Consider the following 57,671-nt stretch of genomic DNA (forward strand, 5'->3'; position numbering starts at 1 on the left):
AGAAATCTGCGCCAGGTCCGCGGGACGGCCAGTTGGCGCAAAAGGCTGATCTGACGCGGGTTTGCCGGCGACGTGGCGTAAATCTGCAGATATGTCGTATGTCTCCCGGCGGGAAATTGGTTAAAAATCGGCGGGCGGGGCTTTCGCTTGGACATCTTTGCCGAAGACCAAAATGGCCGCCGGCTTGATTTGGAGATGCAGGTCATCAACCACCACGACCTGCTAAAGCGGGCGGCCTGCTACCAGGCGATGATGATTGACGAACAGCTCGAGGAAGGTGATTTTTACCAGCGGCTACGGCCGGTCTACGTGATCTTTATTACCATGTTTGATCCCTTCGGCGGCCACCACCAGGTCGATCACCACCGGCTGTACTCCGAGCATGCCGACCAGCAGCGCCTGCCGTCCCTGGTCAACTACCTCTTTATCAATGCCGCCAGCGATGAGGAGACAACTGCCCCGGCCCTCCGCCGCTTGTGCGCCTTTATTCGGGACGGCACAGTTGATCCCAGTGACCCACTTATTTTAAAATTAGAGCAGGTACAACGAAAAGCGAAACAAAATAAGAAATGGAGGCGGGAAGCCATGCGTTACAATTTAGCTGCGCAAGACGCCAAGTGGGCGGAATTACAGGCGAAAGAACAAGGGATGGACCAAGCCATGTCGGCGATGATCGAAACTTTGGCCGAACAAGGCATGCCGAAAGAGCAAATCATCACCACCATTGCAAAAGCCCGGAAGCTGTCCCTGTTAGCAGCCCGGCAGTACTATAATCAATTGATGCTGTCCAAGTAATACCGCCCTCCGCCCCGCACTTACCCCGCGGCGGGGGGATTTTTTCTACCCCTTGGCACATCTTTTTTGAAGGCGCCCGCAAATTAAAAAGTTAAGAATTCTCCCTTTTGACGTATATATAAAGTAGAGGGGTAACACTCCTCGAAAAATCGACAGGAGGCGAACATGATGCCAGAGAATTTAGCCCAGGAACGCGCAGCCCTGCGCGCCGAGTGGCAACGCAAAACGATCAAAGACGACCCGATCTTTGGAACGGTGATGACCAATCCGACTTTGTGCGCCGAACTGCTCCGGCGGGCACTACCGGAATTGACGATCCAGTGGGTCAAAGACGCCGATCCTCAGCATACGATCCAGTCGACCCCGACGGCCAAGGGAATTCGGATTGATGTGTATGCGCGGGATGATCAGAACAGGACTTATACCGTGGAAAAGGAGCAAGACAGAAATCGTGATTGCACAGCAATCGATTTCGTCGTCTTGCCCTCGCGAGGCTGACTAGGGTTCTGCCGGCACGGCAGGTTCCAGTCAGCTACCGCCGCAAATGGTCAACGAGCATAACCTGCCCTTCCGGATACGCGAGTACCAAGAGCTGATGGACCAGGAAATTTTGAATATTGGCGATGATTACGACAAGTTGGCCAACTACCCGACTTACGTAATCTTTTTCTGCAACTTTGACTACTACCTACCAACGGGGCTTGGCCCGCTATCAATTTGAATTCCGCGAAAAGTGGCACCCCGAAATTACCGCCGGAGATTTAAGGACGATGGTCGTCTTTAATACCAAAGCGCAAGATTACGAACATGCCACTGAGATCCGCCCTTTTCTTGACATGATCTGCGGGACCGTTGATACTAAAGATAAGTTTATTGCCGCGGTAGACGCGGAGGTCCAAGATATCCGCGCCGATAAACAACGGGAGGCGAGGTTTATGAAGGAAGAGATTGAACGGCGCCGGGAGTTGCGCAAGAACCGAGAAGAAGAACGTCGCAACACAATCCTTGATATGATTAAGGCACTGGAAAGTCAAGGGATGGCGGAAACACAGGTAGTACAAACCATTGCCACCATGCAAGCTATTTCCCAAGCTGAAGCCCAGAAATACTATGACCAGCTAGTCGTTGCCAGTTAAGTCACGTGCCCCAAGCCACCTACTTCCGATCGTGGCTTGGGGCACATTTATTAAGCGTATCCGACTCAATTGACATGACCCGGGGAACCGTTGATACTAAAGATAAGTTTATTGCCGCAGTAGACGCGGAAGTGCAAGAGATCCGCGCCGATAAACAACGGGAGGCGAGGTTTATGAAAGAACAAATCGAACGGCGCCGGGAGTTGCGCAAGAACCGGGAAGCAGAACGGAATAAAAACACATTAGGGCTGATTAAAGCGTTAGAAAAACGTGGAATGCCTGCCCCAGAGATTGTCGCCATGATCGCCGATGCGCAGTCCATTTCCCAGGCTGAAGCCCAGAAATATTATGAGCAGCTAGTCGTTGCCAGACCCTATTAACACCAGCGCCCCAAGCGAGCATTGAATCCTCGCTTGGGGCGCTTTTCGGTTACAACTAGTTCCCCCATACTCTGTAACTAACCATGGTTGTAGCTAACCTCATTGTCATTTTTACTTACTTATTTTCAGTATAACTAGTTTTAGTATAATACGATTTAGTAAAACTAAACTTACTAAAAGCGTTTTCATTAACAAGCAACTTCATACACGAAAAAAACGACCAGCCTCTGCTGATCGCTTCAATGAGTTGGGCTAGCTGGATTCGAACCAGCGCATGACGGTACCAAAAACCGTTGCCTTACCGCTTGGCCATAGCCCAATTTGTAAGTCATCATTTGACGACTTCATTAGTATAGCAAATCCAGCGGTAATTGCAAGGGTTCATCCCAACTTTTTTAACATTTTTGGTCTAGGCGGCCCGGTGACGGCGGACCCACCAGGTAATCCCGGCCAGTAGCACGGTCCAAGCCAGCCCGAACAGGCTGATAAGGGCCCCCACCTTTAAGCCCGGGACGTGGTAGGTCAATTTGATCCGGTGTTCCCCCGCCGGCAGGGCCAAGCCGACAAAGGCGGTATTGGTTCGCAAGACCTGGGCCGGGTGCCCATCAACCGTCGCCGTCCAGCCCTTGGAATACGGAATCGAGGAAGTCAAGACCCCGTAACGATCGGTCGTCAACCGCCCGCTGACCGTATTCGGCGCAAAGTGCAGCTTTTTCAGGCCGTGAGCGCGGATTTGGTTTACCTCAGCCTGGTACTTGGCCCCCAGCCGCTCAGCCACCACCTGGTACTTCAAGTGGTAGGTCCCGAGCTTAGTCGGCTTAAAGGTCAACTCAGATGGTAAGTGCTTGGCAAAGTAGCCAACGTTCATCGTCCCGTTTTTGACGACCTTAAAGAAGGACAGGACGCTTTGCTTGGGCTGGCTGATCTTTTCGGTCCCGTACTTGCTGGTCAGCTGCAGGGTATAGCTGATGTCGGGCGAACCATTGATGAGGTGGTAGCGCCAGTACTTGTACCAGACCGATTTTTCGTTGAGCGCCGCGCCGGGATTAAAATTGGCGGTTTGCTTAGCATGGGCCATTTCCGCGGCTAATTGCTGCTTGAGGGTCAGTGGCTGATACTTAATCGTCTGAAATTCGACGTGGAGCTCACTTTCCTTAAGTCGCTTGGCGAATTGTTTGTTGGTCAATTGTGGTAAGACCAGCTGATAGGTCTCCTCGGCGTCGCGGTAGTGCAAGTTCGCCGGGTTGACCTGGTTAAAGCGGTTGGAAATCAGCTGACTCTTGAGCTTGACGACGTTACCCGTTAAATCCGCCGGCGTCAGCTTTTGAGCCACGTGGTCTGCAACGACCACCCCACTGGCCAGTGCCCGCTCCTTAGCCGTCGGCCCCAACTGGCGGTATTGAGCCGGGGTGATGGCGGTGCTTTGCCAATACAGGAGCGGGAAGTTTTGCTGACTCTTGAGCCGGACGGTTTGGATCGGCGGCAGATCCTCCTTCTTGGTCGCCCCCGCTGGTTGCTTGGCATTGTAATCGTACTGGGGCGCTGTCGCTTGATCCAAGAAATACCCCTGCGGCCACTTGGTTGCGTTAGCGCCGTTGGTTTGGACAAAGAGATACTTGACCCCTAAAAAGTTCAGCCAGACGCTCCGGTCATCGACCTGCCGCAGCGGGACGTTGGCCTGGTACTGGGTGTTTTGCAAGTCCTGGCTGAACTGACCGAGGTACTGATTTTGCAGCGAGTAGTAGGAATCGATATTGTGCATGCCAGTCGTCAAGTCATTATCATTCAAGACGTCGCTGACAATGTCATTTTGGCTGAGCGTCGAAACCCGGTAGGTCGGCTGCTTACTCAGCCCCTTTTCCAAGCCCCCGTAACGCTGGGTGGTCAAACGCTGGTAAGCGCCGCGCGGCAGCATCGCGCTGGCGAAGTCCCCGTTGTACGGAAAGGCGGCGTAAATGGCGTTAAAGCCGGCGTTGGCCAAGATCAAGGCCAGTAGCCACCGCCCCGGGTGGGCCACCACCCCCGCGTGAATCAGCCACAACAACAGCAGGCCACCCAACAGGCAGGTCAACGGTACAAAGAGGGCCGCATCGTTTTTAAGGAAGTACGTGGCCAAGACGACCAGCAGGTAGACCGCGGTCGCCCACGACATTACCAGCAGCTGGTGGCGGGTCAATTCACCGACGTGCTGGAGAAGGAAGCAGACCGCCATGGCAATCGGCAAATAAATCAGCAAGGTCCAGCGGTTCGAGGCCGCCATCAGCCCATTGAAAAAGGCGCCAACCGCCGGAATCAAAAGCATTACCAAGGCGAGGGCCAAGCTGAGCGCCAACAACGGATAACGTTTGGGCTGCAAGTAAACGTAGACCAGGGCCAAGAAGCCAAAGGAAACAATCCCTAGCGCCGCCCAGAACATAAAAGACCACTGGCCGCCGTTAATCAAGGCCTTGGGCAAAAAGAGGTAGTAATACGCCGGGTAGGTCGTCAGCCCATTGGCAAAGGTCGAACCGGCCCGGGTGGAATTCATGACGGTCAAAACTTCTGGTACTAACAAGACCGCGCTTAGCAGCAGACTAGTCGCCGTTGCCAAGCCCAGCTTCAAAATGGTAACCCCGTAGTCCAAGCGCCCCCGGTAATGGGTCAGCGCCCGCAAGACCAAAAACAAGAAGGTGCCAATCCCCAGCACGTAGGCCAGGTAGTAATTATTGACCAGCATCCAGACAAAGGCTCCGGCCAGTGGCCACCACGAGCCCCCCTGCAGGATTCGTTCGACCTGCACGACTAGAAGCGGGAACAGGATGAAAGTGGTAGTAAAAAAGGGCTGGGCTAAGCTGGCGTAGAGCAGGTAAGAATTAACCAGGTAGACGACCGCCCCGGCCACGATCACCCAGTCGGCCAGCTTAAAGTGGCGGGCAAACCAGACAAAGGCCAGCCCGGCACAGTACAGGCGCAGCACCACCATCACCTGGTAGGCCAAGACCATTTTGCCAGCCGGAAACAACAGGGCCAGGTAGGCAAAGACGTCCCCGATCGTGTAATAGGAAAAGATCGCAAAGGTATCCGACCCCAGCCCCATCCGCCAGGACCACCACTGGTGCGGGCCCAACGGGTGGGTCAAAAAGTGTAAGACGGCCTTGCGATATTCAATCAAGAGCGGGACGTGCTGATTGAGCGGATCCTTATTCCAAATCAAGCTGTTGCCCGTCACCAGGTAGGTGCCGTACATACAAGCCGCAATTAAAATAAAGACCAGGCTATACAGCAGATAGACCCGGCGCTGCTTAGGCTGGGCAAATGAAAATTCCATCGTAATTCCCCTTGGTAAAAAATTAACGGCCGTGGTAATTGCTTACCACGGCCGTTGATGAATCGGGAAAACAGGATTCGAACCTGCGACCCCCTGGTCCCAAACCAGGTGCTCTACCAAGCTGAGCTATTTCCCGAAATGAAGTCCTTGTCATTACCTGACAACAGTTAAATATATTACCGGTCACCAGGGTAAATGTCAACCACTTTTGTTAATTTTTTTAAGCTCGCTTCCCCACCGCAAAATTTACCCCAGCAGGGCCGTCGTTTCCGCTGGAACACTGGTAGGCGCAGCGTGCCGGTGACAGGGGACGGACTGCCCCCCGCCCCCGAAAGCTCACCGGCTCTATTATACCAGACCGCTGGGCGGGGGCTGGTTAAATTTTGGCAAAGTCCCGCGACAATTCAAAACGCCCATCTCTTCTGCTGAGCTGGGCGTCTAAATGCGCTTAAGCCGTGATAACAAGTACCCCGAATTGGATTAACTACCTAAACTTCCCAAACCCGCAATTCCACCACCACCGCTAAAAGGGCTTCAAAATCACTTCGATCAAAGCCCAAGCGTACCATCTGTTGTTGTAATTGCTTTTCGGTGGCCAAACTGGCCCCAGGCTGACTGGCCAACTGCAACCAATGGGTAAATTCCTGCATGTCATTTCCTCCCAACGAAAAAAGTAGGTCCCCTTTTAAAGGCCCTACTTTATATATACGCGGTTTCGGCTGATTTTTAACTTTTAATTTTGGCATAATTGGCAAATTGACGCGTCGCTTTGGCCACATCATGGGCCCCCAGCACCAACGAAATCACCGCCGTCCCGGCCACCCCGGTGGTCCAGACAGTGGCTAAATTGGTTGCGTTAAGTCCCCCGATCGCCACGACCGGATGGTAACTTTGGGCTACCAACGCCGCTAGCCCCGCAACCCCTAGGGCCGGATCGGCATCCGCCTTCGAAACCGTCGGAAAGACTGGTCCACTGCCTACATAGGCCACCCCAGCTAATTGATTGGCCCGCGCCACTTGGGCCGCCGTCGCACAAGAATAGCCGACAAAGAGCCCCGCGGCTTGGGCGGCCGCGAGCACCGTTTCAATTCCCTGGTCGCGTTGGCCGACGTGAATCCCGTCCGCCCCCAGCTCGCGGGCCAGGGCGAGGTCGTCATCGACCACGAAGGGACAATCGTACTGGCGACATAGAGCGCGCAACCGATGTCCCAACTGGATCCGAGCTCCCCCGGTCAAAGCGCCAGGTCCCTTTTCCCGGTACTGAAACATGGTAATGCCGTTTTGCAAGGCGACTTCAACTTTGGCTAACAGCTGAGCGGGCTGCCCCTGGGTATCCTGGCTCCCGCCCACCAAGTAGGCCTTTAACATCGTGGTTTCAAATCTCATTTTTACTACACCGCCCAATGATTTAAGGGGCCGTGACCGTGCCCGATTTGAATGCCTTCCCGAATCGTCGCCGTGACGTAGGCCTTGGCCACCCGGATCGCCGTTGCCAAGTCGACCCCCTTGGCTAATTCCGCCGTTATGCAAGCAGAGATCGTATCGCCAGTGCCGTGGGTATTAGCGGTCGCCACCCGCGGACTGGTCAGCCAAAAGTCCCGTCCGTTTGCCAGTAAGACGTAATCCACCGCCGCTTGGTCTGCGCCCAAGTGACCACCCTTGACCAAGACATTGGCCGCTCCCAGGGCCTGCAAGTGTTCAGCCGCCTGGCGCATCTGGGCTTCCGTCCGGATCTTTTGGCCGGTTAAAACCTCGGCCTCGGGCAAATTTGGCGTGACTAAAGTGGCCAGCGGCAAGAGCTGGTCGCGGACGGTGGCCACGGCCTCATCAGCCAAGAGCGGCGCCCCACCCTTGGCAATCATCACCGGATCAACGGTTAGCGGACCAAAGTCGTAGCGCTGCAGGTTTTGGACCACCGTTTGGACCGTCTGGGAATCAGCCAACATCCCGGTTTTGACTGCTTTAATTTGGAGGTCCTCCGCCAAAGCAGCAAACTGAGCATCAATCATGGCCGGGGGTAGGACCTGGGCCCTTTGGACGCCGCGGGTATTTTGGGCCGTGATTGCTACCAAGACAGTGGTCGCAAAGACGTGGCGCATTTGCATCGTCTTCAAATCCGCCTGCATCCCGGCCCCACCACCGGAATCAGAACCCGCGATTGAGAGGGCCTGGGGAAATTGTGGCTTAGTCATTAGTCTGCACCGCCTTTCCAAAGTCGTGTGGGGCTTGAGCGAGCACCGTCAGAAAATTGCTCAGCCAGTGCCCAAGTTGCCCGTCATCCGCCTGGGCGCCGGCCTGACCAAAGTAGGCCGTCCCTAATTCGGCCGCCGTCAAGGGGGCCATTGGCAAGGTCAAGCAACCGGCTAAAAAGGCCGATAACATATCCCCGGTCCCAACCACTTTGGGCATCAGCGGACTGCCGCCAGGCAGCGCCTTGGTATGCTGGCCATCACTGACGTAATCGACCGGGCCCGACAAAACGACCAGACAAGCGTGGCGCTTGGCACAGGCCGCTGCCACCTGGGCCAAGTTGGACTCGGTCCCCGCGTCAATCCCGTGACCATGGCTGGTCGCCCCCGCCAAAACCGCAATCTCGCTGGCGTTGCCCCGAATCAGGGTTACCGGGCCGGCTAAAAGCTCGGTGATTAGCTGCCGGCGCGCCTGGCTGGCCCCGACCGCCACGGGATCCAGGACCAACGGCTTCTTGAGTTGGCGCGCGGCGGTAACAACGGCCCGTAAGAGGGCCGCTTGTTCGGCCCCAACCGAGCCGATATTGACGACCACGGCATCCGCCAAGGCCACCAATTCCGCGGCTTCGGCCGGGTCGCTCGGCATCAAGGGCGACATTCCTGCCGCACTGAGGCAATTAGCGACGGCCCCGGCGGTGATAAAATTCGTGACCGCTAACACTAGCGGTCGCCGCTGCTGCAGACTAGTAATTAATTGAACTTCCATTTGCCATTTCCTTTCCGGAACGGCCAGGCCGGGAAACGAAAAAACGCGTTGCGATGAGTCAACTCACCCGCAACGCGCGATCACTACTTGATCGGCTTGGTAACGTCCCTTCGCGAGTCTTAACTCCCAGGTTCAATGGATCCGTACGTTTGCGTACATCTCAGCCCGGACCACGGGCACTCCAGTTACTTAAATTGGTTTAATTATAACCCTTTTTTCACATCACGGCAACTGCGCCGGGCCCGGCGCACTGGGTTAGTCGTCCGGCCTGATCAATCACGATCGCCCGGACTTGGGGCAATTGGGCCACCGTTTGTTCAATCGTCGCCCGGTCCTGGCCAAAGAGCATCGTTGTCCAAATTTCCCCATCAACCGAGCGGGGCGAGATGATCGACAGACTGGTAATCTGGGCCGGGGTTGGGTAGCCAGTGTGCTTATCAAAAATATGGTGGTAAAAATGATTGTGCGCCTTTAAATTCCGTTGGTAGATCCCGGAGGTCACGATCGATTGGTCGCGCAAATTCAAGACCCGCCGGTAAGTCCCCAGCGGCTGGGCTGGATCTTGTAGGCCAACGTGCCAATTACCATCGGCATTGGTCCGCTTGCCGCCGATCACCACAACGTTGCCGCCCAGGTTCAGCAAGGCTGACTTAACCCCCGCGGCGCGCAAAAAATCGGTCAGCAAATCGGCAATGTAGCCCTTGGCCAGCGCGCCGAGATCAAGCTCCATCCCCGGTTGGGTCAAGTAGACCGTTTGCCGCTGAGCATCCAATTCAATCTGGTGCGGGTCCGTCAGGGCCAGGCGGGCCTGGATCTGTTCATCACTAGGTTTATGGGCATCGGCAAAGCCAATGTGCCAGAGTTTAACCAGCGGACCGAGGGCAATATTGAGATTGCCGTCCGGCCTTAAACTGTACTTTTTGCCCAGGGCAATCAAGTCAAATAATTCTGGGGCCACTGCAACGGGGGCCACGCCGGCCTGGTGGTTGACCTGCATTAATTCGGCCGCCTCATCATTGGCCGAGAAGCGGTGTTCGTATAGTTTCAGCCGCGCGACCACCGAATCGGCCAGCGCCTCCCCCTTAGGATCATCAATTTGTACGTCAATTACGGTCCCCATCAAGTGGACCCGGCGGGTTGCCATCATTTGCCGTCCTTCCTTTCTTTTGGTAAGTCGTTGTTTCCAGTGTACCCCAGGCCAGCCCGCTTGCAAAGCATTAAAAAAGGCGGGCCGCACCCGCCCCGCCGAATAACACTAACCGAAGAAACCAATCACCGTCTTGACACTGGCAAAGGCCATGAAAGCGACCACGATCCAGCCGGTGATCGCTAACCAGAGCGGATGGCGGTAAGCCGCGCCCATGATCTTTTGGCGACCAGATGCCACCAGCAAGATTGCCAGGGCAATCGGCAGGATAAAGCCGTTCAAGGCCCCCACCACGACCAGCACCTTAGCCGGTTGGCCGATAAAGACAAAGACCACCGTCGCAAAGGCGATAAAGCCAATCGTCAAAGCATCACGGTACTTGACCGACCGCCCGCTAACCGCGTAATCCAAGAAGGAGGTCGACGTAAAGGTCGAGCCGATAATCGACGACATCCCGGCCGCAAACAGCAAGAGGCCGAAGAACTTGTAGCCAAAGGCCCCCGCCGCGGTCTTAAAGATCGAGGCCGCGGGGTTGGTTGGATCTAAAGTCGTGCCGGCCACGACGACCGCCAGCCCAACCAAAAACAGCATCACCCGGATGACGGAAGCCAGCCCGATCCCGGTCAAGGCCCCCAAGTTGACGTACTTCAAATCAGCTTGGCCCTTAGCGCCACCTTCAAGGAGCCGGTGGCCCCCCGCAAAGGAGATGTAGCCCCCGACGGTCCCACCGACAATCGTCAGGATCGAGTAGAAGTCAATCTTAGTTGGCGCAACGGTGTGAACCGCCGCCGTCGCGTACGGAATCTTAGTCACGCACAACATGTAGACCAAGACCAGCACCGCAATCACCGCTAGGGCTTGGACCGTCCAGTCGACGACCTTCAAGGCGTTGCGCACGATCAAAATCACGATGGCAATTACCGCCGAGATAATCGCCCCGGCCGCGACGGGAATGCCAAACAACACGTTCAACCCTAAACCGGCCCCGGCAACGTTCCCAATGTTAAAGAAGAGGCCCCCTAGGGCCACGAGGGCGGACAGCAGGTAGCCCAAGCCCGGGACCACGTCATTGGCAATCATTTGGGCCCGCTTGCCGGCCACGACGATCACCCGCCAGATGTTTAACTGAACAATAATATCAACCAGAATACAAATTAAAATCGCAAAGCCGAAGTTGGCCCCTTCGGCCTGGGTAAAGGTCGCCGTTTGGGTCAAAAAGCCCGGGCCGACCGCTGACATCGCCATCAAAAAGGCGCCCCCGATCGCCGCCTTCTTGACGGCGGCGTGGCGGCTAGCCGCCGATAAATCACGTCCGTTTTGCATTGTATCACCTCTGTTCTTTCTTATACCAACTGCATTAAGCTAAATTTAACCCGCGCTGATTTCAATCCCTTGGGCCAGCATCGCCGCCCGCAGTTCTTTAACCAGGGCCAGGGCGGCTTCGTTATCGCCATGGACACAAATCGTATCGACTTGCAACGGGACCGTTTCCCCGGTAATGGCGGTCACGGCTTGGTTTTCCACCATCGCCACGGTCCGGGCCGCCACCTGCTGGGCGTCCGTCAGTACGGCGCCGGCCTGGCCGCGCGGCACCAAGGAACCATCCGCCTGGTAGGCCCGGTCGGCAAAGACTTCCGAACGCGCCGGCAGCCCAACTTCGGCCGCTGCTTGAAGCAAGGCCGAGCCCGCCAGCCCGTACAGGGGCAGGCCGGGATCAAACTGCTTGACCCCCCGGCAAATCGCCAGGGCTAAATCGTAATCCTTGGCCGCCGCGTTGTACAAGGCGCCGTGGGGCTTAACGTGGTGAAGGCGGTGACCCTTGGTAAAGCCCGCCAAGGCCGCGACCTGGTAGGTTACCAGGTGTTCAACTTCCAGCGGGGCCATTGCCAAATAGCGCCGACCAAAGCCCTGCCGGTCTGGAAAACCGGGGTGGGCCCCAATCGCGACCCCGCGCTGGGCCGCGACCGCCACGGTCTGGGCCATCACGTCGGGATCCCCAGCGTGTACCCCGCAGGCAACGTTGGCCGAGGTGATCAAGCCCATTACCGCTTCATCGTTACCGACGGTGTAGCGGCCAAAGCTTTCCCCTAAATCACTGTTTAAATCGATTGCGACCATCTTTACTCCCCCTTTGAGCGATTATCCAGCCAGTTGACGTCAGTCGCCAAGCGTTGGAAATCCGGTTCCTGTAGAATTTGTTCCAATAAATCCAAGTTGGTTTTAATCCCCTTGATCACCGTCTCGTCAATCACGGCCTGCATCTGCTGGAGAACCCGTTGGCGACGGTCACCATAGACGATGATTTTGGCAATCATCCCGTCGTAATTGGTCGGCACCCGGTAGCCTTGGTAGAGGGCCGATTCAATCCGGACCCCCTGCCCACTCGGCAGGTGCAAGCCGGTAATTTGCCCCGGCGTTAAGGCGTTGACCCGGCACTCCAGGGCAAAGCCAAACGGTTGGGGCCGGCGGGTGCTCAATTCGGCCCCCGCCGCCAAGCGGAGCTGGATTTCCACCAGGTCGGTCCCGGTAATCAGCTCGGTGACCGGGTGTTCAACCTGGATCCGGGTGTTCATTTCCATGAAGTAGTAACTGCCGTCGGGGTTGTAGAGGAATTCAATCGTCCCGACCCCCTCGTAATTCAGCTGGCTGACCGCCTGCTCAGAACGCCGCAACATTTCCTCACGGACGTTAGCCGGCAAGACGACGGCCGGCGCTTCTTCAATCACCTTTTGGTGGCGGGCCTGGATCGTGCAGTCCCGTTCTCCTAAGGCAACCGCGTGCCCATAACGGTCCGCGATGATTTGGACTTCAATGTGGCGCGGGGCCGGCAGGTATTGTTCTAAATACATCCGGTTGTCGTTAAAGGAGGCGACCGCTTCTTCTTGGGCCGTGGCAAACTGCTGGGTCAAATCGGTCACGGAATTAATGATCCGCATCCCCTTACCACCCCCACCGGCGCTGGCTTTCAGCATCACCGGGTAGCCAATTTGATTGGCCTGGGCGCGGGCTTCCGCTAAAGTCGTTACGACCGCTTGGCTCCCCTTGACCACCGGCAAGCCGGCCTTTTTCATCGTTAGGCGGGCGGTTTCTTTATCCCCCAGCATTTCAATCACCGCCGGGCTGGGACCGATCAACTTAATGTGGTTGTCCCGGCAGGCCTGGGCAAAATCAGCACTTTCGGATAAAAAGCCGTAGCCCGGGTGAATCGCATCCGCCCCGGTCAACTGCGCAGCCCCAATCAAAGCAGCAATGTTAAGGTAGCTTTGTTCAGCGTTGGCCGGGCCAATGCTGACCGCTTCATCGGCCAACTTAACGTGCAAGGCCTCGGCATCCGCCGCCGAATAAACCGCGACCGTCTCCAGTCCCAAGATCCGGCAGGTCCGAATGATCCGCACCGCGATCTCGCCACGGTTGGCAATCAGGACCTTGTGAAAGGGCCACTTACTGACCGAATTACTGGATTTGAATAAGTGGTTGTCCATATTCAACCCCCTCCTCATTATTGACCAGGACCCGTTCGACGACGCCATCCACATCGGCGACGACGTTGGTAAAGACCTTCATCGCTTCAATCACGCCGACGATTTGGCCTTGCTTGACCTCATCGCCAACTTGAACGTACGGTGGTTCCTGTGGCGACTTAGCAGTATAGAAGATCCCAACCGTCGGAGCGTTGATCGTATGCCCTTCGACCACGTCGGTCCGCGGGGCGCGAACTGGTTGGTCATCACTTGACATGGCCACTGGAGCCACTGCTTCGACGACCGGAGCCGGCGCCTTCTTCAATTTGATTTTTTCATCGCCCTGTTGGTATTCCAACTCGGTTAATTCACTGCCTTCCAACAGCTTGGTTAAAGTTTCAATCGCTGCTTGATCAATTTTCATCTTGGTCACCCCTTCTAATTTTCACCCTGCCAACCATCAGTCTTCAAACAGGCGAGCAATCCGCTGGCTGGCCACCCGGCTGATCCCGTACGGTGGCTTGTATTTACCCGTAATTACCGTTTGTTCCAGTTCATCAAGCGGCTGGCGGACGTCGGCCAATAAGGTTTGCGCTGTTGGCAAGTCGATCAGCTTAAAGCGAACCTTTTGCCCCGGCTGGCACTGGGCAAAATAACCCAGGTCAACCGTCGCCACCACGGCGATAATCGGGTAACCGCCGGTCGTTTGGCGGTCCGCCAAGAGGACAATCGGCTGCCCGTTGGCTGGGACTTGCAACGCCCCGCGCACGGTCGCGGTGGACAAGAGACTGCGCTCGGGCACCGTTAACTTGGGCCCCGTCAGTCGGTAGCCCATCCGATCCGCTTGATTGCTGATTTCGTATTCACTGTCCACGAGCGCCGTTTGGGTCGCTTTATCAAACCAGTCCCACTGCGGCCCCTTGAGCAACCGGATTTCGGCTGGCGTAGCTTGCTCCGGCAGGCGCTCGGCTGGCAAGTGGCGGTGGAAGTAACTCGGCAAGACGACCTGGCGCTTGACCGGAAGTAAATCCCCCGCCGCCAGGGCCTGACCGTTGAGGCCGCCTAAGTGCAAGCGCATCGTCGTCGAGCGGCTGCCCAGCACCGGCTGGGTCTGGATCCCGCCGGCGACGGCCAAATAGCCGACCCGTCCTTTCGTCGCGTTACCAATCGTCAAGACATCGCCGGTCTGAACTTGCCAGCACCGGTTGGCCGCCAGTGGTTCGCCGTTGAGGTCGGTCGCAAATTCCGCCCCAGTCAGGGCGATAAAGGTGGGCGCGCTGAACTCAATCGTCGGGCCGAGCAAGGAAAATTCCAAAACCGCGGCTTGTTCGGCATTTCCGACTAAGAGGTTGGCCACCCGGGCCGCCCCCTGATCGATGCTCCCAGATTCGGGGAAGCCATCGCGTTGGTGCTGGGGCCGCCCCGCGTCTTGGACCGTGGTTTGGATCCCCGGCTTTAAAATTTGCAAATAAGCCATTACGCCACCCCCTTTGGTTGGTAGGTCCCGGCCGCGACGGCTTGCTTAATCGTCGCAAATTCCGCCGCTGATACCGCTTGAAAACGAATCAAGTCACCCGCGTGATAGAAGCTTTGCGGATGCGCCGGGTCATAGAGCTTGAGTGGGGTCTGGCCGATAATGCGCCAGCCCCCCGGGGACGCCACTGGGTAAAAGCCCGTTTGGGCCCCGGCAATCCCGACGCTGCCGGCCGGAATTTCTAAGCGGGGTTCGGCCAAGCGGGGCATGGCAATCTCATCGACGACACTACCCATGTAAGCAAAGCCCGGCAAAAAGCCCATAAAGTAAATCAGGTAATCCCGGCTGGTGTGCTTGGCAATCACTTCCTCGGCACTACACTTGGCAAAGGCCGCTACATCGGCCAGGTCCGGCCCAAATTCGCCCCCGTAACAGACCGGAATCAGCCAGGTTTGGTGGGGCGCCAGTTTGTCTTGCATTGCCGCGTCAATCAACGGCGTCAGCTTTTTCATGACCATCTCCGTCGTGGCCATCTGCCCGTTGAAAGTCACCGTCAGCGTTGCATACCCCGGAATCACGGTCTTGACCATTGGTAAATGGGCCGCCAGCACCGCCTGCCCGATGGTTTGAAGCCGTTGATTGACCGCCGGATCAATCGTCGTCCCCATTGCAATGGCGACCGCCTGATCACCCACTGGAATCATTCGATAATCCATTCCTTCACCTTCCTTGCTTTTTTCCGTGCCGACCTCGGTTCGTCCGCGTTGGTTTGATTAATTTTTTATGAGAATAGATTAATTTTAGGGGGTGACGATTAAATTGTCAAAGTTGAACCCCTAATCACCACCTAATTATCCAATTTTCACTTAACCTTTCAAAGTTAAATTGGCGAACCGACTTATTTTTTCTAATCAAACCGCCGGTCGGCACTTTCTAAAACCACAAACTTAATTTTTTTTGATAAAAAACAAAGCCCAGAAACCATCGACTGTTCACTTGGTTCCCGGGCTTTGGGTATTCAACTGCGCTTGCTTAGACCAACTTCCCCACGACCGGCAATAAGGCTAACTTCTTGGCCCCGTGGGGAGAGTCCTCATGTAAAGCCTTGGTTACGTCTTGGCCGGCTTGATTGCCATGGTGGCGCCCATTCGGCCAAGCTGGGCTGTTGGTGACATCGTACACGACTCCATCCACGGCGACATAGGCTGGTTGGCCATTTTGGCCGTCATATTGGGCTAACTGTGCTAAGGTAAAGGTTTTTTCCGTCATGTTGCTCATCCTCCTTTATTTTTACCTATTATAACATTAAGCGCTTTCCACGTTAATTATTAACCTCGCCACTGGTGAGCTTTTAAGGCGACATGGGTCGGATCGCGCAGGCTGACCCCCTCGGCGGCCAACAAGCGCGCTTGCTCCGCCCAGCCGGGTACCAAACGCCCGGTCGCCGTCACCACCCGGTGGCAGGGATAATGCACAGCCTGGGGCGCAGTACCTAAAATCCGCCCCACCAGACGCGCGTGACGGGGCCGACCAATCCGCTTGGCAAGCTGCCCGTAAGTCGCCACCTTCCCGCGCGGAATCAAGGCCACTTGGGTCAGGACTTGGTCAATCAATTGTTCATTTAAAACAGTTGTCATTTCGCTTCCTCCGCCGTTTTTTTGCTTGCATTTTAATACCAATCCGCTAAAATGAGCAAGGATTACTTTTAAGGAGATAAATAAGTATGCTCTTGCGTCAGCTCGATTACTTCGTCAAAGTCGTTGAAAATAACAGTTTCACCAAGGCCGCAGCCCAAGCCTATATTTCGCAATCGGCCATTTCCCAGCAAATCCAGGCCCTGGAAAAGGATCTCGGCGTCGATTTAATGGTCCGCCAACACCGCAGCTTCGCCCTCACCCCCGCCGGCGAATACCTCTACCGCCACGCGCCCCAGCTCTTAGCCCAGGCCAAGGAATTAAAGGAAAGCACGATCAGCGTCGGCCACACCAACACTACCCACCTGACGATCGGCTGCGTGCGGTCCTACATCGGCCCGGAATTCAATCAGGCGGTCGCCAGCTTTAACCAGCAACATCCCCACTTAGAATTAAGCATTACCCTGGGCAACCACGAAGAACTGTTTGACGCCTTGCGGCAAGAAAAGGTCGACCTGGTCTTTAACGACCAGCGCCACCCTGAATCCGAAGCCTACACCAGCCGGCGGATCATCACCACCCAAAAGATGGTCGAAGTCTCGGCCAACCAATCCTTAACCGGGCCGGTCACCGCCCCGCAGTTGGCCGCGCTCCCTTGTTACATCCTGGCTGCTTCGGATCAAGAGGCCGGCGAAATTCGCTACTACCGCGAAGCCCTCGGGATTACCAGTCCCTTGCGGTTTGCGACTAGCCTGCGCGAAGCCCGGCTGATGGTAGCGGCCAACCAGGGCTGGCTGTTGACCGATCAGCTCAGCAATCATCCCGCCGTTCCCGCCGCTATTAAACTCCTGCCCTTTACTGACCCACACCACGCACCCATCTACCAACCCTACTTTCTCTTTTGGAAGCGGCAGATGACGACGTTGATTAACGATGCCTTTGCCGAAACACTGCAGGAACAGTTCAGCTAGTTTTGTCAAGCTACGTGTTGGATGCCTTAGCGCTAAAGGCCACTGTCGACCACGACCTGGCCTACTATGACCGGGAAGTGACCCAAGACTACTTGCACGCTGTTGAGTTTACTCCGCTGGCCCAAATTGATGCTCCCGGGCTGATCGTCGCGTTGCAAACGCTACAGCAGCGGCGGCGGCAGGTCAAAGACCTCAGTTTGTTGTTAAACGCGTTTGATACCGCCTTTGACGCCAATCGTTTTTGGCAGGCGCTCAACGTCAGCGCGACCGGCATTAAATATCAAGTCCGTTCGGCCCAGGCTGCTGCGGCCCTGCCTACCCTGTGTCAGCTGCCGATTACGCCCGAAACCGATTAAAGCAAAAAATGGGAACTACCCCCAACGGGCGGTTCCCATTTTATTTACTAATGCTAGTGCCGGCAATGGCCTGCCTGACAGGGGCAAAGGTGCTTCGCATGGTAAGCCAAGCTGCAGACGTTGATCACCAACGAACCCAGGGCCACGACTAAGCCTAATTGGTGTAAATGTTTATTAGTCATCACTTTTTCCTCCTCAAGAAAACGCTTTTATTAACTTGAGGATACCACATTTTCAGCTCCAATGCCGCGAAATCGGTCCGCCCTATCACGAGGACCGTTACCCCCAGGCCAAGCGAAGGCCCAGGTCAACCGCCGTTAAAATGGTGGCCACGCCAAAAGCTCTCAGCGTCCACCAGTAGTAAACCTTAACGGCCGGGCCCGTCCGTTGCACGAGCCAGTAGACCACCAGCAATACCCCGTTCTCAAATAGAAAGCCGGCAACGGACCCGAAGCTCGCTCCGGTCATCCCCTGGCGGGCCAAGGTCGCCCCCAGCCCCACCGCGTTCATGACCAACATGCTGATGACACACCCGGTGACAAATTTAGGACCAATTTTTAACATCGTCCGCTTCCTTTCTGCTTAACGCTGACGCTTACCCCAGTACTGGAAGAGGTCGGTCCGCAGCGCCCCGTTGTATAGCTTGCGTCGCTTGGTGGCTGGGGCCCCGTAGTAAGTTTCAAATTCCAAATCGGCGGTCAAGATATACTTAGACCAGGTTGGCATCGCCCGGTAGAGCTGCCCCATCTGCCGGTACAATTCCCGGACGCTGGCCAAATCGCTCAGCCGTTCCCCGTACGGTGGGTTGGCGACCAAAACCCCGTTCAGCTTGTCGGTGTGCCAATCCTTAACCGCCAATTGCTTAAAGGTGATGGCTTGTGATAAGCCGGCCGCCCGTGCATTGGCTTTGGCAATTTCAATCATTTGCCCATCAATATCATAGCCGGTAATGTCTAATTCAACATCATAATCGGCGGCATCCAGCGCCGCATCGCGCAGGTCATCGCTTAAGCCGGCCGGAACCAGGTTGACCCACCGTTCGGCCGCAAACTCGCGGTTAAGCCCCGGGGCAATATTGTAGCCAATCAGCGCCGCTTCAATCGGAATCGTCCCCGACCCACACACCGGATCGACAAAGGGGTTGTCCGGGAACCAGTGGGCCAAGCTGACCAGGGCCGCAGCCAGATTTTCCTTCAGGGGGGCGCCCCCCTTGGCCTGACGGTAGCCGCGCTTGAAGAGGCTGCTGCCCGAGGTATCCAGGGTCAATAAGACATGATCCTTAGCAATCGCCACCTCCAGCGGGTAGGTCGCCCCGGTTTCCGGCAAGAGGGTCCGCCGGTGATAAACCTGACTGAGCCGTTCGACAATCGCCTTTTTTACCATTGCTTGGACCGTCGGCACGTGGTGCAGTTGGGAGTGGTGACTCTTACCTTCCACCGGGAAATTGGCGTCTAGGGGCAAGAGGTCTTCCCAGGCTAAGGCCTTGGTTTGTTCAAACAATTCATCGAAATTCCGGGCATCAAATTCTCCCACTACGATCTTCACCCGATCGGCGATCCGCAGCCACAGGTTGGTCCGCAAGACGTCGCTCATCGTCCCTTCAAAGCGGACCCGGCCGTTTTCGACTTGGGTCTGATAACCCAGTTCCCGTAATTCCTTGCCCACCAAGGCTTCCACACCCGCCGCGGCGGTCGCAATCAATTGATACTTCTGCACATTTTTACCTCTCAATCGTCCGGTTATCCCGGACTGTAATCACCTACTATCTTACCACATCCCCAGCCGTGGGTTGACCTGAAGCAACAACTCGTTGGTACAAGCGGGTCGTCACCGCATAGACGCTCAGGTAGATGACCAGCAACAAGACCGCTACACCGACCGCAATTTTCAGCTCCAACCACCCGTCATACATACTAAAGAGCTTCAAGATATTGCGGATCCCCGGAAAGGCCACCGCCAAATTCAGCAGAGCCCCGCCCACGGGCAGCAAGAAGACGGCCAGCACCTGAGTCCGAATGGCGGCCGCCGTTTCCAGCGGCGTCAAGCCCACCGCTTGCATCGTCACAAACCGGCGGCGATCAGCCATGCCCTCGGTGAACTGCTTAAAGTAGATCACAATCGCCGTTGTAACTAGCATCGCCAAACTGATCAAAAAGCCGACAAAAATCGTGCCCCCGGTGAGGCCATTCAAAAAGGTCTTGATCGTCTGGCGCATTGACAAGTAGCTGTTGTCAGCCATTGGTAAGGCCGCCGTCACGCTTTGTTCAAAGGCCAACTTTTTGGTGGTTGGTAAGGTCCGTTGGTAGTCAAAGGCCTGCACCCTGAGCTGGGGCAGTTGGGCCGGCAATTGGTTAACCACCAAGTAGATCGGCGGAAAAATCGAGTGGGTCGGGTCGATGCCCCACTTAAAATGCGCCAGCCGGTGTAAGTGGTAGGTCACCTCCCCCACCTTCAATTTGCTGGGCACCGCCTGCCCCGGGGAATAGACGAGGGCTTGATTGGCCGCTAACTGCACGGGATGGTGGGTCAGGCGTTGATAGGTCTGACGGCTAATCAAAATCAGCGTAGCCGTATTGGAGGCCGCCCCACCCAGTTGGGTCGAAAACTTCGCCCCGGTGATTTTGCCATACTGGGGCACCGTAATCGAATAGTCTGCTACCCGCCGGACGGCAACCCCTTGACGGTCGGCCAATCGCACGACCGTTTGGTGAGCTTGGGTGCGTTGCTTGAGCGGGGTCACGACTTGGATGGCCGCCGGGTTCCACAAGCGTTGAATCCGGCTCCGCCCGACGTAAAGGCTCAGCGAACCAAACAACAGGACCATCACGGCGGAACACAGCAGGCAGATCGTGGCTAAGCCGGCCCCGTTGGCCCGCATCCGCGTCAATAAGCCAGAAATGGCGATCATCCCGCGTGGACTTTCGTAGTAGCACCGGGGCCACTTTTGCAACTGGCGCAAAATCAAAATGCTGCCGGCCATAAAGACCAAGTAAGTCCCAATCACGACCAGCAACGTCGCGCCCATAAATTGTACCAGGGCGGCCATTGATGGTTTGACACTGATCGCCTGCCAGTAAGCCAGCCCTAAGCAAAGCAGCCCCAGGCTACCACTGAGCCACGGCTTTTTAGCCGCCGGCGCCTTTTCCAACTGGCCGGTCGTAAATAAAGCTTGCGGACTGACCTGCTGCAGCCGCCAGAGGTTAACCACAATTAAGCCCACTAGGCCAAGTGCCAGCACGACCGCGGTCGAAGCCGTCCCCCGGGCCGACCAAAACGCCAAGTGAATCGCCGTCCCGTCAATCAGCCGCAATAAGACCTGCCCAGCCAGCCGCGTGAAAATCGTCCCGGTGCAGACCCCCACCAGCCCGGCCGTGGCCAGAAAGCTAAACCGATCCAAGCTCATCAACCCGCCCAACTGCCAGTGCGTCATCCCCAGCATCCGATACAAGCCAAAGGCCCGGCTCTGCGCCTTGGCCAAGAAATTATCCGCGTAACCTAAAAAGCCCAGCGTAATAGCCACGATGAAGACGACCCCAATCTGCAACAGGGCATTGGTCAAGCTGCTAAAGCCAAAATGACGCAGGCTGGGATCACTCGCCAGGGCAAACAACAAGTAGTTAAGGCCCACGAGGACGACCGTCGCCAACCAGGCCGGCCAGTAAATCCGCCGGTGGGCTTGCCAGAGGCTGGCCAATAATTTAATCATCATTTGCCACGCCCCCCTTGCTTAAGGTCAGCATCGCGTTATTGATTTGACTTTGCATCGCCGCACTGGACTGCTCCTTGCGAAACAGCTCGTGGTAAATCCGCCCGTCCTTAACAAAGAGGACCCGTTGGGCATAGCTGGCAGCCACCGCACTGTGGGTAACCATCAAAATGGTTTGCCCCTGGGCATTGACCTGATTAAAAATCGCCAAAATCTGCTGGCTGGTATTAGAATCAAGGGCGCCGGTCGGCTCATCGGCCAACAACAACGCTGGTTGCGTAATCAAGGCCCGGGCAATCGCGACCCGTTGCTTTTGGCCCCCAGAAATTTCCTGGGGATAGCGATCCAGCAGTTCCTGCAGGCCCAGTTGTTCCGCTAAGGGCGCCAGGCGGGCTTGCATGGTCGCTAATGGCGTCCGTTTTAAAACCAGCGGTAAGAAAATATTGTCGCGGTTGGTCAAACTATCCAATAAATTAAAACTTTGAAAGACAAAGCCCAGGTGATCACGCCGAAACTTCGCGGCTTGCTCCGCACTCAGCTGGGCTAAGTCCTGATTTTGCAAGCGGAGCTGACCGGCCGTGGCTTGATCCAGGGTCGCCAATAAATTTAAGAGGGTCGATTTGCCGGCCCCCGATTCGCCCATAATCGCCACAAACTCCCCTGCATCAACCGTAAATGAAACGTCACGCAGCGCATGGACCGGATGGGCGGTATTGGCCCCAAAGGTCCGGGCCACGTGTTCAAGCGTCAATAAAGTCATTTCAAGTTCCTCCTTGTTCGACGTCACGCGCCGTCGTTTTCTTCATTATAAAAGGGCTGGGACCCCCTGCCTACTTACAGGTGGGTCACAACCCTTACAGTTTGGTAAGTTTGACGTGCGCGGCGGGAAAATGAACCTCCGCTCTGATGCCGTGGGGCTGGCTATTGACCAGGGTCAGCGTCAGGTTGATCTTGGTGGCCGCTTGTTGGGCCAAATACAGGCCCATCCCCGTGGCGCGGGTAGTTTGGTGCCCATTTTGACCGGTAAAGCCGGCTTCAAAGACGCGGGGCAAATCACTGGGCGCCACCCCGGGGCCCTGGTCAATAATTTGCAGGGTCGAAGCTTGCCAAGCAAAGGTGACCACCCGGCCCGGCGGGGAGTATTTAACCGCATTGGTCACCAATTGGGTCACGATAAAGGTCAACCACTTGCGGTCACTTAAGACCTTGACGTTTCCAATGGCAAACTGCGGCCGTAATTGCTGGGCAATCATCAGCGGGGCCAAACTTTGGACGACGGTTTGGCACAGGGCGGTCAAATCAAGCCATTCAAAGGCGAAATCGTTGGTCAAAAACTGCAGGCGCTCCGCGTTCAACAAGAGGTCTAAATTACGGTTGGCTTGGTAGAGGACCGGCTTCAGGGGGGCGGAAGCAACCGTTGGCTGTGCCGTCAGCCCTTCCAAGGCCATTAAGGCGTTTTTAATCTCGTGGGCAAAACGGTCCACATAATCGAGTTCTTGCCGCTGGCGGGCTTGTAGTTGCAACAGCTGGTGGCGATGATCTCGCTTGGCTTGGGCCAAGCGCCGAGTCAGCTCGGTTTCCACCAGCGTGCGGGGAATTAAGTTAGTCTGTTTGAGCCGCTGCTTCGTATGCCAAAGCCGCCAGGCCACCCAGCCCAGCACCGGCCACAGCGAATTCCAGACCAAATCCGCAAATAAGGTCCCCGGCAAACGGTAGACATACCACAGCAGCGCCAGTAACCCCAGCAAAAGCCAGTAACCAATCGTCAAGCGCGCGGCTTCCTTACACCACTTACGCATCGCCTGTCACCACCCGGTAGCCCAGCCCGCGCTCCGTCCGTAAGGCAGTCGCTAAGTCTAATTGCGCTAATTTTCGGCGCAGCCGCGAAATATTCACGTTTAAGGTGTTTTCGTCTAAGTATTCCCCGCCCTGCCACAAGAGCTCCAATAGCTCCTGTTTGGTCACCGTCTGATTAGGCTTCGCCAATAAAAGTTTTAACAAGGCTGCCTGGGTGGGGGAGAGCTTCACAACCTGCGTAGCTTGGCGCAATTCATTAGTCAGGGGATTTAAAGTTGCCGCCCCCAGGCGGTATTGCGGACTGGCCTGTTGGCGGCGGCGCAAGAGGGCCTGGATCTTGGCCACCAGCACGGTCATCGAAAAGGGCTTCATTAGGTAATCATCGGCCCCGGCCGCGACCGCGTGCATTACGTTATCATCGATTGCCGCGGCGGAGATCACGATGATCGGCACCGCGCTGGTTTGACGAATCGTTTGGATCCAATAGAAACCATCAAAGCTGGGTAAGGTAATGTCACACAGCACCAAGGCGACCGTTTCATCCACCCTTTGGGCGACGTGCTGCCAGTCTTGGACGGTGGCGACTTGATATTGCCACTTTTGCAGCGTGGCAGTCATGGTCGCAATAATTTGTGGATCATCTTCAATTATCAGAATCTTGGTCATTGCCTTCCCCCACTTTCTTTCGAAATGTAAGAAAAAAGCCCGGTCGAAACCGGGCTGCCTAATTGCAGATTTCTGTAGGCCATGTTTTGTCGAAGTCTAGGTTCAGGCCAACCTAGACCGTGGTAATCATCTATCTCAGCAGTTAATAACTGCTCCCCTGGAATCGCTTCAATTCGCTATCCAAAGCTCCCCGACCGTAGTTTGGGTTTACCGCTTGAGGGGTTTACCGCGTTCCACCAAGTTGGTTTCCCAACTTGCTTCGTCACTGTGGCACTTTTCAGGAATACTCGGACCTAGCCAAAAGCCTTAGCCGTTTTTTCCGCCGTCACCGATTGCTCGGTGCCCCGCCTTATTTTTTCAGCGAGCACAAACACTACGGGCATCGCAGCCCGTGCGAGCATGGACCTTCCTAACGCAACTGAGGCTGCGCTCGATTACCCAAAACCTGCAAAAAATTCAATTGTCAACTAACGAACTACAGCAGATGGGAATCCCCATCGTCTCCTAATTGGGAACCAAAGACCCGCCGTTCCAAATTGGACAGCCGCTTTAGGATATCCATATTGGTCGTTGACGAAACAACCGGCTGACTGGCTGGCGACGCCGCGCCAATCGAAGAACCAATTTCCAATTGACGGTTCAATTCGTCAACCTTGGCTTTCAAGCGTTCGTTTTCGTCTTGTAAGCGGGCTACTTCTTTGTTGTAGGTGTCATAATCCTTAATAACATCATCCAAGAAGCCATCAACGTCATCAACATCGTAGCCCTTCCCAATACTCTTTTCCTTAAATTGCTTATGCAAAATATCTTGGGGAGTAAACTTAATGTTATCCATTTCAACACCTCATTTACTGTACTTATTCGTCAATACGAAAATAATTGTACCAGAAATCCGATTAAATACAAGGGCCCAGTTAAAAAAATTAACTTTTCTTGGGAACTTACCATTCCCCGCGCCGTTCTCGTTCTTCTTCAGCCAAGGCTTCCCCGGCTTCGCGCAGGTCATCAAAATCAACTAATTCCATTTGATAAGTCCCCGCCGCAACGGCGCGTTGGCCCGCTTGGTAATCATAGTAGCTTTTGGCGTGCCGTTCGCTTTGCTCATCTTGGTCCGGGTCAAAGACCAAGAGCAATTGATCGGAATGGGCCAGCATAAAGGCCTGGTAATCCCGCAATTGCTGTGGACCCTGGTAAGGCTGCTGGCTGAGCGTGCCCAGGTAATCAACCTGGCTTTGCATCTGTTGCAAGGCCGCTTGCCGGGCCGGCTGCCAATTTTGCCCGACCCCCACAAAGGGCTGCACCATCCCCAACTGCAAGGTCGGATAGTCAGCCTTTAAAGTCAGGCCCACCTCGAGCGCCCAGCGTTCCACCCCGGCTTGGGGTCCGGTAATCAGCCAGGTCGGCTCCATTTGCTGATTTAACCAGGCCCCAATGCGCTCTTGCAAGACCCGTTTAATCACTTTAATTTCTGGCGCTGCCGGATCAAACAACCCCAATTCATAATCGCGATACCCACTTACCCATAATCGTTGCATAAATTTTCCTCGTGTAACCGTTCCGTAACTGTAACTAATTGCCAGCCTAATGATATAATATACCAAGTAGCGAAGGGAGGCCACCACATGACCATTCATTATCCAAACGGCCAGGGGCCCCAGCGCCCCGCCCAAAGCCGGCCGCAACCCGCCGTCAACTTTGCCGACCGGGGAATGTCACTGGAAGCCGAAATCAACGCCAGCAACGCTTATTACCTGGCCACCAACCAAGCGGTGATCCACAAAAAGCCGACCCCAATTCAATTGGTGAAGGTCGACTATCCCAAACGCAGCGCGGCCGTAGTCCGCGAAGCTTACTTTCGCCGGCCGTCAACCACGGATTACAATGGGATCTACCAAGGGTATTATATCGATTTTGATGCCAAGGAAACGAAAAACGTGACCTCGTTTCCCCTCAAGAATTTTCACCAGCATCAAATCGATCACTTGGCGGCCTGTCTTAAGCAAGGCGGAATTTGTTTTGCCCTGATCAAGTTTACCCGCTTAACAGCGTATTACCTCCTGCCAGCCAGTCATTTAATTACCGCCTGGCAAAAACAAGCCCAGGGCGGCAAGCATTCGATCCCCCTCGCCACACTGAAACAAGTTGGGATCCCGGTGCAATTAGGCCTGCATCCCCGCTTGCAATATTTATCGGCCGTCGATCAACTGATCGCGCGGCAAAAAGGAGTCAACCATGAATAATGATGGAACTACCACCACTTCCCGGCGCAACCGGCCGCGAAGTGGTGGTCAAGGCAAAGGCCCACTGATCAAAAAGATCATCGGCTGGACGCTGAGCATCTGTTTATTGATTTTTGTCGCACTGGCCGCCCTCTTTTTCTTTTGGGCTTCCAGTGCCCCGACGATCAGCGAAAGCGCCTTAAAGAGTCAGTCGACAACGACCATTTATGACGACAGCGATAAGGTGATTTCCCGCTTGGGAGCACAAAAGCGGGAATACGCTTCGCAAAGCGAAATCCCCGCAACGCTGAAGAACGCCGTTGTCGCCATCGAAGACCGGCGCTTCTACAAGCACCACGGGATTGATCCAGTCCGGATCGGGGGGTCGGCGATCGCCGATATTTTCCACCGCAGCAACGGAATGCAAGGGGGGAGTACCCTGACCCAACAACTGGTCAAACTGACGGTCTTCTCCACGTCGGCCAAGGATCAAACCTTAAAGCGTAAAGCCCAAGAAGCCTGGTTGGCTTTAAATGTAGAACGGCACTTCTCCAAACAAGATATTTTAAAGTTCTACATTAATAAGGTTTACATGGGCAATGGGGTCTACGGAATGAAGACCGCCGCGCAATACTACTACGGCAAGGATCTCGATGAATTAGACCTGGCCCAATTAGCAACACTGGCTGGGATTCCACAATCGCCGACCTATTACAACCCGGCCGTCGACGACACCAAGTACGCGACCCAGCGGCGTAATCAAGTGCTCGACGCGATGGTGCGCAGCAAGTATATTTCCGCCGCCCAGGCCAAAAGCGCCAAAGCCGAAAATATTACCAGTGGCCTGGATGAAGACCACGGTAATACCAGCGAAAACACCACTGGGGTGAAGGAAAAGATCGTTGATGCTTACGTCAAAGAAGTCCTGGCCCAACTCCAAGCCCAAGGCTACAACGTTAACACCGACGGGCTCAAGGTCCACACCAACCTCGACTTGGCCGCCCAAGAAGAACTCTATAACGCCGCCAACAGTGGTGTCGCCTTCCAAAATGACAGCATGCAGACCGGGGTCGCCGTTACCGATCCCCACAATGGGCAAGTGGTCGCTATGCTAGGCGGGCGCAAGATTGACGATAACGTCATCTACGGCTTAAACCGCGCCGTCCAATCCAACCGGAGTTCCGGTTCGACGGCCAAGCCAATCATGGATTATGGTCCGGCGATCGAATACCTCCACTGGCCAACTTACAAGGTCTTAAGTGACACCAAGTTCTACTGGCCGGGCACCAGTAAAGCCCTGCGCGACTGGGACAACAAGTACAAGGGCACGATGACCATGCGCTCCGCCCTCGTGCAATCCCGGAACGTTCCGGCCATCCGCGCTCTGCAAGACGTGGGCCTTTCCCGGGCGACGACCTTCTTGAAAGGCCTGGGGATTACCCCAGGGAAGAATGGCTTTAACCTCCAAAACGGGATCGGCCTCTACGTCTCCCCACTGCAAATGTCGGCTGCCTATGCTGCCTTTGCTAACGGTGGGACCTACTACAAGCCGTACTACATCAGTTCAATTACGACCCAAGACGGGAAGACGATCACCTTTGATAAGCACGGTAAACGGGCAATGACCAAGGCCACGGCCTACATGATTACCGACATGCTCAAAGGGGTCTTTACCGACAGTAACGGGACTGCCACCGACGCGAACTTAAGTGGGGTCCACCAAGCCGGGAAGACCGGGACCGATGAACCAATGTACGGGACGTCCGGGGTCATGGACTCCTGGATGGTTGGTTACACCAAGAACTACTCCGTGGCCGTGTGGACCGGCTTTGATAATCCGAAGTACGCCGTGGCAGAAGGCTACGAAAAATCGGCCCACCTCTTGTACAAGGCGATCATGAGCTTCTTAGACGGGCAAAACCACGCCAGCGACTGGACGATGCCAGATACGGTGGAAGCCATCTCTTACAGCGGACACCGGGAATTGGTCATTCGCGATTCCAAGTGGGCCTTTGGCTTTACGGAAATGAGCTCGACCAGCCATTCATCCAGTGCCAGCAGCTTACTGCGTTCCAGCTCAGCCAGCAGCGAAAAGGAAAGTACGGACAGTGCCTCCAGCAGCAGTCAAAGCAGCTCGGCTTCATCGGCATCTTCTGCGTCCGCCAGCGCACCGTCAACGCCGGCGCCAAACAATAACCAAACGCAAAACAGCACGGCAACCAATACCAGCAATGGTGGCGTTGCCCCGGCTGGCCAATAATCCGTAAGTAAAAAGAGTGATAACCGCACCACGTGGTTATCACTCTTTTCTTATCCCAATAATTAAGCTAGCGCCCTTCGTCGACCGCCTTTAAGTGTCGGTAACGGGCGTTGGTTTGGGCTAGTTCGCGCGGCGTACCATCCATGGCTAATTGCCCATCTTCCAAGAAGATGACCCGATCCATCGCTTCAATACCTTGTAAGTGGTGGGTAATCCAGATCAACGTTTTATCTTGCAAGGCGGTGAAGAAGGTATTCATGACCGCGCGCTCGGTCACCGGGTCCAAGCCGACGGTCGGTTCATCCAGCAACACAATTGGCGTCTTCGCCAAGAGAATCCGGGCCAGGGCCAACCGGTGCCGCTCCCCACCAGAAAAACGCAAACCGGCCGAATCGACCATCGTCGCCAACCCGTGGGGCAACCGTTCGATCGTCGCCTTTAAACCGACCTGTTCTAAGACCGCCCAAACGTCAGCCTCACTCGCGTTTTCGTTCCCGATCCGCAAGTTGTTTAGGACGGTGGTATTAAACAGGTAGGGGGCTTGATTGATCACGCCAATAAAGTCCGCAATCTGATCGCCTAATTCACTAGGCGCCACCCCCGCTAAAGTCAACTGACCGGCCGTTGGCACCCGGTCGCCCCGCAATAAACTGGCTAGCGTACTCTTTCCCGAACCGCTTTTCCCCAGAATTGCCACTTTTTGCCCCGCGGGCAACTGGAGATCCACACCTTTGAGAACTTCCTTGGTGGTCGCCGGGTAGGTATAGTGAACGTCAGTCAATTGAAAATCCAAGGGGGCCGTCAACTGCGGCGCTGAGGTCGGCGAGGTCGTTACCGGCGGCAAGGCATTCAACCGCTTGAGCGAGTCCACATAAACATTGGTTTCTTGCGCGGCAGCCGGCAACCCGGCCAGGGCATCTTCCAGCGGGAAAATGGCCAGCACAAAGGCGGCAATCCAATTGGCTGGCCCCCCGAATTGGCCGCCAAAGCGACTGGCCCCCCACCCCAGCAACGCCAAGGCGATCAGCAGAATCATTACTTGCAACAAGAAATCACGGCAGCGCTCAAACTTGCGCAACGCCGCTTGGGTCGCGTACAGTTCGTGTTCACTGGCCAGGTGCTGGTCGACGTACTCCTGGTTGCGTTGGGCAAATACCCAGTCGACAATCCCCATCACGTTATCCGTTAAATCCGTGTACAACGCGTTTTTAACTTGTTTTTCGTATTCTTGTCGGGCCCCGTTGACCACCACCGACCACAGGGGAAGAGCAAAAATGATCAGCCCAAAGAGGACTAACATCACGACCCCCATTACCGGCGACAAAATCCCCAGGCTCACCACGATAATCGCATACAGCCCCCAAGCCACAAAATTCGGAAAGATCGTCCGCAAATAGAGGTTTTGGATGTGGGCCACGTCTTCTGACAAGAGCCCTAAAATATCCCCTAATCGGTATTTGCTGTTAAAAAAGACGGCATCTTGTTCGAGGGAATCGTACATTTTTTTACGAAATTCCGAGGTCATCTTAAAGACCCAGTTGTGGCTCGTGAGCCGTTCCGCATAGCGCATCACCGGCCGAAAAATCCCAAAGCCCCGGGTTAAAACGATGGGAACGTACACCAACAGGATATTTTCGGGGCGGGTCGCTGATTTAGAAATCAAAAACCCCGAGGTAAACATCAGCCCACCGGCACACACGAAGGTTAAAATCCCCAGCGTAATCGCTAAGACCAGGGTCCGCTTGTAGTGACGCAGGAAGGGCTTGACCCAGTGGTCGGTCTTTAACATTTTTAATAACGGAAACTTATTGCGCATCTTTTTCCTCCTTGGCTTGCATCTGCTTAACTAAGCGCTGAAAAGCCCCGGCCTGAGCTTGGAGTTGTTGGTAGGTCCCTTGTTCAACCAAGTGCCCATCTTCCATCACCAAAATGTAGTCCATTTGCTTCATCCAGTGCAAGCGGTGGGTGGCAAACAGCACCAAGTGGTCCGCCATCAGGGGTAACATTTTCTCCTTTAGCTCCAGTTCCGTCTCCAAGTCTAGGTGCGCGGTTGGTTCGTCAAAAATCATGACCCGCCGGTTCGGGTCCAAAAAGGCCCGCGCCAGGGCAATCCGCTGGGCCTGCCCCCCGGACAGCGCCCGTTTGCCGGCCCCAATTTGGGTTTCCAGACCGGCTGGCAATTCGGCTACCAAGTCATCCAACCCGACCACGTGGACGGCTTCTTGGACCTCAGCTTCGGTCGCCGTCGGGTGGTAGAAGGCAATATTTTCCCGCAAGCTGGCCGAAAAAATATACGGATTTTGCGGTAAGTAGGTCAACTGCTTTTGCCAGGCCGCGGCATGCAAAGTGGTTGCCGTTTGCCCTTGGAGGGTAATCTCCCCCGCTGCCGGCGTCAAGAAACCACTCAACAAGTTGATCAAAGTCGTCTTCCCCGAGCCGCTCATCCCGATGATCCCGACCTTTTGGTACCCGCGGAAGCGAAAACTGAGCGGGGCCAAACCAGCCTTGCCTTCCCCATAACTAAAACTTAGGTCCTTAACCTGCAGTTCATCGGTGGGCCGCCAAGGCGTCAGCGTCAACGGAGCTTGCGGTGCGGGTGGTTCGTTAATCAAGGTCATCACCTTGTGGAAGGCGTTTTTGCCGTTCAACGTTGCATGATAGTCGTTAGCAAAGTTGCGAATCGGCAAAAAGTATTCTGGGGCCAAGACTAAAATCACCAGGGCCGGATAAAGGGTCATCTGCCCATTGATCAGGCGTAGCCCTAACGTAACCGCCAAAATCGCAATCGAAAGCGTCGTAAAAAAATCGAGGGCAAAAGTCGACGTCATGGCAATCCGCAAAGTTGCCATGGTGGACTTGCGAAAATCTTCACTGGAGCGGTAGACACTCTTGGAGTAAGCCTTGCTTAAACCAAAGTATTTCAACGTGTCAATCCCGCGCAAGGAGTCAATAAAGTGATTTGATAAGCGCTGGAATGTCGCAAATTGGCGATCAGCTTGCGCCTGGGCGGCATAGCCCAGCACAATCATAAACAAAATAATCAACGGGTAAACCAGGACCATAATCAACCCGGAGAGCCAATCTAAGTAAAAGGCCACTCCCAGAATCAACACCGGCACTACCATCATATTAACCATTTTATTCAGCACCAGCTTAAAGTAATCTTCCACCTGGCTGATCCCGTCCAAGGTCAACGTTACCATGTTCCCGGTCCCTTCCCGTTGTACCAAGGCGGGGCCGAAGGTAAAGGTTTGGGCCAACAATTGGGAACGCAGGCGTTGGGCATTCGCCCGAGCAAACCGATCTAAGATCCCACTGATCAGCCAATTCTCGCCGTGCCGGCCCAGAAATGACAAAATAAACAGGGCAACCCACGGCATTTGGCGCGCCAGACTTTCGCCTTGCCATAAGCCCACCAAAACTGCCGAGAGCGTTAAGGTCTGACCAATGATAAGAAAAGCTTGTAGGACGTGCAGTCCCACAAGCTTTCCCAGCATTGACCGGACCCCGTTAATTGTAAATAGGAGTCGATCAACCATTTTTTAGTATCCCTCCAGTGGCTTGACCGTTGGCATTTCAATCCGCTTCCGGAACAGCCAGTAAGCCCACGCCGTGTAAGCCAAAACAAATGGCAAGAGGCAAATCGTGGCAATCGTCATCACCGTCAAGGTGTAGGACGTCGAAGAAGCATTTTGAATCAACAGACTGTACTTAGCACTCAGAGAAGAGATCATGACCCGCGGGAACATCCCCACAAAGATCATCGCCACGAGCGACACCATCGTCAACCCGCTAGCAATGAAGGCCAGCATTTCCTTCCCCTTGAAAACGGCCACGTGCGCCAAGACCGCAAAGACCACGATCAAGACAACCGTTATGGCCGTCCCCAGTGGGTGCACGCTAAAGAAGTCGGTCTTAAAGATCAACAGTAAGGCAAAGACCACTAAGCCAACGTACAGCACATAGTACAGGGCTTCCGCCACGTTGCGGGCCACTTCCCGCACCTGGCCGACGGTCTTCAAGGCCACGTAGTTCAACCCGTGCAGGTAAGTCAGTAAGGTCAAGGCAACCCCACCGACGACGGAGAACCAATTAAAGTAATCAAAGAAGGTGGCATGCATGTTGCCATTGGCATCAATTGGCATCCCTTCAATCATCGAGATGAACATGACCCCTAAGAAGAAGGGAACCCAAGCGCTGGCAATTGCCAACAACGTGGTCCAAACCCGCTTGGTCTTGGCATTCCCCTTTGCACGGAATTCAAAGGAGACCCCCCGAATAATCAAACCGCACAAAATCGCCAATAAAATCAAGTAGTAACCACTAAATAACGTTGCGTACCAGTATGGGAAGGAGGCAAACATGGCCCCACCGGCCGTAATCAGCCAAACTTCATTGGCATCCCAAACCGGTCCAATTGAATGAATAATTTGATCTTGTTCCGCTTCGTTCGAGGCAATTGTCTTAGCGGCCATCCCCACCCCGTAGTCAAAACCGTCGAGGAAGAAGAAGCCGGCAAACAAGACCCCGATCAAAAGGAACCATAAAAATTGAAATGCACTCATTTAAAAGGCCCCCTTATCAAATGGATCCATGAACTTTTCTAACAATTGTGGATTTTCGATGTTAGCTGGGTCCTTGTGGAGTTCCTTAATGACCAAGCCGATCATCACAATCGCTAAGGCCGTGAAGAGTACGAAGTAAACAATGTTCGACGTCAACAAGGAAGCGACCGAAACGGTTGGCGAAACGGATTGCTTAATCGTAAACAGGCCGTAAACCGTCCATGGGTAACGCCCAAATTCAGTGACAAACCAACCAACCGTGTTCCCAATGAATGGCAAGAAGGTCGTCAGGGCCACGACCCACAGCATCCACTTGTGTTCATACAAGGTTTCCTTCCCCTTGCGCGTCAAGAAGAGGGCAACAATTGAGACCAAGGCGACCCACATGCCGACGCCGACCATGATCCGGAAGCTCCAGAACAAGGTATTAACCGGCGGGTAGTAGTTCATCTTTTCGCCAGCAATGTACTTGCCGTACTTCTTGGTTAAATCCTTATTAACTTCGTCCATCCCGGTCAGAGAACCAGAGAACTTGTTGTAAGACATAAAGCTCAACATCCCAGGGATTTCAATGCTCCCCTTAAGTTCATGGTTCTTTTGATCGGCGACCCCGACCAAGGCTAAACCAGCCGGATCCTTGGTGTTCTTGTAAATCGCTTCAGTCGCGGCAAACTTCATTGGTTGTTCCTTGATCAGGTATTGCATTTGGGCGTGACCGACGGCAATCGTCAGCACGGCAAAAATCAAGGAAACCCACATCCCAAACCGCATGGAAGTCTTGTAGATGTGCTTGGTTTCATCAGAAACGGGTTGCTTCTTGGCCCGCAAAAGTTGGAAGCCCGTCAACCCGGCAACGATGACCCCACCCATCATCAAGGCGGCCCCAATGACGTGACCGTATTCAAAGAAGAGTTGTGGGTTCTTCAGCAAAGCAAAGAAGTCGGTCATTTCAGCCCGGCCATCCTTAATCGTGTAGCCCACTGGGTTTTGCATAAAGGAGTTGGCGGTCAAAATCCACAGGGCCGAAATCATCGAACCAATACTGGTCATCCAAATAAACAGGGCATGCACCCCTGGCTTAACCTTGTTCCACGTAAACGTCCACAACCCGATAAAGGTTGATTCCATAAAGAAGGCCAACAAAGCTTCAAAGGCTAATGGAGCCCCGAAAATGTCCCCCATGAAACGTGAATAATCCGACCAGTTCATCCCGAATTGGAATTCTTGGATCAACCCAGTCACAACACCAACCGCGAAGCTCAACAGGAAAATGTTCCCCCAGTAGCGGGCCATTTTCTTGTAGACTTCATTTTTAGTGCGCACGTAAATGGTTTCCATAATCGCAATGGCAAAAGCCGTCCCGATTGAAAACGGTACGAAGAAGAAGTGGTAAACCGTTGTCATTGCAAATTGGAACCGTGCCAAACTAACAATGTCCACTATTATCCCCCCTATATAAATTATCGACTAATAAGTCCAAAAATAATAGCGTATAGGGTGTTCCCTATATTTCATTCCTTAGTTTACTCTTAAAAAGTTAGTATTTCAATAAAAGATTAAAGAATGATAAATTATCTTTTGGTTCAGAAACCGCTTACATATTATAAGAAGTGATCCGGTGTCACCTAAAATAAACCGCTTTTATTGGGACGCAATTTTCAACTTTGTGAGCTAAATAACAACATTTTTCGCAGTTTTTTGCGTTTTTTTTCCGGTTTTTTGTTTTTCACCAACCGATTTCCTTGTTATAATTAAACCATCAATAATTATCCATCAGTTAAAAGCGCAATTTTTTATTTTCGCTTTTAATTCGATAAGCAATTATCTTCATTCTATTTTTGAGGGGGAATTTTTTATGAAGCAAGTCGTTGTCCTGGGGGCTGGTTATGCCGGCTTAAAGACCGTTCATGAACTGCAAAAGAAGGCCGATGGCAGCTTTAAGATCACGTTGGTCAACAAAAACAGCTACCACTACGAAGCAACCGATCTGCACGAAGTCGCGGCGGGGACGGAACCGAAGGAAAAGATTACCTACGATGTGGCTGACATCGTCGATCCAAAGGTTACGACCTTTATCCAAGATGAAGTCGTGGCCTTTGACCCGGCTGCTAAGACGGTTGACTTAAAGAACCACGACCAATTGTCTTATGACTACTTAGTGGTAGCCTTAGGCTTTATTTCCGAAACCTTCGGCATCAAGGGCGCCGAAGAAAACGCCCTGCCAATGACGACGGTTGACGAAGCCGAAGCCATCCACGCCCACTTACTGAAGGTAATGGATGAATACAAGCAAAACCCTGATCCAGATGCCTTAAACATCATTATTGCCGGGGCCGGCTTTACCGGGATCGAACTGGCGGGGGCCTTAGCCGATGGCCGCAAGGAATACGCTGAACACGCTGGGGTCAACCCATCTGACATCAAGATTTCCATGTTGGATGCCGGCACCCGGCTGTTGCCAATGTTCAGCGATGAATTGGCAGAATACGGGGTCAACCTGGTTAAGAGCTTAGGCGTCGACATCATTACCGATGCCCGGGTGCAAGAAGTGGCACCGGGCAAGACAATTTACGTCTTCGGCAAGGATGAAGAACAAACACCACACGAACTGACGGCCAAGACCATCATTTGGACGACCGGGGTTTCTGGGAGCCCATTAGTCGACGCCGCTGGCTTAAAGGCACGGCGGAGCCGGGTCATTCCAACCGAACACTTAACCGATGCGGACCACGACGATCTTTACATCATTGGTGACGTAGCAGCGGTGATGCCACCGGATGGCCAGCGTCCTTACCCAACGACAGCCCAAATTGCCTTAGCAATGGGTAAGTACACGGCTGCCGACCTGGCCAACGTCTTGAAGACGGGCAGTCACTTAAGCGAAGGCTTTGTCTACAAGTCCTTAGGGACCGTCGCTTCCGTCGGCAACACCCGGGCCTTTGGGGTGGCAATGGGCCGCGAAACCAAGGGTTACCTGGCTTCAGCTACCAAGAAGATGATCGCCAACGAATCCCTGTACCGGATTGGGGGCTTAAAGGAAGTCTTCAAGAAGGGTCGCTTCGACCTTTACCACTAAAATTTCCCGCCGCTGGTAGTCTCAAGTCTGCCGATAGCAAAAAAGGATCCGCATTTGTAGTGCGGATCCTTTTTATGTTGGCTAAGTTATTCAGCTGGTAACGTCGCATACGCCATCCGTTTAATCATTGACGCTTGGGCCGGATACATCGCCGTTAATTCTTGCGCCGTCAACAACTCAAAGTCCCGGTAGTCAAAGCCCGGGGCCACCATGCAACTGACCAGAGCAAACCCCCGGTGAACTTCCGCCCCAAAGATCGTCCCTGCCGGCACCCGGGCTTGAAATTCTTGTCCCGCCGCCAAATCTGACCCCAAATGCAAGGCCTCATAGCTGCCATCGGGCATTAAGCAATGCACCGTCAAGGGCTGGCCGGCGTGAAAGTACCATAATTCATCATGCAAGAGCCGGTGCAAATGAGACGGTGAACTTTCGTCCAGTAAAAAATAAATCGAAGTATAGTCAAACCGTTGGGCTTGACTCGCAGGGTCCAAGCGCTGAGTGGCCGCATGAAAGACCTGCCGGTACCAACCACCCTCCGCGTGGGGCTGAAGATTCAATTGTTGAATGTAGTCGGCTTTTGTTAACATCTTAAATCACGTTCCTTTCACTTCTTTGCGTAACTCTAGAGCCAATTTTCGAACGCAATGCCTAACGCAAAGGTCACCACTTGCACCAGCGACCCCACCAGCAAAATCCGAATCGCCGCCGGAAAGGTTTCCTTTTTCACCTGCCGGGCCAGCAAGATCCGGGTTTGCTTGATGACAAACGGGATCAACAGCCAGGTGAATAACGTTGCCCAAGGCGTAAAACCCCAGCCAACGGCCAAGCCAAGCGCCACAAAGGCCAAGCCATTTTTAACCGCAAAGGCCCTCAAAGCCCATTTTTTACCAATAAAGTGCACGATCGTAATCCGGCGGTTATCCTCATCTTCTTGCTGATCACAAATGTTATTGGCGAGCAACAAATTTGAAATCCAGAGTTCATCTGGCAAAGCCACTACGAAAATCACCAATAAGCTAAAGGGATCCCACACAAAATGCTGGTAGGCATTGAGATAGACACTGATCAAGGTGATCATAAAACCCATGGTAAAACCGGAGAAAAATTCGCCGACCGGCAGCCCCGACAACGGAAACGGCCCAGACGAGTAGGCAATGCCCACCGCAAAGCAAAAGACCCCCATTGCCAAGAGCGGCCAACCGACCTGGCTGACCAAATACAACCCCAGCAGGGCCGCCACTAGCACAAAGCTGACCAGCAGCCAAAAAACCAAGCGGGGATTAAGCTTTTCGCGACCAATAATATTGGTATTTTGCTGGTAATCTGCGGTATCAACCGCGTGGGTATAATCGTGATAATTATCCAACATATCGACGGCCATATTAAACAGCAACATGGCCACAAAAAAGAGCACCATCAAGCTCCAATTCACACTGTGAAAATAGTAATAGCTCAAGCACAAGCCCAAGAGTGCGGGCAGTACACTGGCCGTTTTGGCCTTAATCTCAACTAATTCCAAAAAAACTTTAACTGACAATTCAACCCCTCTTTTCCATTATGATCTTACACTAATTTTGATCGCAAAAAAAGAAGCTGGGAAAATTCATTTTTCCGCAGCTTCTGGCTTACTATGTTTAACCATTACTGGGCCTTGCGCCGGCCGTTTTGTAAGATATAAATGGCAATCAAGACCAACACGATCCCGAGGACTTCAAAGAAATTGATAGCCAAGTGAAAGAAGATAACACTTAAAATCGTGGTCATGATTGGCTGCAAGGCATCCATGATACTAACGACATCCGACGGGGCCAGGCGACTGGCATATAGCAACATCCCAAACGGCAGAATCGTCCCGAAGAAAATCACCGTCGCCACCGACGAAACCAACGTCGGGGTCAGCGGCGGCACACCGACCCAAAACGGGTGTAAGAGATTAAAGAAAAGCCCGGCAATCATCGTCCCCCAGCCCAAGACGACCAAGGGGGGATTAGTGGCACTGGCTTTTTGGGGCAAGACCACATAAAAGGCGGCGGTAATCCCGGAGCCTAACCCCCACAGTAAGGACACCAACGGCACGGCCAAGTGGGTCAAATCACCGCGGGTGATACAAAGCAACACTCCTACCAAGGCCACTAAAAAGGCCAGCAAGTCACTGCGCAAGGGGCGATTCCGATAGAAGAAAATCCCCCCTAAGACAATGAATAACGGTGACAAGTACTGTAAGATCGTCGCCGTCGATGCATTCCCGGTTTGAATCGAGTAGTAGAAGGTAATCAGATTCGCGGCCAGCCCAAATAACCCATAGGTCACAACCGACAGCAAGGCCGCCTTTGTCTTAAAAACATTGAAAATCTGACCACGGTAAATTACCGCACTCAATAGCAACAAGATGACCCCCGTCACCGTCGTCCGGGTCGAGAACATCCAGGGGCCCGGCACCGCTAAGTCTTGCGAAATCAGCTGCAAAACCGTCCCGGAAATCCCCCAACTCAAGGAGGCAAACCCAGCCCAGGTCATCCCCTTAATTACTTGGTTATTATTCATCACTAACCCTCCGTTTTCAGCAATACAAATATCTTACCATTATCGGATCAGCTGATACCAATAATTAAACCAAAAGCAGCCAGAGGAAAGTTTCCCCTGGCTTTTGCTTAAGAAAATTAATTTTGCTGGAATAAACCCTTAACCCAGTTAACTAAACGTTGGAACCAATTCGATGCCTGGTTGGCCGCTTGCTTTCCTGAGTCACTATTTAGCCAGTTTTTCGCCTTATTCATCAAATCCCCGGTTGAATTCTTCACGTTGTTGATCGTGTTGGTCACGTTGGTTACGTAAGTCTTAGAAGAAGCAATCGGTGAATTCTGGAAGTTCACTAGCGAGCCGGCAATCTGACTTTGTTGGTTGGCCGTGGTTTGATCAGCCACCCCGCGTTTTTCTAGCGCCTGCTTTAAAATCACTTCAATTTGCACTTTGGTCAGGTTGTTTCCCTTTTGCTTTTCTTGCGCCACTTGCTTGGAAGTATCCCCGACGGCGGCCATCAATTTTCCGGCATAAGCTTGGTCATCACTGTTGGCATCAATCGCCGCTTGCGTCGCTGTTAACACGGAATTAGCCGCCGCAGTATTTTGGGTATCCAATTGGTGCCCATCGGCCGCAAAGGCCTTATAAACCCCGGTTAAAGCTGATTCCCCTGAAACCGCCCGGTTCGCGGTAACAGTAATCGTAATATCCGTTACACCGGCCATCTGGGCCACCATCGCGTATTGTTGGGCCGTAACTTTGGTAATGTTGCTTTGCCCGTTATACTTTTTCACGTTTACCTTGACCCCGGAGCCGGGATCCGTCGGGGCAATTGCCACCGAAGAAATCATCGACGCATCCGTCGCGGGTGCCCCGTGGCTGATATAAGTTGCGTAGTCCTGCCCCGTCGCCGTTAATTTCGTAAAGGACGAATCAACATCCATCACATCATTCAGGTTGGCATACACGCTTTGGGGCGCCCCTGCCCCATAAACCACATAGGCCTGATTTAAAGACGCCGTTTGTTGGCTTGATCCCGTTTGCGCAGCTTGGACCGGCGTTGGTAAAACCAAGGCCTGACTGACCGGCCCGGCCGCCGTAGCCACAATCGCCGCTGTCAAAACGATGGCTAAGGTCCGTTTGGTATTCTTCATCGTTATCACCCTCACCTAATTTATCATCAGTTTGTTATTCATTTTAGCATGCCCGCGTTCCTTCCACCTTGCTTTTACGGAACTTGAGGTAAATTTAAGCTTTCGGCTCGCGCGGTTGATCGGCCAACTTGAAAATCGGAATATGGGGCGTCGGTGCCGACGACTCCGCCGCACTGGGCGCGGCCTTTTGTTCGGCAAACCGGCGCAGATCCGCTTCGATTGCCGCCACCGTGGTTAACTTCCGATGACGCCAGTTCATTAAAATCCGATCCATGTAACGAAAACTAAACTTCCCATTGAGGACCGTTTCGCGCAAGGCCAATTCGATAATCGCCGGCTCGTAATGATCCTTGGTCAGCCAATCGTTCACCAGGTTGATCTCCATCGGACTCAATAAACGGCCAAAACCACTCTCCAATTGCTTAAAGAGACGCTCTTTGGCATCCTGGGGGGCTGACTGCTCCGGTGTTGCGTTGAAGTGGTCTGGTTGCTCTAAGTACTGTAACAACCGAGCGTGAAGGGGACTGAAGTCATACACTTCCGCTTCTTGGCCCGCCGCATTTTTTTGCAACCGTTGGGCCAAAAAATGGTGACTGACCAATTCATGAATCAATTCATAAACTTGACTGGTTTCCGTCCCTAAGTGCGTCGCAATTTGTTTAATATTGGGCAACTGGCCCATATCCAGGTAACTCTTTAACTCCAGATAAACCATCAGTTCACTGGTGCTCATCCCCAAGTCATGGTAGTGGTGCAAGAGGAGGTTGCTGACCGTCGTTTGGCCAGCTTGCAAGTATTTTGATAAGACATCAACCATTGTTCTTTCCTCTCTAAGGGGGCCATCCCCCATCGCCGCGTCAACAAACCGGGGTCGGAAACGCTGCTTGTTTTCCGACCCCGGTGATTAAAAAATTCGATTGGTGAGTTTAAATTGAAATTACGGGTATAAACGGTTCAGCATCCGTGGGAACGGGATCGTCGTCCGCAAGTGATCCTGCAAGGTAATCCAACTCAAGAACCGTTCTAACCCTAAACCAAAGCCTGAGTGTGGCACTGACCCATACTTGCGCAAGTCTAAGTACCAAGCATAATCCTTTGGATCTAACCCAGCATCCTTAACGGCTTGCAATAAGGTGTCGTAGTCGGTCTCCCGTTCGGAGCCCCCAATAATTTCCCCGTAACCTTCTGGGGCCAACAAGTCGGCACAAACGTACACGTCATCCCGGGTTGGGTGTCCCTTCATGTAGAACGGCTTGATCGACTTCGGGTAGTTTAAAATAAAGACGGGCTTGGAGAAGTGATCCGCTAAGAAGGTTTCTTCTGGCGAACCAAAGTCGTCCCCCCATTGAACATCCAGCCCACCTTTTTGCAACAATTCAATTGCTTCATCGTAGCTGATCCGTGGGTATGGCGTTTGGGTAAATGGCTTCAAGGTTTCTGGATCCCGCCCCAAGACTTCCAGTTCGTGGCTGCAATCGTCAATCACTTTTTGCACCAAGTAGGCCACGTATTCTTCTTGAATTTCCAAGCTTTCTTCTTGGTGCATAAAGGCCATTTCTGGTTCAATCATCCAAAATTCAATCAGGTGCCGCCGCGTCTTGGACTTTTCAGCCCGGAAAACCGGCCCGAAGGAGTAAACCTTGTTTAAGGCCAAGGCACCAGCTTCTTCATACAATTGACCAGATTGGGACAAGTAAGCATCTTGTTCAAAGTATTTGGTGTGGAACAGATCCGTCGTGCCTTCCGGGGCATTCCCGGTCAGGATCGGGGGATCAATCTTGGTAAAGCCATGGTCACCAAAGTATTCGTAATTAGCCCGGATCACCCGGTCGCGAATCTTCATCATCGCTTGGGGCTTTGAAGAACGCAACCACAGGTGGCGGTTATCTAACAGGAAGTCAATCCCGTGTTCCTTGTTGCCAATCGGATAGTCTTCACTGGCATCGATCACTTCGATGTCTTCAATTTGAATTTCGTACCCAAACTTGGAACGGGTATCTTCATGAATTTCCCCGATCACCCAGAAACTGGCTTCTTGGCGCAATTCGTGCTTGGCCAATTCAAAAACTTCTGGGGTGACCTTATTCTTTAACAAGACCCCTTGGAAAAAGGCCGTCCCATCCCGCAATTGCAAGAAGGCAATCTTCCCGCTGGATCGCTTATCCGTTAACCAAACCCCAATCTTCACCCGTTCGTTAACGTGGTGTGGGGCATCAATAATGTTAATTGTTTGCACTCCTGATTCCTCCAAATATTCTATAGGTTGTTGATCCGTTGAACGTAATGACCAGTCTTAAAGCTAAGCAAATCATAACACAGCGCTCCTTGCGCATTCTTGTAGGTAACCTCCCAGACGACCCGGTCATTAAAAATTCCCGGCGCCACCTTTAAAACCCGCTTAACGGCGCGATCTGCTCGCACCTTCGCCACGGCTTGCTGACTGGTTAAGCCACTGGCCTGCTTGACCACCCTTAATTTGCCCCCCGTCTGGGGAACGATCACTAAAATGGGCTGGTGTTGCCGATTCTGCCCACTTACCGTGTAGTAAGTGTGATCGCGATTGTAGACGTAAAAGTGATCAAAGGACCGCAAATCTGCATACTTTTTGGCCAGACTAACGGCTTGGCGCTGGGCACTGGTCTTGGGTTGGGTTGCAATTGCAAACGAACCCCAAGCAACCAGGATCAGTACCAAAACCGTCATTAAGCTTCGAATCAGCACTTGCTTACCCGAAACCCGGCTTTTTTGACGTTGAACATCTCGCCGACTTTGCATAAAAGCCTTCCTTCCTAAACAATATCAGTAAAAGTTTATCACAGATTTCCGAAGGCGAATAGAGATTAATTGATTTTTAAAGTTTCGCTGAGCCGGCGGTTTGCAAAAAAGCCGCCGTGGCAGAACTCAATTCCGCCGTGGGCACTTCCACTTGCGGTAAGCCCGCCGGTAAGGCCCGTTGCATGGTTTGCCCATACCGCTTGGTTACCAACCGGGGATCTAACACTACCGCCACCCCCGTATCCGTCGGCGTGCGCAACAGCCGCCCGACCCCTTGGCGCAACCGAATAATTGCTTGGGGCAAAGAATAGTGATAAAACGGGCTGTGCCCTTGTTGCTTCATTAACTCATACCGTGCTTGATTTTCCAATTGGGTCGGGGCCGCAAATGGTAAGCGGGTAATAATCAGCAACTGGAGCTGATTATCGGGCAAGTCAATCCCTTCCCAAAAGCTGGCCGCCCCCAAGAGGATCGAATTATGCCCACTGCTGAACTGTTTGAGCAATTTCGCCCGGTTGCCGTTAACCCCTTGGGCCAGAATATCGCGTTGATTAAAGACCGCCGTTTGTCGCAAATAGCCATACACGGCCTCAATGGTTTGCAAAGAGTTAAACAACACCATCGTTTGACAATCCGTTGCCACGGCCAAATCAGCAATCGTCTGTGCCAGGTACTGGTGATAGCTGGCTTCTTCGTGGTCCGTTGGGCTAGGCGCGTCACTGGCGACCAAGAGTTTGGCCTGATGTTCATAATCAAAGGCTTCCGGCAAGCGTTTGACCTTCACCGCGGCTTTCTCCAGATCCAACTGGTCAAAAATAAAGGCGGAGCGGTTGGAAGTAAATAAGGTCGCACCGGTAAACAATTGATGCGTAAAGTGGGCGTAGACTTGCTCGCGCAAGAAGTGGTTGGCCGCTAACAGCCCCCCCGTTAAGGTCAAGGTCGTTGTCTCGCTTCCCTGCCGGGCCCGGAGCCAAAAGAGGGTCAGTTGATCGGGTTGGTCGGCCAGCCGTTTCAATTCGTGTAACTGATCATCCACGGCCACTAACTGCGCCAATTGGCTGGCAAATTGATTCATTAAATAACGGTCCTGACCTAACCATTGCGCTTGGCGTTCCGCAAACAAATGTTGCAAAGCGCTAAAATGCAGCTTTAAACTGGCCAAATCCTGTTCAAAGGCTTCACACAGGGGATGCGCTGGATCCAATAAGACGCTGAGCTCCGCACTTGGTAAGACCTGTTCAATAAAGGTACCCGTGGTAGCTGACGGTGGCGTCAATTTGGTTAATAAGGCCGCGGCCAGGTCACTAACCGTTTGTTTCAGGCCGGCCAGATCCGCTTGCATCAATTCAACGTTGTAAGCCGCCAGTGGCAACTTAGCAAATAAACTCCGCAAGTTGGGCACATTAGTTGGATTAACCAAGGCCGCCAGCTGATTGAGCAGTAAATGCCATTCCGCAAACGCCAATTGGTGCCGCGCCTGTTTCAAAACACTTTGGGCCAGGTGTTGCGCTTCATCAACCACCAAATAGGTCGTTGGCGCCAGGGCGCCCAGTTCAGCCGCATGGGCAACTAAGTAAGCTTGGTTCGTGACGATAATCGGTGCATAGGCTAATTGCCGCTGGCGATAAACCAAGAAGTCATCGCGATAAAAGGGATCTTCACTGGCTAAGTTTGCCAAACCGGTGTGGCGAACTTCTGCCAAATACGGACTCTTTTGCGCCGTTAGATTCAATTCATCCAAATCGCCCGTCGTCGTCGTTAACAACCAGACCAACAATTGGGCTTTTAAAAACTGGCTGAGTTGTGAATCTTCGTTTACCGTTAGGGAGTGGGCAAATTTGCTCAGACTAAGGTAATGGGCGTTGCCTTTGACCATCACGGCCCCGCTGAAATCCGGTAATAATTGCCGCAACTGCGGCAAAGCCGTCGTCATTAATTGACTCTGCAACAGGTTCGTGGCCGTAGCGACAATCACTTTACCAGTTGGTTGCGCTAAATACGTCAGGGGAACTAAGTATCCCAGACTCTTGCCCACCCCGGTCCCGGCTTCAATCATAATCTGCCGGGCGTGATCACGCGTAAAGTAGTTATAAATCGCGTTCATCATTTTCGCTTGCAAGGGCCGGTAAGTCAGTAGATCACCAAACAACCGCTGCTTTTGGCGCTTCGTCAACGGAAAAGCTGGGGGCGTCTTGGGCGTAGCCACGCTGAGCGGCCGTTTTTTATGCAACACCAAGCCGTGACTAACGTAGTGGGCATCATCTAAGGCTACGGGGTGACTTTGGCGGTATTGCGCCGCCCGGTCAAGCAATAAGCGGGTTTGCAGGGGCAGTTGCAGCTGCAAGGCCACTAATTTATTCAGCGTTAAAGTTGGCAACGCTTGCAAACGTTGTAACAGATCAATCAACAAGTGCGCGGTCGCCTCCGCATCCGATACCGCGCTGTGGGGCTGATCGTGTTCAATCTGGAGTTTGGCGCTCAAATCCCGCAAGCGATAACTCTTCGCCGTTGGCAAGAGCAACTGGCTCAAACTAACGGTATCAACGGCCGGAATCTGCAGCTTGGGCAGACCGATCCGTTGAAATTCCGCGTTTAAAAAGGGAAAATCAAAATTAACGTTGTGGGCCACAAAGATTGTATCCGCTAATAAACTTTGTAAGGTTGGCGCAACTTCTTCAAAGAGCGGGGCCGCTTTGACATCCGCGGCCCAAATTCCGGTTAACTGGCTGATTGAGCGCGCAATTGGTTGTTCGGGATTGACCTTAGTCTCAAAGTGATTAATCAACTGGCCATCTTGTACCAACACACAGCCGATTTGGATGATCCGGTCCCCCTTTTTAACGTTGGTCCCGGTCGTTTCTAAATCAACGACCGCGTAAATTGGGCCCCGGGGCGTTTTCTTTTTTTGCATTGCAATTCGTTCTTTCTTCCTAAACTTACCGCGACCAAAACCTGACCGTTCAGCCCAGCTGGTACGGGGTGGTCACAGCATCATAAATTTAAGTCCACTATACCATACCCCACCCGGGCAATCGAGTTTCGGTAAAGTGCTTCAGATGAATTTCCCTGTTGTAGATACTTAATGGTAGAATAGACAGTAGTTATTTTTAGAAAGCAGGTTGAAACAACTTGAAAAATTCAGGTTATGGACAAAGTCACGCTAAATTAATTTTTATTGGTGAACACAGCGTTGTGTATGGTCAACCAGCAATTGCCCTTCCCTTAGCTTCAATTAAAACCACGGTCACCCTGAGCCGGCAAAGTGGCCCCGCCACCATCGAAAGCCGCTATTTTACGGGGCGCTTAAGTGAGCTGCCAGCCCCGATGGCCGGGATCGGTCAATTAATCCACCGACTCCAAGTACACTTTCACGATGATGGCAACTGGGCGATGTTGATTACCAGCCAAATCCCGGCTGAACGGGGGATGGGCTCTTCGGCCGCGGCCGCGATTGCGATTATCCGAGCCTTCTTTGATCTTTATGACGCGCCTCTGTCCCGGCCCGAATTGTTAAAATGGGCCGACATCGAAGAACAAGTCACCCACCGCAGTCCCAGCGGTTTAGACGCCGCCATGACCAGTGCCGACCGGCCGTTATGGTTTGTCCGGGGCCAGGCTGGGGTGCCGATCGACCTTGATTTAGATGCTGTCCTGGTGATCGCCGACTCTGGGGTGCACGGGGCGACGAAAGAAGCGATTGCCGCCGTCAAACAAGAATTGACCTTACACCCAACCACCGCGAAAGAAGCCCTAGTCGATCTCGGCCAGCTGGCAGAACAAACCAAACATTTTTTGGCCACCAACCAACCTAACGCGCTTGGGGCGGTCTTAGATAAGGCCCAGATCAACCTGGCCACCCTCAACGTCAGCGATCCAACGTTAGATCGTTTGATTGCCACGGCCAAAGCCCACGGGGCCCTTGGCGCGAAACTAACCGGGGGCGGCCGGGGCGGATGCTTCTTTGCCCTGGCTGCCGATCTGTCCCAGGCTCAACACCTCGCCCAAGCGCTGCAAACCGCCGGCGCCACGCAAACCTGGCTCCAACCCTTAAAAGCATCGGCACTCAGCACTGACTAACCAAAGGAGGATACTTCATGATGAAAGCAACCGCCCGTGCGCATACCAATATCGCCTTAGTCAAATACTGGGGGAAAAAGGATCCCACTTTGATGCTGCCCCAAACGGACAGCCTTTCCCTCACCTTGGATCGCTTCTACACCACCACTAGCGTTGAATTTGATCCTACGTTAGCAGCCGACCAAATTCAAATCGACCAGGCACCGGCCGCCCCTAAAGTGGCCCAACGCGTCAGCCAATTTTTAGACCTGGTCCGTCCCCAAGGTTGTTTTGCCCGGGTGGCATCGGTTAATAATGTCCCGATGGCAGCCGGTTTAGCTTCTTCGGCTTCGGCCTTTGCGGCCCTCGCGGCGGCGGCCAGTTGGGCTCAGGGGCTGCACCCGTCCCGCACTGAGCTGTCCCGCTTAGCGCGGCGGGGCTCGGGCTCGGCAACCCGCTCAATCTTCGGGGGCTTGGTTGAATGGCACGCTGGCCATGATGACCAATCATCCTTTGCCGAACCGATTCAAGAACACGTTGATTTTGGTTTGGAAATGCTGGCGATTCTCCTGGATACGCGCCAAAAAAAGATCGGCAGCCGCCGGGGCATGCAACACGTTGTGGCCACCTCGCCTTACTATCCCACTTGGCGGGAAGTGGTCGCGCATGACATGGCAGCCATGAAGCTGGCGATTGCCGCCCAAGATATTGATCAAATCGGGCACTTAGCCCAAACCAATGCGCTCCGGATGCACGCCTTGAATTTAGCGGCTGACCCTGGCTTCACCTATTTTAATGCCGCCACGCTTAAAGCAATGGAAACCATTGATCACTTGCGAGAAACGGGCGTAAGCTGTTATTATACGATGGATGCTGGTCCGAACGTGAAAGTAATTTATGATCGTCGTGACCGGGAAACGATATTAACGGCCCTCACCCCCCAGTTTGGCGCTGACCACCTGGCCGTCGCTAAACCTGGGCCTGGGGTAGAGGAATTAACAGATGAGAGGGATTCTTTAATTTGATTACCGCAAAAGCACCAGGCAAATTATATATCGCCGGGGAGTACGCCGTGGTTGAAAACGGCTACCCGGCGATTCTTGTTGCCCTTAACCAATTTGTCACTTGTACAATTTCTGAGACTGATGGACCGACTGGCCAAATCATCAGCCAACAATACCAAAACAGTGCCTTATCGTGGCGCCGCCAGGGGGACCAATTGGTGGTTGACAAACGCGACAACCCCTTTTCTTATATTTTGGCAGCCATTGCCGTAACTGAAGAATATGCCAAAGCCTGCGGACGGGACTTGCGGGTCTTTAAAATGCAAATCGACAGTCAATTAGACAACCAAAGTGGTCGCAAATATGGGTTGGGTTCTTCTGCTGCGGTCACCGTTGCCACGGTCAAAGCGCTTTGCCAATTTTATCAATTGACGGTTAGCAAGGCCCAAACCTTTAAGCTGGCCGCAATCGCGCACTTCTCCGTCCAGGGCAATGGTTCCTTGGGCGATGTGGCCGCGTCGGTTTACGGCGGTTGGATTGCCTATCATTCATTTGACCGGCAGTGGCTGGCCAACCAACGGGGCATTTTACCCCTACCGACGTTGTTACAACTCCCCTGGCCCAATTTAGCCATTGAACCATTAAAAGTCCCGGAGCGCTTAAAATTAGTGATCGGCTGGACCGGCAAGCCAGCCTCCACTTCTCAATTAGTGGACAAAATTGCGCTCTTTAAAGCTGAGCACCAAGCAGAATACCACCAATTCTTGGAAAACAGCCGGCGGTGTTTAAAAGCGATGATTGCCGGCTTCCAAACCAATAATCTATCGGCCATTCAAGATCAGATTCGGACCAATCGAATTCTGTTGGCAAACCTGGCGAAGCGGTCCGGGGTCGCCATCGAAACGCCCTTACTCAAGCAGCTCTGCCAAATTGCGGAACAATTCGGTGGTGCGGCCAAGACTTCTGGCGCGGGTGGTGGGGACTGCGGCATTGTCGCGATTGACCACCAAGCTAACCTAGCCGAACTGACCAATGCTTGGCATCGAGCGGGCATCGAGCGCTTGCCCCTGACCGTCCATTTTGTTGCTGAACCCTAAGCTCCCGGAGGATCGTTATGGAATCAATTCAAGCCCACCGCAAGGTCGAACACCTCTCCTTGGCTGAAAAGCAATACGCCTTAAGCCATGCTGAGCATCCCTTCGACCAAGTCCGGCTAATGCCCAAGGCCTTACCCGAGACGACGGTCGCTGCGGTCGATTTAAGGACCACCGTTGGCGAGCTGACGTTAACGCAGCCTTTCTTTATCGAAGCCATGACGGGTGGCAGTCAGCAATCCACCCGCATCAACCGCCAATTGGCCCGGCTAGCCAAGCGCCATCACTTAGCCATGGCGACCGGTTCCATGAGCATCATCTTTAAGGATCCGGCTGCCAAGGCTTCCTTTACTTGCTTACGGGAAGAAAACCCCACCGGCCTGCTCTTCGCTAACCTCGGCGCCGGTGCCAATTTAGCCCAGGCCCAAGCGGCAGTGGATTTAATCAAGGCCGATGCCTTGGAAATTCACCTGAATGCCGCCCAAGAAACCGTCATGCCCGAAGGCGACCGGGCTTTTCTGTGGCGGGACCACCTTCGCGAGATCATCACTCACCTTCCAGTCCCCGTAATTATCAAAGAGGTCGGCTTTGGGATGACCAGCCAATCCATTCAAGAATTGGCAGAACTGGGAGCCACCATCGTAAACGTTGCCGGCCGCGGCGGGACAAACTTTGCCATGATCGAAGACCGCCGCAATCATGAGGAATCCTTTGCGGACCTGTATGATTTTGGCCTGACGACTCCCGAAAGTCTCTTGGAAGCCCGCCGGGTAGCAGCAAGCACCCGCCCAACGATCTTAGCCAGCGGTGGGATTACTTCCCCGCTGGATGTGATGAAGAGTCTGGCCCTGGGTGCCAAGGCTGCCGGGGTCGCGGGTTACTTCCTTCATTGCTTATTACGCCAAGGTGAAACCGGGCTTGATCAAGAGCTCAGCCATTGGACCCGGGAACTAAAACGGTTGTATGCTTTGCTGGGCATTCAGACGACCGCAGACGCTGACCAAATCGAAACGGTTTGGGACAGTAACTTAACCAATTTTTGGCGGCAACGCACTAGCCAAAGGAATAGCGAATTCTAAAAAAGAGCGGGAATTCCCGCTCTTTTTTAGAATCGACTTAGAAACGTAGCCCCTTCGGGTAGAAATTTTTTAAAATCCGGTTGGCAACCTTCCCCCAACCACAACTGTGATTTTGACACACGACTAACGCCCAGCCATCGGGAGCTTCAAACGGTAAGGCTTCCCCGTGGACGTATGCTCGCCACTGTTCCATGGTTAAAGCTACCCGCTTTGTCACTTGCTCCGGCGCCAAGGCCAAGGCTAGTGCTAAGGCCGGTTCAAAGCGGCGTTTTTTCAACGTTCCTAAGTGCAAACCCGGCCGCAAAACCGACAAGCCATTCAATGTTGGCATCGCCGTGGGAACTGCATATACCTGATCGCCAAATTTAACCAGCCGCTCCAGCTCAAACGATGGTACCACTTGGTCAAACCACGCTTGGACCAAGGCAAATTCGGCCTTACTCAACCGTAATGCGCCGTTGGTTTGGCGCTTTTTATTTTTGCGAGCTGGTTTAGGGGCCAGCGCTGGCCGTTGGTCAACCAACTTCGCAATAAAGTGGCCTTCCCCCGCGAAATGGTGCGGAAACAAGCGACAAGTTTTGACTAAAGCCGGATTGCCATCGGCCCACGATGGCCGACCATCGTCCATTCCCGCGGTCTTTTCAATCGGGACTAAGGCTAAGTGCGGATATTCTTTAAGCAACCAGGCAATGACTTGTTCGTCTTCTTCCGGCGCAAAGGTACACGTTGAATAAACCAAGGTCCCGCCCGGCTTCAACATCGTCAGCGCTGAAGCCAAGATTTTCTTTTGCCGGTTGGCACACTCCGCCGGATAGGTGGGAGTCCAATATTCAATCCCCGCCGGCTCCTTGCGAAACATCCCTTCCCCAGAACACGGGGCATCCACCAAGATCCGATCAAAAAACTGGGAGAAATGAGGCGCTAACTGATCCGGGGCTTCATTAGTTACGACCGCATTTTTCGCCCCCCACCGTTCCAGGTTTTCCGCCAAAATTTTCGCCCGCTTGCTAAAAATTTCGTTGGCAACCAATAAGCCCGTATCGTGCATTTGAGCCAATAAATGGGTGCTCTTGCCCCCGGGAGCCGCACACAGGTCCAAGACCCGCTCACCCGGCTGTGGTGCAACTACTTCACCGACGGTCATCGCTGATGGTTCTTGACTGTACACCCAGCCGGTTACGTGGTCTAAGCTTTTACCGTTGACTTTGCCAAACCAACCATTTTTAACGTGCGTAGTCGGGCCACTGGCAGCCGCGATGCTGGCCGTCGGCTGACCATTTTTGAGCGGATTGGTCCGAAAACCACTTTGACTCGGCTGGTCAAAGGTCGCCAAAAAGGCCGGCGCCTCCGCGCCGAGCAGGTGTTGGTATTTTTCAATAAAGGCAGCGGGTAATTGCAAATTGCATCGTTCCTTCCAAATTAGTTTCCGATCCATTGTACCGCCCTGCTTCATGTGACGCAATCATTTCCTTTCGTGGTATAATAATTAGCACGCTGAAACGAAAGGACGACTGCTATGCAACGCCACTTAATTGCCTTGGACCTGGATGGCACCACGTTAAACCGCCATTCGCAACTTGATGCTGAAACGATTGCTACGCTCCACCAACTGGAACGGGCGGGCCACGTAGTCGTGATTGTTACCGGCCGCCCCTACTTGATTTCCCAACGGATCTACGACCAGCTCCATTTGACCTCGCCGATGGTGAACTTTAATGGGGCCTTGACTCACATTCCCCACCAAAAGTGGGCGGGAGAAAAAATTGCGAAGGTCTCCCGGCAAATGAGTTTAGACCTGTTGGATGCCAAAGACGAGCTGGGATTAAAAACCTTAGTCGCCGAAGATAAACTTCACGTGTGGGCCGATCATCCAACTGATATGTTACCAGAATTTTTGCCCACCACTTTACGCCAAGACCAGTACCTAAACGCGCAAAACCTGTTAAACGACCCGATTGCCCTGACCATTGAATACACCCCTGAACAAAAGCAACGCGTCTTAAACCAAATCGACCAACGCTACGGCCAACTGGTCGAACCCCGGGTGTGGGGCGGGCCTTATGAAATCATGGAATTGATTCACCGCGGCATTCACAAGGAAGATGGTTTGGACCACGTCGCTAAATTCTACCAAATTGAGCGTCAAAACATCATTGCCTTTGGGGACGAGCATAATGACTTGGAAATGTTGGATTACGCCGGCCGCGGGGTGGCAATGAAAAACGCCATCGCGGTCATCAAAGCCGTGGCGGATGACAAAACCGAGTATGACAACGATCACGCCGGGGTCGCCCGGTACTTAAAGAAGTATTTCAAACGGGATTTAGCCGACCTAAATTAAAAAGAGAGCGCCAATCACCAGGCCTAATTTTACCAGTGGTGATTGGTCCTCTCTTTTTTTAGGCTTGGTCAGGCGTCAAAGTAATCGTCCGCAAGCGATCCGTTACAAAGTGACGGGGTTTTAATTCATGCGCCGGATGACCGATCGCGATGGCGACCACCGGTACATAATCGGTTGGCAAGCCAAGCGCCGTGCGGGCGGCGACTGAACTTTCAATCCCGCCCTTGAGCGCCCCTAAAATCGTGCATGAGGCCAGGCCCAACTCACTGGCCTTGAGCTCAATATTTTGGGCGATCATCCCCGCACTAAGGTAACCCGCCTGATTGGTTAAGGTCGTTGATAACACAATTACCACCGGGGCCCCATAAAAGGGGTGCCCCGTATCGGCAGCTTCTAACTCATCAATCACCTGGCGATCGGTTACAACCGTCAGTAAGTATTCATTGTACCGCCCTCGCGCTACTGGCGCGTAGCTGGCGGCTTCTCTCAAAGCTGCCAGCTGATCCGGGGCAACCGGGGTCGCCTTAAACTCCCGGTTGGCCTGCCGTAATTGAATTGCCGTCGTTAGATTCATGCTCATTCCTCCAATCTATTTTCATTCTACCGCAGAAACCGCTTTTTCGCTTGTTATTATCCCTTTTAAATGTTAAATTAGAATTAAGTTAAAAATTAATTAAATCAAGGGGTTGATGATATGTCACGAAAGGTTGCTGTAATCGGGGATGGCCACGTCGGCGAAACGGTGGCCCACCACTTGGTTGTGGCTGGTTTAGTTGATAAGTTAGTCTTGTTTGACTTAAACGAAGGCAAGGTCAAAGCTGACGCGATTGACTTTAAAGATGCCATGGCCAACCTGCCACACCACGTAGAAGTCACCTACAACGATTACGCGGAGTTGGCTGATACTGATATCATCGTGTCGGCGCTGGGGAATATTAAACTCCAAGACAATCCAGACAACGATCGCTTTGCGGAGTTGCCATACACCAGCCAACAAGTAAAAGCAGTCGCCAAGCAAATCAAAGCGGCCGGCTTCCACGGTAAGTTGGTGGTGATTACCAACCCGGTAGACGTGATTACCATGCTGTACCAAGAAGGAACCGGCTTACCTAAGGAACACGTGATTGGGACGGGGACGCTCTTGGATTCGGCGCGCATGAAGCACGCGGTGGCTGAGGTGTTAGACCTTGATCCGCGCTCCGTCGTTGGTTATAACCTTGGCGAACACGGCAATTCCCAATTTACGGCTTGGTCAACCGTCCGGGTATTGGGAAAGCCCATTACCGAAATTGCGGCTGAAAAGGGGCTGGACTTAGTCGACCTGGATAAAAAAGCCCGCGAGGGTGGCTTTGAAGTCTTCTACGGTAAGAAATATACCAGCTACGGAATTGCAACTGCGGCGGTGCGTCTGGTTGAAACGATCTTCTCAGATGCCCACAGTGAACTGCCTGTTTCTAACTACGTAGCAGAATACGGCCTCTACCTTTCCTACCCTGCCATTGTGGGGGCCGATGGGATCCTTGCCCGGGTGCCATTGAATTTGACCGATGAGGAACTTGCCAAGTTGCAAGTCTCTGCGGACTACATTAAGACTAAATTCGAAGAAAGCAACGCGAAGTAAGCAAAAAGCATTTGGTGCCCTCTGGTTGGCACCAAATGCTTTTTAATTATTGGCGCCGAACCGGCGCTTTAATCCCCAGGAGACTTAATAATGTTAAACCGGCCAGCGCCCAATAATTCGGGGCCGTCCCGGTCTGCGGCAATTGCACAGCTTGGGTAGTTGTAGTTTGGGAGACGCTTGCTTGGGCTTGCTGTCCAGGCGCTTGAGCAGCCGCTAGCAGCTCAACTGGCGCATCCGTTAACAACGGGGTCAAGCCGGTTGGCGCCGGTGACGGCGTTGGTTGCTGCCCTGTTGTTTCCCCTTCACCAGCCGGCTTAAGGGCTGCGACTTGGGCCGCAGTCAGGTACACCTTCCGGTCGAGGGCCGGCATTTGAATTGGCGTCCCCCGCTTGGTCATGTCGGTAATATAATCAATAAAGGCTTCTGTATCTTGGCCGACAATCCCAACCAACTTGGTGTCTTTAAAGGCCGTGAAACTATCCCCGCCTCCGGCTAAAAAGTCGTTGATAACCACGTGGTAAGTTTGATCGGCTTGTAACGGAGTCCCATCGGATTTAAACATTTGCACCACCCGGTATGGTTGGTTAGGATCGGCCTGATCAGTATACGTATACTTCAAGCCCGCAATCTGCAAGTAGAATTTTTGCTCTTCATCATATTGTTGGTTCAAAGCAGCTTCAATCTGGTCACCCGTCATTTCCACCACGCGCAAAATGTTACCAAAGGGTTGCACGGCTTGGGCAGCGCCCCACGTGATGGACTTATCTGGCCCCACCACGATGTCGGCACGCACGCCCCCGGTATTGGTCAACGCAAAGTCGGCTGGCAACCCGGCTTTGCGGGCCTCGTATAATTGCCCATCAACCACAATTTCTCCGGCGCCATTCTCCATGGTTGGTGAATTATTCAGCCGCCCGGTGATGGTTTCAGCGGTTGCCGCTTGGCCAATTTGCTTGTTAATAATTGGGGCGACCCGTTGGTTGGCATCCGCCACAATCGCTTGTACCTTAGCATCGGCCTGCGTCGCCGGATCGTCAGTTTCTGACAAGACCGGATAAACATGGGCAACGACACTGTCGGCAACAAAATCATTCGTGGCTGGATCCAAATAACCGATAATGTCGTCATAGGCCTTCCCAGTATAAATGGCCTGCACCAAATGGGTTTGGCCTACCTTGGCATTGGCATACTGGTGAGAGTGCGCCGCCAAGTAAATATCAACGCTATTCGCTGGATCCAGTTGATTTAATTTTTGTAAAATATCGACCGCATCCCCCTTGGTCGTACCATTGCTGGAAGCCACCGCCGTGTGGGCCAACACCACAATCGCATTGACCCCCTGGCGCCGGAGAATTTGATCATACTTGGCAATCGTTTCGGCTTCATCCAAGATTTCGTAATCTTTGTAATTATCGTACAAGGTTAAAATTGGCAAGGAAGTCGTTTCAATCCCAATAAAGCCTAATTTGACCACCCGTCCATCGGCAGTATGAATTTCTTGAATCAAGTATGGCTGCAAGCCATCAGGGACTTCCCCCGTGCGTTTGTCAATTACGTTCGCCGTAATGATCGAAATCCCACTTGGTACGTGCGGGTAGGCCATTTCCGCCTCATTGTACTGTTTGGTTGGCGCTTGCCCGTTTACAATCCGCAAGTATTCGGGTAACCCTTCATCAAATTCATGATTACCTAGGGTCCCGATGGAAATCCCCATGGCTTTTAAAGCCTGCATGGTCGATTCATCTTGCAGTAGGGCTGAATTGGCTGGTGACGCGCCGACCATGTCCCCGGCTTCCACTCGAATCGTCGTTCCGGTCGGATTGGCCGCCTTAAAATCAGCTTCAGCCGCGTTTAAATAGCCCGCTAACCGGTCCGCGGTCCCCGTATTTTGGTAGGTGTGGCCATCAATCGTGGCTTTGCCGCCCATTTCCAAACCACCGTGGAAATCATTGATCCCTAAAATTTGCACCGGGACTTTGCCTTGGTAAGCAGCTGGGTTCGCCCAATCAGTGGTTTGACTTGGCTTGGCGGCTTGATCGTGGTTGGTCACCACCGGTACCGGCGCAGTTTGACTTGCCGTTGGCGACTGCGAGCTGGTGACTACGGCTCGATTGGCAATCACTGGTGAGGTGGTCGTATCAGCCTTGACCGCATTCACCCACAGGGAAAGTCCCAATAAAGTGGAGCCGCACATTAGCAACGACCGGGTTGTGGTTTTTCGCATTCGAATTCCTCCATCATTTCTTCATTACAGCTTCAACATTGTCATGAATATACCAAATCTTTAAAGCGCTTACAACAATGAGCGCTAAATTTATTAATCATTAAGATAGATGCATATTTAATTAGGGGCTAAGCTTGGGGCCCCGAGTTCAGAATTACGGAGACTAAAGCTAGACCATTGGCATAAAAACGAAAAAGGAAGCCGAAAAAGTGCAACTTTCCCGCCTTCCTTTACCAACTTCAGTCCGACACTTGTTACTTAGCGGCGTAAATCATTAAGGGAACCAATTCCCAAGCGATCCATTAACGGGGGCAGGTCAACCGCAATATGACCGCAAATGTTGAGGTCCTTAAAGTGCCCGGCCCCAATGGCTACGGCGTCGGCGCCCGCCATCATAAACTCAATTACGTCGGCAGCCGTTTCAATGCCACCCATGCCAATAATTGGCAGCTTGGTCGCTTGTGCAACTTGATAAACCATCCGCACCGCTAACGGCTTAATCGCTGGCCCTGAAAAACCTCCCATGCCGTTGCCCAAAACGGGTTTGCGGGTTTGAATATCAAGATGCAAGCCTAAGACCGTATTGATCAGACTCAAGCCATCCGCCCCACCCGCTTCGGCAGCTTGGGCGATTTCAACAATCGAAGTCACGTTCGGAGTTAACTTTACATAGGCCGGCACTTGCCCACTGACTTGCTTAACCGTTTGGGTCACCAATTCTACTTGGTGGGGATCAACGCCAAACGCCATTCCCCCAGTTGCCACGTTTGGACAAGAGACGTTGATTTCCAGTGCATCAACCAAACCCGTTTGTGCCAAGCGCCGGGCTACCATCCGGTAATCGGCCACCGTATCACCGCCAACGCTGGCAATTAATGGCAGGTAGGGATGGGCCTTTTTAAAGGCCGGAATTTTTTGCGTGGCGACGGCTTCCACCCCCGGATTGGTCAACCCCACCGAATTCATCACCCCGTCAACCAGTTTGGCCACCTGCGGCTGGGGATTGCCAGTCGTGGCCGTCGGTGTTGTGGTCTTCATTACGAAGGCCCCCAACTGATTAAAGTTGACTTGTTCAGCCCCAAAAGCATCCCCAAACCCAAAGGTCCCCGACGCGGGCATCAACGGATTACGTAACGACAAACCCGGCAAATTGACTGCTAAGCGTTCCACAATTGGGCCTCCTTTGCTTGGTACACGACCTCACCGGCCACCATCGTCAATAAATTTTTCCCTTGCAAGGGCCACCCGGTAAAGGGCGTATTGAGCCCCTTGGAATAGTAATCATGCTCCGTAAAGGTTACCAGCTGGTGCAAATCAAAAATCGCTAGATCAGCAGGTTGCCCCGGGGCCAAGCGCCCGGCACCCGTCAATCCAAAGCTTTGCGCCGGCTTCAGCGTCAACCAAGTCAACAACTGAGTTAACGTCACTTTGCCGGTTAAGACCAGGTGGGTATACAGTAACGGGAAGGCCGTCTCAAGACCCGTAATCCCGTTGGCGGCCGTGACAAAATCGGGGCCCTTGTCCGCTAAGGTGTGCGGCGCATGGTCCGTGGCAATCATATCAATCGTGCCATCCAACAAGCCCGCTAGCAAGGCGGCCCGGTCGGCTTGCCCCCGCAGGGGAGGATTCATCTTGTAATTGGTATTTTCCGCTTCAATCTCATCATCACAAAGCACGAGGTGGTGCGGACTGACTTCAGCCGTGACGTGCACTCCCGCCGCCTTGGCTTGACGAATCAGCGCTACGCTTTCCTTCGTAGAAACGTGGCAAACGTGATAATGGACCCCGGTCGCCTGAGCAAGGACCAGGTCGCGGGCCAATTGGGCTGATTCAGCGACCCCGGGAATTCCGGGAATGCCCAAGGTGGCGGCGCGCTGACCGGCATTAATGGCCCCGCC

55 protein-coding genes, 2 tRNA genes, 1 other RNA gene and 1 riboswitch (1 of these 59 cut by a window edge) are annotated in these 57,671 nt (G+C 53.4%); of the genes, 15 read left to right on the forward strand and 43 right to left on the reverse strand.

Annotation, left to right across the window (positions count from 1 at the left end; translation table 11 throughout):
• Positions 1–126 precede the first annotated feature (126 nt).
• From BN54_RS02570 to BN54_RS02585, 4 genes are all read left to right on the forward strand, one after another.
• Positions 127–795 (forward strand): Rpn family recombination-promoting nuclease/putative transposase, encoded by a 669-nt coding sequence (locus tag BN54_RS02570; protein WP_268869340.1) that lies wholly within the window; start codon positions 127–129, stop codon positions 793–795.
• 168 nt (positions 796–963) lie between these two features.
• Positions 964–1,293, forward strand: coding sequence for a hypothetical protein (locus tag BN54_RS02575; RefSeq protein ID WP_040469700.1), 330 nt, complete (start codon positions 964–966; stop codon positions 1,291–1,293).
• A gap of 179 nt (positions 1,294–1,472) precedes the next feature.
• Positions 1,473–1,931, forward strand: a complete 459-nt coding sequence (locus BN54_RS02580; RefSeq protein ID WP_191976435.1) for a hypothetical protein — start codon at positions 1,473–1,475, stop codon at positions 1,929–1,931.
• Between the two features lie 173 nt (positions 1,932–2,104).
• Positions 2,105–2,311: a hypothetical protein gene (locus BN54_RS02585; protein WP_155818253.1), complete on the forward strand. Its 207-nt coding sequence runs from the start codon at positions 2,105–2,107 to the stop codon at positions 2,309–2,311.
• Between the two features lie 247 nt (positions 2,312–2,558).
• Here BN54_RS02585 and BN54_RS02590 read toward each other — a convergent pair.
• From BN54_RS02590 to BN54_RS02660, 16 genes are all read right to left on the reverse strand, one after another.
• A tRNA-Gln gene (locus BN54_RS02590) sits at positions 2,559–2,630 on the reverse strand.
• 90 nt (positions 2,631–2,720) lie between these two features.
• Positions 2,721–5,618: a YfhO family protein gene (locus BN54_RS02595; protein ID WP_019205579.1), complete on the reverse strand. Its 2,898-nt coding sequence runs from the start codon at positions 5,616–5,618 to the stop codon at positions 2,721–2,723.
• A 62-nt stretch (positions 5,619–5,680) separates the two neighbouring features.
• Positions 5,681–5,754 (reverse strand) — tRNA-Pro (locus BN54_RS02600).
• A gap of 352 nt (positions 5,755–6,106) precedes the next feature.
• The gene (locus tag BN54_RS10185) at positions 6,107–6,268 is read right to left on the reverse strand and encodes a hypothetical protein (protein ID WP_019205580.1); all 162 of its coding nucleotides are present in this window, start codon (positions 6,266–6,268) and stop codon (positions 6,107–6,109) included.
• A gap of 76 nt (positions 6,269–6,344) precedes the next feature.
• Positions 6,345–7,004 (reverse strand): thiamine phosphate synthase, encoded by a 660-nt coding sequence (thiE, locus tag BN54_RS02605; protein WP_019205581.1) that lies wholly within the window; start codon positions 7,002–7,004, stop codon positions 6,345–6,347.
• Positions 7,005–7,009: 5 nt separating this feature from the next.
• Positions 7,010–7,810 (reverse strand): bifunctional hydroxymethylpyrimidine kinase/phosphomethylpyrimidine kinase, encoded by an 801-nt coding sequence (gene thiD, locus BN54_RS02610; RefSeq protein ID WP_019205582.1) that lies wholly within the window; start codon positions 7,808–7,810, stop codon positions 7,010–7,012.
• Positions 7,803–8,573 (reverse strand): hydroxyethylthiazole kinase, encoded by a 771-nt coding sequence (gene thiM, locus BN54_RS02615; RefSeq protein WP_019205583.1) that lies wholly within the window; start codon positions 8,571–8,573, stop codon positions 7,803–7,805. The genes thiD and thiM overlap by 8 nt, the downstream gene beginning before the upstream one ends.
• A gap of 87 nt (positions 8,574–8,660) precedes the next feature.
• Positions 8,661–8,767: riboswitch (TPP riboswitch) on the reverse strand.
• Positions 8,768–8,790: 23 nt separating this feature from the next.
• Positions 8,791–9,720 carry an FAD:protein FMN transferase gene (locus BN54_RS02620; protein WP_019205584.1) on the reverse strand — a complete coding sequence of 310 codons (930 nt, stop codon included), beginning with the start codon at positions 9,718–9,720 and terminating at the stop codon, positions 8,791–8,793.
• Between the two features lie 108 nt (positions 9,721–9,828).
• Entirely contained in the window at positions 9,829–11,043 is a 1,215-nt protein-coding gene (locus tag BN54_RS02625; RefSeq protein WP_019205585.1) for an NRAMP family divalent metal transporter, read from the reverse strand.
• 45 nt (positions 11,044–11,088) lie between these two features.
• On the reverse strand, positions 11,089–11,838 hold the full coding sequence (locus BN54_RS02630; protein WP_019205586.1) for a LamB/YcsF family protein: 750 nt from the start codon (positions 11,836–11,838) through the stop codon (positions 11,089–11,091).
• 2 nt (positions 11,839–11,840) lie between these two features.
• Entirely contained in the window at positions 11,841–13,202 is a 1,362-nt protein-coding gene (locus tag BN54_RS02635; protein WP_019205587.1) for an acetyl-CoA carboxylase biotin carboxylase subunit, read from the reverse strand.
• Positions 13,174–13,605, reverse strand: a complete 432-nt coding sequence (locus BN54_RS02640; RefSeq protein ID WP_019205588.1) for an acetyl-CoA carboxylase biotin carboxyl carrier protein — start codon at positions 13,603–13,605, stop codon at positions 13,174–13,176. Before BN54_RS02640 ends, BN54_RS02635 begins: the two co-directional genes overlap by 29 nt.
• A gap of 36 nt (positions 13,606–13,641) precedes the next feature.
• Entirely contained in the window at positions 13,642–14,658 is a 1,017-nt protein-coding gene (locus tag BN54_RS02645; RefSeq protein WP_019205589.1) for a 5-oxoprolinase subunit C family protein, read from the reverse strand.
• Complete coding sequence (gene pxpB, locus BN54_RS02650; protein ID WP_040469702.1) at positions 14,658–15,371, reverse strand: 5-oxoprolinase subunit PxpB; 714 nt, start codon at positions 15,369–15,371, stop codon at positions 14,658–14,660. The genes BN54_RS02645 and pxpB overlap by 1 nt, the downstream gene beginning before the upstream one ends.
• A gap of 316 nt (positions 15,372–15,687) precedes the next feature.
• On the reverse strand, positions 15,688–15,924 hold the full coding sequence (locus BN54_RS02655; protein ID WP_019205591.1) for a cytochrome b5 domain-containing protein: 237 nt from the start codon (positions 15,922–15,924) through the stop codon (positions 15,688–15,690).
• 59 nt (positions 15,925–15,983) lie between these two features.
• Positions 15,984–16,292: an MGMT family protein gene (locus BN54_RS02660; RefSeq protein WP_019205592.1), complete on the reverse strand. Its 309-nt coding sequence runs from the start codon at positions 16,290–16,292 to the stop codon at positions 15,984–15,986.
• Positions 16,293–16,378: 86 nt separating this feature from the next.
• Here BN54_RS02660 and BN54_RS02665 point away from each other — a divergent pair, with 86 nt between their 5' ends.
• Positions 16,379–17,260, forward strand: coding sequence for a LysR family transcriptional regulator (locus tag BN54_RS02665; RefSeq protein WP_019205593.1), 882 nt, complete (start codon positions 16,379–16,381; stop codon positions 17,258–17,260).
• Positions 17,261–17,262: 2 nt separating this feature from the next.
• The gene (locus tag BN54_RS02670; protein WP_040469703.1) at positions 17,263–17,616 is read left to right on the forward strand and encodes a hypothetical protein; all 354 of its coding nucleotides are present in this window, start codon (positions 17,263–17,265) and stop codon (positions 17,614–17,616) included.
• Between the two features lie 53 nt (positions 17,617–17,669).
• Here BN54_RS02670 and BN54_RS10455 read toward each other — a convergent pair whose 3' ends face one another.
• From BN54_RS10455 to BN54_RS02710, 10 genes are all read right to left on the reverse strand, one after another.
• Positions 17,670–17,798: a hypothetical protein gene (locus BN54_RS10455; RefSeq protein WP_019205595.1), complete on the reverse strand. Its 129-nt coding sequence runs from the start codon at positions 17,796–17,798 to the stop codon at positions 17,670–17,672.
• 97 nt (positions 17,799–17,895) lie between these two features.
• Positions 17,896–18,180: a hypothetical protein gene (locus tag BN54_RS02675; RefSeq protein ID WP_019205596.1), complete on the reverse strand. Its 285-nt coding sequence runs from the start codon at positions 18,178–18,180 to the stop codon at positions 17,896–17,898.
• Positions 18,181–18,198: 18 nt separating this feature from the next.
• Complete coding sequence (locus BN54_RS02680) at positions 18,199–19,332, reverse strand: THUMP domain-containing class I SAM-dependent RNA methyltransferase (protein ID WP_019205597.1); 1,134 nt, start codon at positions 19,330–19,332, stop codon at positions 18,199–18,201.
• Between the two features lie 46 nt (positions 19,333–19,378).
• Entirely contained in the window at positions 19,379–21,325 is a 1,947-nt protein-coding gene (locus BN54_RS02685) for a hypothetical protein (RefSeq protein ID WP_019205598.1), read from the reverse strand.
• Positions 21,315–22,082 (reverse strand): ABC transporter ATP-binding protein, encoded by a 768-nt coding sequence (locus BN54_RS02690; protein ID WP_019205599.1) that lies wholly within the window; start codon positions 22,080–22,082, stop codon positions 21,315–21,317. The genes BN54_RS02685 and BN54_RS02690 overlap by 11 nt, the downstream gene beginning before the upstream one ends.
• Positions 22,083–22,176: 94 nt before the next feature.
• Positions 22,177–23,121, reverse strand: a complete 945-nt coding sequence (locus BN54_RS02695; protein ID WP_019205600.1) for a sensor histidine kinase — start codon at positions 23,119–23,121, stop codon at positions 22,177–22,179.
• The gene (locus BN54_RS02700; protein WP_019205601.1) at positions 23,114–23,785 is read right to left on the reverse strand and encodes a response regulator transcription factor; all 672 of its coding nucleotides are present in this window, start codon (positions 23,783–23,785) and stop codon (positions 23,114–23,116) included. The genes BN54_RS02695 and BN54_RS02700 overlap by 8 nt, the downstream gene beginning before the upstream one ends.
• 70 nt (positions 23,786–23,855) lie before the next feature.
• An RNA gene (rnpB, locus tag BN54_RS09995) (RNase P RNA component class B) lies at positions 23,856–24,231 on the reverse strand.
• A gap of 29 nt (positions 24,232–24,260) precedes the next feature.
• Positions 24,261–24,620: a cell division regulator GpsB gene (gene gpsB, locus BN54_RS02705; RefSeq protein WP_019205603.1), complete on the reverse strand. Its 360-nt coding sequence runs from the start codon at positions 24,618–24,620 to the stop codon at positions 24,261–24,263.
• Positions 24,621–24,726: 106 nt separating this feature from the next.
• Positions 24,727–25,320 (reverse strand): SLOG family protein, encoded by a 594-nt coding sequence (locus tag BN54_RS02710; RefSeq protein WP_019205604.1) that lies wholly within the window; start codon positions 25,318–25,320, stop codon positions 24,727–24,729.
• 87 nt (positions 25,321–25,407) lie between these two features.
• Between BN54_RS02710 and recU the strand changes: the two genes are divergently transcribed.
• Together recU and BN54_RS02720 are read left to right on the forward strand one after the other, a co-directional pair.
• The gene (gene recU, locus BN54_RS02715; RefSeq protein WP_019205605.1) at positions 25,408–26,025 is read left to right on the forward strand and encodes a Holliday junction resolvase RecU; all 618 of its coding nucleotides are present in this window, start codon (positions 25,408–25,410) and stop codon (positions 26,023–26,025) included.
• Positions 26,018–28,264 (forward strand): PBP1A family penicillin-binding protein, encoded by a 2,247-nt coding sequence (locus tag BN54_RS02720; RefSeq protein WP_019205606.1) that lies wholly within the window; start codon positions 26,018–26,020, stop codon positions 28,262–28,264. The genes recU and BN54_RS02720 overlap by 8 nt, the downstream gene beginning before the upstream one ends.
• Before the next feature lie 67 nt (positions 28,265–28,331).
• Here BN54_RS02720 and cydC read toward each other — a convergent pair whose 3' ends face one another.
• The 4 genes from cydC to BN54_RS02740 are packed head-to-tail and all read right to left on the reverse strand — an operon-like array spanning position 28,332 to position 34,269.
• Entirely contained in the window at positions 28,332–30,080 is a 1,749-nt protein-coding gene (gene cydC / locus BN54_RS02725; protein WP_019205607.1) for a thiol reductant ABC exporter subunit CydC, read from the reverse strand.
• Positions 30,070–31,803, reverse strand: a complete 1,734-nt coding sequence (cydD, locus tag BN54_RS02730) for a thiol reductant ABC exporter subunit CydD (RefSeq protein ID WP_019205608.1) — start codon at positions 31,801–31,803, stop codon at positions 30,070–30,072. Before cydD ends, cydC begins: the two co-directional genes overlap by 11 nt.
• Positions 31,804–31,806: 3 nt before the next feature.
• Positions 31,807–32,829: a cytochrome d ubiquinol oxidase subunit II gene (cydB, locus tag BN54_RS02735; RefSeq protein ID WP_019205609.1), complete on the reverse strand. Its 1,023-nt coding sequence runs from the start codon at positions 32,827–32,829 to the stop codon at positions 31,807–31,809.
• Complete coding sequence (locus BN54_RS02740) at positions 32,830–34,269, reverse strand: cytochrome ubiquinol oxidase subunit I (protein ID WP_019205610.1); 1,440 nt, start codon at positions 34,267–34,269, stop codon at positions 32,830–32,832.
• A 415-nt stretch (positions 34,270–34,684) separates the two neighbouring features.
• Here BN54_RS02740 and BN54_RS02745 point away from each other — a divergent pair, with 415 nt between their 5' ends.
• A complete protein-coding gene (locus BN54_RS02745; protein ID WP_019205611.1) occupies positions 34,685–35,905 on the forward strand; it encodes an NAD(P)/FAD-dependent oxidoreductase in 1,221 nt (406 codons plus the stop codon).
• A gap of 86 nt (positions 35,906–35,991) precedes the next feature.
• On the opposite strand, the gene BN54_RS02750 is transcribed toward BN54_RS02745, so the two are convergent.
• From BN54_RS02750 to BN54_RS02785, 8 genes are all read right to left on the reverse strand, one after another.
• Entirely contained in the window at positions 35,992–36,492 is a 501-nt protein-coding gene (locus BN54_RS02750) for a cupin domain-containing protein (RefSeq protein WP_019205612.1), read from the reverse strand.
• 35 nt (positions 36,493–36,527) lie between these two features.
• Positions 36,528–37,442: a prenyltransferase gene (locus BN54_RS02755; RefSeq protein WP_019205613.1), complete on the reverse strand. Its 915-nt coding sequence runs from the start codon at positions 37,440–37,442 to the stop codon at positions 36,528–36,530.
• A 104-nt stretch (positions 37,443–37,546) separates the two neighbouring features.
• Positions 37,547–38,449 carry a DMT family transporter gene (locus tag BN54_RS02760; RefSeq protein WP_019205614.1) on the reverse strand — a complete coding sequence of 301 codons (903 nt, stop codon included), beginning with the start codon at positions 38,447–38,449 and terminating at the stop codon, positions 37,547–37,549.
• Positions 38,450–38,565: 116 nt separating this feature from the next.
• A complete protein-coding gene (locus tag BN54_RS02765; protein ID WP_019205615.1) occupies positions 38,566–39,579 on the reverse strand; it encodes a DUF1002 domain-containing protein in 1,014 nt (337 codons plus the stop codon).
• 94 nt (positions 39,580–39,673) lie between these two features.
• Positions 39,674–40,396, reverse strand: coding sequence for a DnaD domain-containing protein (locus BN54_RS02770; RefSeq protein WP_019205616.1), 723 nt, complete (start codon positions 40,394–40,396; stop codon positions 39,674–39,676).
• A gap of 120 nt (positions 40,397–40,516) precedes the next feature.
• Positions 40,517–41,815: an asparagine--tRNA ligase gene (gene asnS / locus BN54_RS02775; RefSeq protein ID WP_019205617.1), complete on the reverse strand. Its 1,299-nt coding sequence runs from the start codon at positions 41,813–41,815 to the stop codon at positions 40,517–40,519.
• 20 nt (positions 41,816–41,835) lie between these two features.
• Entirely contained in the window at positions 41,836–42,354 is a 519-nt protein-coding gene (locus BN54_RS02780; protein ID WP_019205618.1) for a cell wall elongation regulator TseB-like domain-containing protein, read from the reverse strand.
• 76 nt (positions 42,355–42,430) lie between these two features.
• A complete protein-coding gene (locus BN54_RS02785) occupies positions 42,431–45,265 on the reverse strand; it encodes a helicase C-terminal domain-containing protein (RefSeq protein WP_019205619.1) in 2,835 nt (944 codons plus the stop codon).
• A 218-nt stretch (positions 45,266–45,483) separates the two neighbouring features.
• On the opposite strand from BN54_RS02785, the gene mvk reads away from it, so the two are divergent.
• Genes mvk through fni form a run of 4 tightly spaced genes read left to right on the forward strand, consistent with a single transcriptional unit; the run spans position 45,484 to position 49,587 of the window.
• The gene (mvk, locus tag BN54_RS02790) at positions 45,484–46,431 is read left to right on the forward strand and encodes a mevalonate kinase (RefSeq protein ID WP_019205620.1); all 948 of its coding nucleotides are present in this window, start codon (positions 45,484–45,486) and stop codon (positions 46,429–46,431) included.
• A 20-nt stretch (positions 46,432–46,451) separates the two neighbouring features.
• Complete coding sequence (gene mvaD / locus BN54_RS02795; RefSeq protein ID WP_019205621.1) at positions 46,452–47,435, forward strand: diphosphomevalonate decarboxylase; 984 nt, start codon at positions 46,452–46,454, stop codon at positions 47,433–47,435.
• Positions 47,432–48,511, forward strand: a complete 1,080-nt coding sequence (locus BN54_RS02800) for a phosphomevalonate kinase (RefSeq protein ID WP_019205622.1) — start codon at positions 47,432–47,434, stop codon at positions 48,509–48,511. The genes mvaD and BN54_RS02800 overlap by 4 nt, the downstream gene beginning before the upstream one ends.
• 17 nt (positions 48,512–48,528) lie before the next feature.
• The gene (gene fni / locus BN54_RS02805; RefSeq protein ID WP_019205623.1) at positions 48,529–49,587 is read left to right on the forward strand and encodes a type 2 isopentenyl-diphosphate Delta-isomerase; all 1,059 of its coding nucleotides are present in this window, start codon (positions 48,529–48,531) and stop codon (positions 49,585–49,587) included.
• Between the two features lie 37 nt (positions 49,588–49,624).
• Here fni and BN54_RS02810 read toward each other — a convergent pair whose 3' ends face one another.
• Positions 49,625–50,986 (reverse strand): RsmB/NOP family class I SAM-dependent RNA methyltransferase, encoded by a 1,362-nt coding sequence (locus BN54_RS02810; RefSeq protein WP_019205624.1) that lies wholly within the window; start codon positions 50,984–50,986, stop codon positions 49,625–49,627.
• Positions 50,987–51,103: 117 nt separating this feature from the next.
• On the opposite strand from BN54_RS02810, the gene BN54_RS02815 reads away from it, so the two are divergent.
• Complete coding sequence (locus BN54_RS02815) at positions 51,104–51,928, forward strand: Cof-type HAD-IIB family hydrolase (RefSeq protein ID WP_019205625.1); 825 nt, start codon at positions 51,104–51,106, stop codon at positions 51,926–51,928.
• A gap of 58 nt (positions 51,929–51,986) precedes the next feature.
• On the opposite strand, the gene BN54_RS09800 is transcribed toward BN54_RS02815, so the two are convergent.
• Positions 51,987–52,502, reverse strand: a complete 516-nt coding sequence (locus BN54_RS09800) for a nitroreductase family protein (protein ID WP_019205626.1) — start codon at positions 52,500–52,502, stop codon at positions 51,987–51,989.
• Between the two features lie 120 nt (positions 52,503–52,622).
• Between BN54_RS09800 and BN54_RS02825 the strand changes: the two genes are divergently transcribed.
• Positions 52,623–53,549 (forward strand): L-lactate dehydrogenase, encoded by a 927-nt coding sequence (locus BN54_RS02825; protein ID WP_019205627.1) that lies wholly within the window; start codon positions 52,623–52,625, stop codon positions 53,547–53,549.
• A gap of 46 nt (positions 53,550–53,595) precedes the next feature.
• Here BN54_RS02825 and BN54_RS02830 read toward each other — a convergent pair whose 3' ends face one another.
• From BN54_RS02830 to pyrC, 3 genes are all read right to left on the reverse strand, one after another.
• A complete protein-coding gene (locus BN54_RS02830) occupies positions 53,596–55,773 on the reverse strand; it encodes a bifunctional metallophosphatase/5'-nucleotidase (RefSeq protein ID WP_019205628.1) in 2,178 nt (725 codons plus the stop codon).
• A 258-nt stretch (positions 55,774–56,031) separates the two neighbouring features.
• Positions 56,032–56,943 (reverse strand): dihydroorotate dehydrogenase, encoded by a 912-nt coding sequence (locus tag BN54_RS02835; RefSeq protein ID WP_019205629.1) that lies wholly within the window; start codon positions 56,941–56,943, stop codon positions 56,032–56,034.
• Positions 56,931–57,671 carry the 3' portion of a dihydroorotase gene (pyrC, locus tag BN54_RS02840; protein WP_019205630.1) on the reverse strand. It continues 552 nt past the right edge of the window, so 741 of the gene's 1,293 nt are visible here — the last part of the coding sequence; the start codon falls outside the window, past its right edge; its stop codon occupies positions 56,931–56,933. Before pyrC ends, BN54_RS02835 begins: the two co-directional genes overlap by 13 nt.

The organism is Limosilactobacillus ingluviei str. Autruche 4 (genome assembly GCF_000312405.1).
In the GTDB taxonomy this organism is placed as follows: domain Bacteria; phylum Bacillota; class Bacilli; order Lactobacillales; family Lactobacillaceae; genus Limosilactobacillus; species Limosilactobacillus ingluviei.

Coding starts and splice junctions, on each gene's coding strand:
- BN54_RS02575 (WP_040469700.1), top strand. CDS start 964: ATGCCAGAGAATTTAGCCCAGGAACGCGCAGCCCTGCGCGCCGAGTGG.
- BN54_RS02585 (WP_155818253.1), top strand. CDS start 2,105: ATGAAAGAACAAATCGAACGGCGCCGGGAGTTGCGCAAGAACCGGGAA.
- BN54_RS02595 (WP_019205579.1), bottom strand. CDS start 5,618: ATGGAATTTTCATTTGCCCAGCCTAAGCAGCGCCGGGTCTATCTGCTG.
- BN54_RS10185 (WP_019205580.1), bottom strand. CDS start 6,268: ATGCAGGAATTTACCCATTGGTTGCAGTTGGCCAGTCAGCCTGGGGCC.
- thiE (WP_019205581.1), bottom strand. CDS start 7,004: ATGAGATTTGAAACCACGATGTTAAAGGCCTACTTGGTGGGCGGGAGC.
- thiD (WP_019205582.1), bottom strand. CDS start 7,810: ATGACTAAGCCACAATTTCCCCAGGCCCTCTCAATCGCGGGTTCTGAT.
- thiM (WP_019205583.1), bottom strand. CDS start 8,573: ATGGAAGTTCAATTAATTACTAGTCTGCAGCAGCGGCGACCGCTAGTG.
- BN54_RS02620 (WP_019205584.1), bottom strand. CDS start 9,720: ATGATGGCAACCCGCCGGGTCCACTTGATGGGGACCGTAATTGACGTA.
- BN54_RS02625 (WP_019205585.1), bottom strand. CDS start 11,043: ATGCAAAACGGACGTGATTTATCGGCGGCTAGCCGCCACGCCGCCGTC.
- BN54_RS02630 (WP_019205586.1), bottom strand. CDS start 11,838: ATGGTCGCAATCGATTTAAACAGTGATTTAGGGGAAAGCTTTGGCCGC.
- BN54_RS02635 (WP_019205587.1), bottom strand. CDS start 13,202: ATGGACAACCACTTATTCAAATCCAGTAATTCGGTCAGTAAGTGGCCC.
- BN54_RS02640 (WP_019205588.1), bottom strand. CDS start 13,605: ATGAAAATTGATCAAGCAGCGATTGAAACTTTAACCAAGCTGTTGGAA.
- BN54_RS02645 (WP_019205589.1), bottom strand. CDS start 14,658: ATGGCTTATTTGCAAATTTTAAAGCCGGGGATCCAAACCACGGTCCAA.
- pxpB (WP_040469702.1), bottom strand. CDS start 15,371: ATGGATTATCGAATGATTCCAGTGGGTGATCAGGCGGTCGCCATTGCA.
- BN54_RS02655 (WP_019205591.1), bottom strand. CDS start 15,924: ATGACGGAAAAAACCTTTACCTTAGCACAGTTAGCCCAATATGACGGC.
- BN54_RS02660 (WP_019205592.1), bottom strand. CDS start 16,292: ATGACAACTGTTTTAAATGAACAATTGATTGACCAAGTCCTGACCCAA.
- BN54_RS02665 (WP_019205593.1), top strand. CDS start 16,379: ATGCTCTTGCGTCAGCTCGATTACTTCGTCAAAGTCGTTGAAAATAAC.
- BN54_RS10455 (WP_019205595.1), bottom strand. CDS start 17,798: ATGACTAATAAACATTTACACCAATTAGGCTTAGTCGTGGCCCTGGGT.
- BN54_RS02675 (WP_019205596.1), bottom strand. CDS start 18,180: ATGTTAAAAATTGGTCCTAAATTTGTCACCGGGTGTGTCATCAGCATG.
- BN54_RS02685 (WP_019205598.1), bottom strand. CDS start 21,325: ATGATGATTAAATTATTGGCCAGCCTCTGGCAAGCCCACCGGCGGATT.
- BN54_RS02690 (WP_019205599.1), bottom strand. CDS start 22,082: ATGACTTTATTGACGCTTGAACACGTGGCCCGGACCTTTGGGGCCAAT.
- BN54_RS02695 (WP_019205600.1), bottom strand. CDS start 23,121: ATGCGTAAGTGGTGTAAGGAAGCCGCGCGCTTGACGATTGGTTACTGG.
- BN54_RS02700 (WP_019205601.1), bottom strand. CDS start 23,785: ATGACCAAGATTCTGATAATTGAAGATGATCCACAAATTATTGCGACC.
- gpsB (WP_019205603.1), bottom strand. CDS start 24,620: ATGGATAACATTAAGTTTACTCCCCAAGATATTTTGCATAAGCAATTT.
- BN54_RS02710 (WP_019205604.1), bottom strand. CDS start 25,320: ATGCAACGATTATGGGTAAGTGGGTATCGCGATTATGAATTGGGGTTG.
- recU (WP_019205605.1), top strand. CDS start 25,408: ATGACCATTCATTATCCAAACGGCCAGGGGCCCCAGCGCCCCGCCCAA.
- BN54_RS02720 (WP_019205606.1), top strand. CDS start 26,018: ATGAATAATGATGGAACTACCACCACTTCCCGGCGCAACCGGCCGCGA.
- cydC (WP_019205607.1), bottom strand. CDS start 30,080: ATGCGCAATAAGTTTCCGTTATTAAAAATGTTAAAGACCGACCACTGG.
- cydD (WP_019205608.1), bottom strand. CDS start 31,803: ATGGTTGATCGACTCCTATTTACAATTAACGGGGTCCGGTCAATGCTG.
- cydB (WP_019205609.1), bottom strand. CDS start 32,829: ATGAGTGCATTTCAATTTTTATGGTTCCTTTTGATCGGGGTCTTGTTT.
- BN54_RS02745 (WP_019205611.1), top strand. CDS start 34,685: ATGAAGCAAGTCGTTGTCCTGGGGGCTGGTTATGCCGGCTTAAAGACC.
- BN54_RS02750 (WP_019205612.1), bottom strand. CDS start 36,492: ATGTTAACAAAAGCCGACTACATTCAACAATTGAATCTTCAGCCCCAC.
- BN54_RS02760 (WP_019205614.1), bottom strand. CDS start 38,449: ATGAATAATAACCAAGTAATTAAGGGGATGACCTGGGCTGGGTTTGCC.
- BN54_RS02765 (WP_019205615.1), bottom strand. CDS start 39,579: ATGAAGAATACCAAACGGACCTTAGCCATCGTTTTGACAGCGGCGATT.
- BN54_RS02770 (WP_019205616.1), bottom strand. CDS start 40,396: ATGGTTGATGTCTTATCAAAATACTTGCAAGCTGGCCAAACGACGGTC.
- BN54_RS02780 (WP_019205618.1), bottom strand. CDS start 42,354: ATGCAAAGTCGGCGAGATGTTCAACGTCAAAAAAGCCGGGTTTCGGGT.
- BN54_RS02785 (WP_019205619.1), bottom strand. CDS start 45,265: ATGCAAAAAAAGAAAACGCCCCGGGGCCCAATTTACGCGGTCGTTGAT.
- mvaD (WP_019205621.1), top strand. CDS start 46,452: ATGAAAGCAACCGCCCGTGCGCATACCAATATCGCCTTAGTCAAATAC.
- fni (WP_019205623.1), top strand. CDS start 48,529: ATGGAATCAATTCAAGCCCACCGCAAGGTCGAACACCTCTCCTTGGCT.
- BN54_RS02815 (WP_019205625.1), top strand. CDS start 51,104: ATGCAACGCCACTTAATTGCCTTGGACCTGGATGGCACCACGTTAAAC.
- BN54_RS09800 (WP_019205626.1), bottom strand. CDS start 52,502: ATGAATCTAACGACGGCAATTCAATTACGGCAGGCCAACCGGGAGTTT.
- BN54_RS02825 (WP_019205627.1), top strand. CDS start 52,623: ATGTCACGAAAGGTTGCTGTAATCGGGGATGGCCACGTCGGCGAAACG.
- BN54_RS02830 (WP_019205628.1), bottom strand. CDS start 55,773: ATGCGAAAAACCACAACCCGGTCGTTGCTAATGTGCGGCTCCACTTTA.